The following is a 57,671-nucleotide window of genomic DNA, read 5'->3' on the forward strand; positions in this document are numbered from 1 at the left end:
TCGATGCGGAGCACTTCCCTGGTGTGCATCAGGGACAGCTCCAGGTTCCCAGAGTGCTGGAACACCTCGGCAAGCACCTCGTGGGCGGTTCCCTGCTCTTTAACCGATTGAACCTCGGTCGCCAGCTGGAGGCCGGCCTCCAATTCCTGCCGGGCAACAGCGAGGTCGTTCTGCCGCAAATAGAGTTTCCCCAGCTGCAAGCGGGCTTCAAGTTCTGCCTGCTTGCTCCCCGTCTTCAACGCCAGGTTCAGCGCGGCCTGCAGCGCTCCGTGCGCCTGCTCCAATTCGCCAACCTGCAGGTACAGGGTGCCCAGGCCGTCCAGGGCATGCATCTCGATCACCTGATTCACGGACTTCTGGCTGAGCTGCAAGGCCGATTGCAGTGGAGCGCGGGCCTGATCGGGATGGCCCGCTTCCAAGAAGAACATGCCGAGATTCAAGCTGGCCATGGCCTGGAACCGGGCATTTTTAGAGGTCACCGCGGACTGGTAGGCGGTCTGCATCACTTCAATGGCCAGCCGGGGGTCTCCGTTGGCGCTGTGAACGTTCGCCAGGTTATGCAGAATGGGCGTTTCCAACTGCAGGTTCATCGGCTGGGTTTGGTAGAGGGTGTAAGCGGACGTGAGCGTCCGGATGGCCTCACCGTACTGGCCGAACCACATCTGGGTGATTCCGATGTTGGTCAGGCACTGGATCTGACCCGTGACGTCTCCCTCCAACTCGCGCAGGGTGAGGGCTTCATTCAGGAGCCCCAGCGCCGTGGACGTGTGTCCCTGCTGGTGGTTCACGGCGGCCAGGTGGTTCAGGGCCGCAGCCCGAATCCCCGCTGGCCCGCCCGTGTGCTCGGTGAGGACCACCGCGCGCCTCAGTTCCTCTCCAGCTCCGCCGAATTCACCAAGGTCCAGGAGCACTTTGCCCAGGTGCGTCCGCGCCTGCGCTTCCAGGGACGAGTCGCCAAGCTCTTCGGCCTCCCGAGCGACAGCCAGGAGCGTCTCCCGGGCTTCGTCGAGCAGCATGTTGGCCTGCTGCGCCCGTCCGAGCAGAAAGCGGCTGAACAGCGCCTTCCGGCCATGCAGAGGCGGCACTTGCAGCACGCAGGCTTGCGCCTGAGCAAGCGCCGCAGGAGGATCATCGCTCAGGCGCGTGACGATGGTGTTCCACACGGATTCTATCGCATCTGGGTGGGCGGCGGGATCAATCATGGCGTTAGTGCACGGCGCTGCTCAGAAAGGCCTTCAGGTCCAGGCGCCCTTGCTCGCCCAGCTTGCCGGCGTACGCCGCGTTGGCACCATTGCTGTAGACGTTCGCTGCCGTCTGCTTGACGAGGTTGGTCAGGCCGGCAGGGCCCGCACCCGCGCTCAGGGCCAGGGCCAGCGCTCCGCTGGCCATGGGGGCGGCCATCGAGGTGCCGCTCCAGGCCGCCATGCGGCCCTCAGGCGCGGGCGCATACACCTGCTCTCCCGGCGCCACCATCTCCAGATTGGAGGCGTAGTTGGAAAAGCTCGACTTCAGGTCGTTCAGATCCACGCTGCCGACGCTGAGGCTGCTGTTCCCAACTTCTCTGGTTTCCGCCACCGCTGCGGGATAGGTGATCTTGTTGCGGTCCTCGTTTCCAGCGGAGGAAACCACGAGAACACCCTGATCCGAGGCACGCTGCAAGGCCTCCTGCACCACTTTGGAGACTTCCGTACTGCCGAGACTCAGATTGATAATCTGCGCTCCCCGCGCAACAGCCCAGTCGATGGCCTGGGCGATCATCACCACGTCGCCAGAGCCGTCCGGCCCGAGCGCACGCAGCGGCATAATTTTCGCCTGTGGAGCAACCTGCAGCACGATGCCAGCCACATTGGTCCCATGGCCATACGCACCAACGCCGAACGTTCCTTCTTCCTGAGGAACACCGTCGTTGCTGTAAAAGTCGCGCCAGGTTCCAGGGTCGCTGAGCGCTCCTTCAAATGCCGGGTGTGCCAGGTCAATGCCCGAGTCGATCACAGCGACGGTCACGCCCGCACCTAGCCGGGGCGCGAGCAACTGTCCCTGTTCCAGGTTGATTTTCTTCCACAGCGCGGTGTTCTCAGGGAGGGGAGCAAACACACCGCCGGACCACATGGAGATCTTGCCGCCAGACCACATCGAAATTTTTCCACCGGACCACATGGAGATCTTGCCGCCCATGGTCGCCGTCATGGCACCCCCACCCCCGAAGACATCGCGGTTGGGCTCGACGTAGATGTCTCGGCCTTTCAGCGCACCCACGCTTTGCGCCTTCAGGTCATGATTCAACCCGACGAGCGCGGAACAGTGCTCGCCAGCAGCGCAATCGTTCCACTCCAGGACGGTGCCGCCAACGATCTGCGCCAAGTCCTCAGGCGTGTCACTGCTTTGCAATGGAACGATCGCAACATGCCCGAAGCGCTCGGGAGTTCCCTGCGCTTGTGACGCTGGCGGCACATTGGAGCAAGCAGTGGCGAGCGTAAGTGTGAGCAGCATAAGAGGGGAATAAGTACGCTTCATAAGGGCCTCCATCAGGACGCGAGAATCTAGCATGGCATCAACTTATTGTGGGGTTCTCCCCTCACAGGATACTTACACGCAGAACCTGATTGCGCGCCGCTCCGCGCTGGACGGCAACTCAGGCCCCTCGCGTCCTGTATGTCTCCGGTACCCTTTCCACGGTGGATGGGACCAGGCCTCCCCTCTTCCCGTGTGGTCTCTTCGCCGAACAGCTTGACCTGGGGCTGCCACCGCCCGCTGCCCCCCGTCCACGCCCCCGTCTGCCGCCACCCGCACGGTCAACTGGAACTGCCATTCACTCGCGGGCCGCAGGAAACGCCGCCTGCGGGGCCCACCGCCCGCAGAAGCAAAGCCTGGCGCCCGGGTACTCCGCGCAGGCCCCTCCGAAGTATCCAGCCGGTTTTCCATAGCCTCTCCCCCATTTCCCAGTGGTTTGTGAGTGGGGCGCAGCCGTGGGAAGGTGTGCCGGTCACACCCACGCGGGCCACGAGGCGGCTGACGGCGATACCGGGCCCGAACAGCACCGTCTGGACGCCTTGCAAGCGGAGGGAGAAGCGGCGGTACCGCCAGGGGACAGAGCCGGTGACGCTCAGTGCGAAGCGGTGACGGTGCGGCTTCGGGTGCGGTCACAGCGCACCACCCCACGCGCCTGAAGTGGCCAGGACCGGCCCTGCGGCGGCGGGGTCCCCGGCGGGACCTGGACGAGGCAGATGCCGGGATGGCAGGATCAAAGGCTGGCTCCGGCGGGCCCCGGTAAACACGAAACCGTGCTGAAGCAGCCTTTTGCGCCAAATTCTAAGGAGTGCGGTTGATCCGCGGTGCAGTCACTGGTTCACCCGAACCGACGTGCAACGCTGCGCCGCAGAGGGGACGGAACGAATTCCCCGGGAAACCGTATACCGGGCGAGTCACGCGGAACCTTCGGCGCTGGCCGCACGTTCAAGGTGGGCGTTCTCACCCCCGTTTCCAGTATCTGTGTGGGCAACCCTGACCCTGGGCGCGGCTGGCCGCACCTGGCGAGATGCCCGCCGCGACCAGCCGTACCGGGATCACGCAACAGTTACTGGCCCGTCCGGAGGGCACGGTACCGCTCTCTCATACGGTTTTTGGATCATCCGTTCCATCCCCCTCTCCGTCACCGGTTTTCCTGTCCCTTCTGGGGCGCAGCGTTGCACGTCGGTTCGGGTTGGCCCACGGTTTCATCACGCATGAAGCGGAATCCTTGTCAGCGGTTGGCGGCCTTCCAGTCGTTCACGAGCTGTTTCAGGGACGTCGAGGTGTGCTTGAGCAGCCCTGACCTGACCTCGGCCTCCGCCGGGTTGACCTCGCCGTAGTTCACCGCCGACCAGCGGCGTTGACCGCCCAGCCAGGAAGTTGATTCCCAGTCGGCCTCATCCTCCACGTAGGCAGAGACCTGCGTTTCCACAGTGGGGCTGCCCCGAATGGACCTCAGCCTGAGCGACACGTTGAGGTCCGCGTTCGAGCGGCACACCTCTTGTTCCCGGTACTTCACGCCTCCGGCGCGCAGGAGCGTCTTGACCTGGGCGTAGATCTGGGCGTCCAGCCCGGTGAGCTTCACGGCGATGCCAGACTCGGCCGTGACCGATACCGTGAGCATGGGGCTCACGCACAGCGTGGCGCCCCTCAAACCGGGCGGTGGGGCGGCCAGGCTGGTGGGCAGCGTGCACAGTGCCAGGGCGACCGGCAGACGCCAGGGGCCCACTGGGTTCTGCTCGGCGCGGCCCGTTGTCCCCTCGCCCGAATGGATCGACGTCATGGTCATCCTCCCTTCCTCATGAGAACGGCGCGCCTGGTGCGCAGGCGCGCCCAGCAGCTTTTCAAGCCGTGCGTTCACCTCAGCGCTTGTACCGGTTGTAGTGCGCGACGCTGCCGGACTGCCCCTGCATTACCAGGATGTCCCCCCCGTTTGAATCACGCTCGAAGCGGAAGGTCCAGGTCTCTGGATGGATCTCCGAGTTGCTCCAACCGTTCGATGGCCTGCAGGTGTAGCCCTTGTTGACGCCCTCCTGCGGCCGGTAGGTTACCCGGTCGCCCCCGATCTTCACGGTGCCCTTCTCGTAGATCAGGAGTTTGGAGGTGCAGCCGTAGGTCGTCAGCGACAGCAGCCGGGTACGCTCGTAGCGGCCATTGGCCATGAAAGTGACGATCTCGGTCGCGCCGCTGGCGTCCTGCCACCTGTCGGTGGTGGGATCGTAGTAGTCGGTGGAGGACAGGGTGCCGTACACCCAGCTGCCGAGCATGGGCGCCGTCACGGGCGAGCCGCCCTGCGCCGCAGGGGCGGCCGAAGCGAGGGGGAGGGCGGCGAGGGTCAGGGCGGCTCTGGCAGCTTTTTGGAACATAGGAGACCTCTTTTCGGGGGGCAGTCTGAACGCCCCCATTCCTCTCCGGGGGAGGTGAAGGGACCGTAGTTCCTCCCCCCTGATTTCCGCGTGATTGTGTTTCCTCCGCGCCGCCGAGAATGCCCTGCCAGGAGCGCGCAACGGTCCGTCTGCCCTGGGTTCCCGGCCGGACCCTTTCCCTCCTGCGCTGGCCTTCCCGCCCTCCTACGCGCCGTGGACGGGCAGGCGCCCCAGCCCCGCACCGCGCGCCTGTACGCTGGGGAACTCCAGCAGCGTGCCGGGGGTCGCAAAGGAGCGGCGCTGCGTGCCCTGGGGCAGCCGGACCGGGGCGCTCCACCTCCGAGCCGGTTCAGTTCATGCTGATCACAGTTGTCCGAATGACGTCGTGAGCGGAAGGGGCATCCCTCACGGCTCCGTTCTCCCCAGTGTGCATTCAGGCTCGCTCACGCTGCTCGGCCAAAAGAAGGCTTTTTTTGACGCATGTCCTCAACCTCAGGGGCGGTCGGGGAGAAGCGGCGGGAACGGCGTGGGCACCGCTGCGCTGCCGGGCGGCCAGCGGCAGCGCTGTCGCCGGGCCGAGGGCGACCACCGGGCACGGCCACCTTCTGCCCAGAATGGGGCCCGGTAAAGCGCACCGCAGAACGTCCCGTCTGGTCGGCCGGTCATCCGCCGCCTGTGCTCCACGTGCGCCCATCCAAAGCGCTGGGCCGCGGGAGCCGAGCACGCGGGCCGGAGCGCGTCCCGGCGCCCAATCACGCTTGGATCAGACCTCCTCTTTTAGCGTCCCTTCAGGCCGGAAGCGGCGTTCCCCGCTCCGGCCCAGGAGGAACCACCATGACGAAGACCAACGCTGCCCGCCACCTGCTGACCCTCGCCCTGACCGCCGCGCTCACCGCACCTGCCCTCGCCCATGCGGGCCACACCCATGGGCAGGCTCCCGTACAGGTTCAGGCCCAGGACCACAAGTTCGCCACCCCTGCGGGCGTGACGACCGGCTGGACGACCTTCGAGCTGAAGAACACCGGCCAGGAGCCGCACCACATGCAGCTCGTCCGCCTGCCGGGCGGCATGACCCAGGCAGACTTTCTGGCAAAGTTGAGGGAGAACGAGGGCGCGGCCCTCGCCGGCGTCGAAATGGTCGGCGGCGTGGGCATGCTTCTGCCCGGCCAGGCGCAGCGGGTGACGGTCAACCTCGCCGAGCCCGGCACCTATCTGGAGCTGTGCTTCGTCCCAGACGCAAAGGGCGTGCCCCACCTCGCGCTGGGCATGGTGCAGAGCTTCCAGGTGACGACGGGCGCGGCTCAGGCCCAGCCTCCCAAGGCCGACCTCAAGGTCAAGTTGGTGGACTACGGCTTCGAATTACCCAAGGGTGTGGCGATCACCGAGGGTCCGCAGGTCTGGGAGGTGACAAACGCTGGGCCCGAGGGGCACGAAATGCTGGTGTTCAGAATCGCTCCCGGCAAGACGATGGCGGACGTGGCCGCGTACATGCAGAAGCCTGAGGGACCCATGCCGATCATTCCGGCAGGTGGCGCGCAGGCCGTCACGAAGGGCCGCACCTCGTACGCGCACCTGAACCTCGCGCCCGGGGACTACATCCTGCTGTGCGGCGTTCCGAGCCCCAGCCACCAGGGCGCGCCGCACGCCGCCCTCGGCATGATTCGCCCCTTCAAGGTGGTGGCCAAGACTGCCCAGAAGTGACGCCGGAACGGGCTGGAAATGGGCGCAGAGCGGTGGTGGTCCCCGCCGTCAGGCAGGCTGCCCCTGTGTCCGCGCGAGGCGCGTCAGCGCTTCTTGAACTCCGGCCTCCCGCCCACGCTTTTGCCACTCACCGAACAGGTCTGCTCCCAGCAGGGACCGCGCGGAGCGTTCCACCTGCGCGAGCGTTGACCCGGTCCCGCTGTCCCACGTCGTCGGCTGGAGCCCACGCTGACGTTCCAGGACGCCCGAGAGCCACCCCAGCGACGGGCCGTCGCCACGCGCGAGCGCCAACTGCGCCCAGCCCGTCAGCACCGCCAGGCGCCCCATGGCCGAGTCGAGGGCGTCCGCGTACGGCCCGGCCTGGCTCAGGTGCTCCGCCGCCTCTGCGAAGTGCCCTGCGAGCCGCTCACCCTGGGCGAGGTAAACGCGGGACATCAGCAGGATGTAGGTGCTGCTGGTCTGCTGGGCGACTTCGTGCATTCGCCACGCGAGGCGCGTGATTTCCGGGGCGTCCTGCCGAGTCTGCGGCACGACCATCCGGGCGTGCAGGGCCATTGACGTGATGAAGGGGTCGCCATGCCCTTCAGCGAGGGCAATCGATTCCCGCGAGAGGTGCTCGGCCTCTTCCAGAAGTCCGCGGTGCATCACGGCGGAGGTGCGGTAGCCGAGCGTCAGGACCTGCCCGACCACCACGCCCTCGGCCGCGTACCGCCGGGTGCCCTCGGTCATGAAGGTCTCGGTCCCGGCCAGGTCGTGCTGCCAGTAGGCGCGCAGGCCGCGTGCCAGAGCGATTCGCGCCTGGCTCCGGTTCGAGAGGGTGTCCAGCGCCGAATGCTCGACCAGGGGCGTGAGGGCGCGGACGCCCTTAATGAACCAGGGATTCAGGGGAGCCATCAGGCAGATCAGCTCGGCGAGTTCGGCCGCACACACATGAAGTTATTTTAAACGTTGGGTTCAGGCATGCGCCAATCCCCTGTCCCCGAACGAAGGGTGGAGTGCAGCCGTGAGGCGGAGGATGGGCGGCAGGTGGTAAGCGGCTCCGGGCCCTCCGGGCACAGGCCCTGCACCCACCCGCCTTCTCCCACTTCAAAGGGGCTTCGGAAGCGGCGGCCGGGCGTTCGACCGCGCTTTTCCGGGTCGCGTCTGCCTGCTGGCCCTTGCCCCGTTCCATCCTGCCGCTCTCCCAGGGGCGTCATCGGCGTGGAAGCGGGGCAGGGCGGCCCAGCGCAAAGACCGTTCGCCAGAGCTCGGCGGACGGGGTCTTCGCCTTCATCCTGCCGACCAGGCGGTGGCTTTTCTGGCAATCGAGCGCCTTGCGGCCCCCGTATGCTCGGCTGAACAGCGCGTCCATCTCGCGGGCGCTCGGGTGCGGACTGCACGTGCCGCCTGAGCGCCGCGCTCCAGTGGACCACTGTCCGGTGGCCCGGGGTCAACGGGGGCAGGGGGCCACAGGACGGCACGCTGCGGGCGAGGAGCGCCCGCGCCGCCGCGTCACCCGCGTCCCGCGTGTCTACCCGGGACACCAGCGACCAGCGGGAGGGGAAGCGGCCCGCGAGCAACTCTTCCCACCCCACGCGTCTGAATGTCGTTGCCGGGAATTTGGGGTTGTGGTGCGGCAGCCGCAGGCCGAAAAGGGTTCCGCGCCACAAGGCGGGAGAATCGGCTGCTCCCGTCCGCGTGGACGCCGGAGAACACCAGCCGGACCCCCTCACGCCCGCAGGCAGAGACGGAGGTTCTCGGCTGCTCCTCTTTCTGTGCCGTGGGGCGGGCGGAGAAGGCGGCGTGGACACCCTTGTCCGGGCGCCGGTGCCACAGGCTCCAGCGCTCCCCGCGCGAGCAGCGCCAGCACAGCCGGAGGCCCGGTGGAGCCTGTGGCACCGGCGAGGATACGCTGGGCAGGAAGGAATTGAGAAACGGTGTTCTGTACCGGGGGGTTGACGGCGCGGTCCTCGCGTCGGGGAAGGAAGGGCAACAGAGTTGAGATGACCGGGGCGTGCCCCGGGCTCCGCGTGAGGTTTCACTCCAGGTGCGGGGTTGTGGGCGGGATCGAGGCGGAGCGCCGATGGACCTGAACGGTTTGCTGTTCGGACGGTCGTTCGTCGTCCCTGCGCAGCCGTCCTTGTAGGTGTCGGACGTGGTGTCCTGTCCGGTCATCTCGAGCCTTTGGCGAGAAGGCCAGGGTGGAAGGCCCCCGCGACAGCTGAGCCGCGCTTCCACCGTGGCCCTGACTGTCCCCGCCATGGAGGCGTTCTCGTCGTAGACGGGGTGATGGCGCAGGATGGTGGGCGTGGAGGCCTGGCAGGTCTCGAAGGTCGTCTTTTCCATGTGGCCGGGATTCGTGTACTCGCCCGAACTGACCTGCTCCAGCACCAGGGTGGTGTGTAGGCGCCGACTTCCTCGCCGCCGGTGCAGTCGGCCACGCTCAGGTTCATGACCTGCCCGCCCCTGACCTGTCCTCCACCCCGTCCTGGTGGCCCAGGCCCAGCGCCGTGGGGACGGTACCGGCGCGTTCCTTCCCGGTGTGGCTGAAGCCCAGGTGTACGGGCCTGGCGAAGGCCACGCCCTCTGGAGTCTGGCGGTAGGCCTTGCCCACCCGTCCCCTGGTGGTGCCTGGCATTTCCTGAATGCCCGCCGCGTGATAAGGATTGCGGTTGATCTGCGGTGCAGTCACGGGTTCACCCGAGCGGACTTGCGTCGCAGCAGAGCGGACGGAACGGATAATCCGGAAACCGTATGGTTCCCCCCAGGGCTCCAGCAGGAACGCCGCTTCTCACGCTGCCACCGGGCAACTGGAGCCGCCCCCGAATGGCCGATCACGGCCGTGATGGGTAACCCGGTGGCCGTGCCGGTGGGGCAAGGCAGAGTGGAGTGGGCCGGGGGGTGCCGGGAAGCTGGGTGGAGGGCGCCTGGGTACCGGGGGCCGTGGTCCAGCCACCGAGAATGAGGGCCGGGCCGCCGGGCAGGGAGGGTACGCCTGGGGTGGGCAGGCGCGTGAGCACACCCGGTGGGTGGAGGGGAAGCGGCGACGGGGCGGACCGCCAAACCCGCCGGTCTGGAGCTGGAACTAAAGGTTGGGCTGGACGGCGGGCGGGCTAGCCTGGGGCGCCCTGCTGGGCGCCCGGGCGCGCAGGACCCGCAGCACGAAGGTGGGCGCGAACAGCGCCGCCGGTGACCGCACCATCTGCCCCACCTGGAAAAAGGTTCTGGACACCGCGCCGTCGTACACGGCGGCCTGTTGAACGCGGTTCAGATACCTGCCCAGGACGCGGCTCGCGGGCGGCTGGGGCCAGTTGGCTTCCGGGTAGCTGCCGTCGCTGCCGGTGACCACGCTCCACGGCAAGGTGAGTGCACGGTCTGCAAGGCGGAAATACCTGCGCCGCACGGCGTCCAGGTCCCGGGTTCCGCGGAGTGCGGTCCGCAGGGCCAGCGCCTCCAGGGCCGCAACTGTCATACCCTGGGCCGAAGACGGATTGAAGCTGCACAGCGCGTCCCCAATCACGATCAGGCCGCGCGGAAAGCGCCGCAGCTCCTCGTAGTGGTGGCGGACATTCGCCGGGTATCTGTGGACCGCGTAGTCCGACACCGGCTCCAGACTGCTCAGGAAGGCGGCCAGATCCGGATGTTCCAGGCTCCGGGCGAACTCCAGAACGCCCGCGTCGTTGGGAGGAGCGTGTTCGCCGTGCCACCCGGTCAGAAACACGTGCCAGCGGTCCCCTTCCGCCGCAAAACAGCCCATGACCCGCCGGTCTTTCGGCTGGTTGGGAAGGGTCACGAGCATCAGGTCACCGCCGAGGTGCTCCGGGGAGCGGCGGTAGAAGCGCGACGTGTACGTGACGTTGACCGGCAGGCGGGACTCACGCGGACGGGCGAAGCCGAGCTCCTTCAGCCAGGCGGGCGTGCGCGATCCACGCCCTGTGGCGTCCACGACGAGGTCGCCCATCAGGTCTTCTTCCGCACCGTCCGCCGTGCGCACCCGTACCCCACCTACAGCGGCGCGGTCCCCGACAGAGACGAAGCCCTTGACGGAAGTGCCGGCCCTCAGTCGCACGTTCGGCAGCGTGAGGGTACGGGTGCGCACCGCCGCCTCGATCAGAGGCCGCGTGGCGAACAGCAGGGGCAGGCCACTGTGGGACTTGGCGAGGTACGTGTCTCCCGCCACGATGCGCGTTGCGTGCGTCATGTCGCCGCTCAGGGCCCCCTGCGCGTGCAGTTCGGCTTCCAGGCCGGGGTACAGCTCCTCCAGAATCTGTTTTCCCCGCAGCAGCAGCGCGTGGGGCTGCTGCGACTGGGGAACGCCCTTGCGTGCGGTGGCGTGCGCGGAACATTCATCGCGCTCCAGCAGGGTGACTTGGGCGTAGGTTTCGGCGAGAACGCGGGCGGCCAACAGCCCCGCCATGCTCGCGCCCATGACGATGGCGTGCCGACGTTGCGTAACGGTCATACATTTCTCCTCGAATGCGGTGGGAGGGTCAGGGTGCCCCGCGTGTCGTCGCGGGATCACCACGTTCCTCAGGGCCAGTAGCGGGTCAGGGCGAAGTCCTGGTTGGAATCGTTGCGTACGCCCACCGCCACGATGCGGGTAGCGGGAATCCGGTCGTCGGTCTGCAGTGCGAGCGCCCGGACCTCGTCCGGCTTGACGCCGGGAGCCACGGGGGTCACGGTCGTTCCGCCCTGCCCAAAGCCGGTATCAAGCTGCCCACCCGCGTTCAGCCGCGTCACAGCGAAATTGCTCTGCGAGCCCACGCCGTACACCCAGCCCCCCAGCACGACCTTGCCGTCCGCCTGTACGCTGACTCCCTGAGCGGCATCCCAGTTGTCCGGATTGACCGCGATGATCTTCTTGCCGCCATCCCCGAAGGTGGTGTCCAAAGCGCCGTTCTCGCTCAGGCGCACGGCGGCGGTGTCGTTCTGGCTCTGCCCGGCGAGCACCAGTCGGTTTTGCGCGTCCAACGCGATGCCACTGACCGTGGCGACGCTGCCTCCAAAGACGGAACTCACCTTGCCGCCCGTACCGAAAGAGGCGTCCAAGGTTCCCGACGCCGTGTACCGCGCGGCCTTGAAGTCGCCTTCGCCGCCCGCCGCGATGATCTTGCCGCCCTGAAGCGCGAGGGCGTGGACGGCGTCCGCCGCACCTCCCGGGGTCATGGCGGTGATGACCTGGCCGCCGTTGCCGAACGAGGCGTCCAGAACCCCCACAGCGGTGTACCGCGCGAGGGCGAAATCCATCCCCGAGGCGCTGCTGGAGAGGCTTGCGTGCCCTCCCACGACAATGCTGCCGTCCGGTTGCACGAGGACCGCCGAGGCCCGGTCCGCACCGCTGCCCGCAAAAGCGGTCACGACCTTGCCGCCCTGTCCGAAACTGCTGTCAAGGGTGCCGTTCGCGTTCAGCCGGGCCACACCGAAGCGCTCCTCGTTTCCAGCATTCGTCACTCCGCCCACGACCACGATCTTGCCGTCACTCTGGTGGGCGACCGCGCGGGCGATGTCCGCTTTCCCCGCGAAGTCGATGCTGACCTTGCCGCCACTCCCAAAGGTCGCGTCGAGCGCGCCGTCGCGGGTGTAGCGCACCACGGTAAAGTCGTCGGAGACGTTGCTCGCGCTGCTGCCCACCACGGTCAACCCGCCGTCGGGCTGCGCGGCCACCGCGTAGGGAACGTCCTCACCCGCGCCGACCGGCGTGACGGCGATACCGCCCGCGCCGAAGGTGGTGTCCAGACTGCCTGCCGGGCCGCGCACCGTGACGGTCAGGGCCTTCATGACGGTGGCTGCGCCCGTCGCCGCTGCGCTCAGGGTGACGGCGGTGGGCTGCGAATGCGGGGCGTTGGCCGCTGCGCCCACCGTGACTGTGGCGCTCGCCTGGTCTGGCGCCAGGGTAATGGGGGCGGCGCTCGCCCCGTCGGGCAGGCCGCCCAGGCTCAGCGTCACGGCCCCGGTAAAGCCGTTCTTGCGCGTGACGTTCACGGTGAGGCTGGCGGCCGTTCCCGTGACGATGGGCAGCTTGTCCCCGGACAGGTTCAGGTCGAAGTTGCCGTTGGGCTGGGGCTGCGTTCCGGTGACGGTCACGTTCGCCGCTGGACCCGTCACGCCATCTGCGCTGGCGGTAATGCCCGCCATTCCGGCACTCAGGCCGGTCACGACGCCTCCCGCCACCTTTGCCACGGTCTCGCTGCTCGACTTCCAGAGAAAGGCGACGTTGGGGACGACCTTGCCCTGTCCGTCCCTTGCGGTGGCGCTGAGGGTCACCGTTCCCCCGACCCCCACGCTGGCGCTCGCCGGGGTGAGTTCGATGCTTTTGATGCTGGGCGGCCCGCCGGTGCCGCCCGTGGTGCAGGCCGAGAGCAGGGCGGTGAGAAGCAGTGTGCTGAAGGTCAGTCGTCTGGTCATGGGGGTCTCCTTGCCGTTGGGCAAGGACACCGTGCTCCACACGGCCTGATTGGGCCGTGATTTGGAAAGGGAAGGTGGCTTGCCCTCCCGTTCTTTCAGAAGCCGGGTTGGTGTGCGGGAAACGCGCGCCGATCCGACTCGCACAGGAGCAGGCCCCGGGACCCAGGGTGAGGGGATTTTACGGAACTGCTCGGCTGCCGGACGCCCCCGGGACACCCCAGCGGGAGCACCCATCCATTCTCCTCCCGCATCCATGCCGGGGGGCGCTTTGCAGCCTCAATCCGGGCGGCCCCGCCCATGCGGACGCTGTTCCTGACGACCTGCGGCCGCACCACCACACCCCCCGTCTGTGAGCAGGGCACGTGCAGATGGAGGGCAGCAAGGTTACCGATCGGCCGCCCGAGGGTGTGAGCGAGGGCGCCGCCCGCAAGCCCCTTCCCCGCCGGGCCAGGAGGCCAATCACGGGCGAATCACCCGCTTCCACCCCGGGTGGCGGCAAACGGAGCCTGGCACTCCTCCTGGACTTGCGGCCACAGCACGCCCGCCTGGCACCCCCGGAGGGTGAGCGCCGACCGCCGGCGCGCATCCTCCTCTTCCGCCCTCCGTCTGCAAGGAAAAACCTGCGCACCTTCCTGTCTTCCCGCCCACCCTTTCGGCAGCCCTGGACGGTGGCGTCAGCCTGAGCGGTGAGGTGTGGGCGAGCACCACGGGCCGGACGAACTTCACGCTGTTCCAGTACCCCTTCCCCGCCGCCGGCGTCGGCGGCGACCTGAGCGGCACCGCGGATTCCGTCAACGTCCGGGGGCAAGGACGTCAGGACCGTCAGCCGCGACGTCGCCGTCAGCGCGGTGTTCACAGACGAGAACACCCTGGACTTCATCGGGAAAGGTGACCTGACCCACAAGAAGTCCGGCGTGGGGTCAAGGTGGGCTTTGGCCGTGAAAACGGCACCGGCTACGGCTTCCTGTGGGCGAGCCACCGGACCTCACCGTCAATCCTCGCCGACGAACCCACTGCATCGTCCCACCTGTCCGCGGCACCACCTGGGCTTCAAGCGGCGATGACGGACCCAGACATTCCTCGCCTTGTCTGCCCGAATCTCCACGCTTCACACACCCGGACCACCGTGCCTGCCCCTCTCCGACACCGTTACCTGCGCAGCGCCCTTCATGGCTGACGTGCGGTGCAGCAGGTGTCCTGGCCCTCAACTCCAGGCCACTTGCCCGTGGGTGCCAGCCCCTCATTGGTGAGGTTACCGAAACCGCGGACCGTGGCCTTCAGGCCGTGCCCCTGCAGCAGGACCCGCGTGCGGTGCATATCACCGGGTATGTGTGTAATCCGCGCCGAGGGAATCAAGGCGGCCCCCGGGCCGCCTTCTTTGGGGTCCTGCTCGGCTTGGTAGGCCCTCTGCCCTGTCTTCTCCCGGCGCGTGCGGCGCTCTTCTCTCTTGCGCGCCATCATTGCCGTGCGCCGGGGCGCGGCGGATGTGCCAGGACTGCTGGGGACTGGGGAAAAAGGCACAGCGGTGAACGCGGCCCAATGACGCGGCCGGGCGCGCAGGCCCCCCGAGGACCCCACAGGGCGATGGAGAGCGGCGGGAGAAGGTGCTCGGGCCCACCACAGCACCGTGGTCCGCATCACACCGCAGTGTTACAGCGGTCGCCTGCTCTACACTCCCCAAGCCGTGCCCTTCCTTCCCGAGTTCTGCTCCCCAGTTCAGGTTCTTCGCCGATGACCCACCCTCAGCACGTCCTCGTTCCGGCGGCGTTGGCTTCCGTGCTGGACACCATCGACGATCCTTTCTTCACGCTTGACCTGGACGGGCAGTTTACGTACGCCAACGCCGCCGCTGCGCGCATGGTGCGCCTGACACCACCTGAACTGATCGGCCGGTCTCTGGAAAGGGACTTCGCGCACGCCTTCAGTGCCAAATGGCTTGAGGAGAGCCGCCGCGCGCGCGAGGAGAACCGCCCCATCCGCTACGACGCTTTCAATCCTTCCTACGGCGGCTGGGTCCAGGTCCAGGTGGTCCCGAACGCCTCGGGTATCGGCGTTTACCTGCAGAACATCACGCAGCAGCACCATACGGCAGCCTTACAGCGGTTCACCGTGGCGCTTTCCCAGATCGTCCGGTCCGAAGACGTCGTGAAACTCCTGATCCGCGAAGCGGTCACCGCCGCCGGCGCGTATATGGGCGCCCTCGTCGCACCCTCGCAAGATGGGCAACATCTCCACCTCCTCGACGAGGTGGGCTACACGCCGGAACTCCGCGCCCGGTTCGAGCGCTTCCCGCTGTCTCTTGGGATTCCTCCGTGTGACGCCGCCATACGGCGAACCCCTGTGTTCGTGAGCGGGAGCACGTTCGATGAGGTCTATCCCGGTTCTGTGGGCGTACGCGCCGAGGCCACGCGAAGTCTCGCCGCCCTTCCCCTCATGCTGGAGGACGAACTGTGGGGCGTGTTGTGCCTGAGTTTTCAGGAAGTCCGCCAGTTCGGTGAAGCTGAACGCCAGTTTCTGGACACGCTCGTCGAGCAGGCCACGCAGGCACTGACGCGCGTCCGGCTCTCCGCCCACCTGCAGGAGCAGGCAGAGCTGTTGAGCACGCTCAACCGGGTCAACCAACTCGTGTCGGCCGAACTTCGCCTCGACCGGTTGGTCCAGGCCGTTACCGACGCGGGCGTCGAACTCACCGGAGCGCAGTTCGGAGCGTTTTTCTACAACGTCGTGAACGAACGCCAGGAGAGCTATACCCTCTACACCCTCTCCGGCGTTCCGCGCGAAGCGTTCGCCCGTTTTCCCATGCCGCGCAACACCCAGGTCTTCGGTCCCACATTCGCCGGGGAAGGCGTGGTGCGCGTCGCCGACATTACCCAGGATCCCCGCTACGGGAAAAACGCTCCCTATCACGGGATGCCGCAGGGGCATCTGCCCGTCCGCAGTTACCTGGCGGTCCCCGTCACCTCGCGTTCTGGAGAGGTACTGGGCGGGCTCTTTTTCGGCCATCCTGAGCCGGAGGTGTTCACCGAGCGTGCCGAGCACCTCGTCGTTGGCCTCGCGGCGCAAACTGCGGTCGCGGTCGACAATGCGCGGCTCTATCAGCAGCTGCACGACAGTCACAACCTGCTGGAGCGCCGGGTGGAGGAGCGCACCAGAGAACTGCAGGAGCGCACGCAGGAACTTGAGCGTAGCAATGCTGAACTCGAGAAGTTCGCGTATGTGGCGTCGCACGACTTGCAGGAACCGCTGCGGACCATCACGAGCTTCTCCGAGCTGATCGACCGCAGGTACAGTGAAGTGCTGGACGACCGGGGCCGGCAGTATCTGCGCCTGGTCAGCGGCGGCGCACAGCGGATGAAGGTTCTGATCGACGACCTGCTGGTGTTCTCGCGCCTCAACGCCGTGCGCGAACCTCACGCTGCCGTCGCGCTTGACGGGCCGCTGAATGAGGCCCTCCAGCGCCTTCACGCCGCTCTGGAACAGGGCCGTGCCACCGTCACGCACGGTCTCCTGCCCACAATCGTCGGGAATCCATCCGAGCTCACGCAGCTCTTTCAGAACTTGATCGGCAACGCGGTCAAATTCCGCCGTGAGGGGGTGGCGCCTGAGATTCACGTCAGCGCCGTGAATGAGGGTAAGGTGTGGCACATCACGGTGCAGGACAACGGCATCGGATTTGAGCCTGAGTACGCTGAGCGCGTCTTCCAGATTTTTCAGCGTCTCCACGTACGGGATGAGTATGAAGGCAACGGAATGGGGTTGGCCATCGTGAAGAAAATCGTCGAGCACCACAGGGGCCGCATCTGGGTGGAATCCACCCCAGGCAGCGGAAGCACCTTTCACCTCATGTTCCCCTCAGCGGAGACGGCGTGACGGCACCCGTGGACGTCTTGTTGATGGAGGACAGCGAAGGGGATGTGCTGCTGGTGGAGGAAGCCGTAGCCGACTTCTCGCCCCCGGTGCGCCTGAGGGTGGTGGATGACGGCGAGCAAGCGCTGCGCCTCCTGGACGATCCAACGTATGGTCCCCCCCGGTTGATCCTGATGGACGTGAATACACCCCGGAAGGGCGCTTTGGAGGTCCTGGCGGAGTTACGGCAACGGCCGGAGTGGTTGGCCGTGCCCGTCGTGGTCTACAGCAGTTCGTCCCATCCGCGCGACGCCCTACGGGCCTACGAGGCAGGAGCAAACGCGTATCTCGCCAAGCCCATGATGCTGACCGCCTTCTGCGAGCTGGTGCAAAGCACGCTTCAGTTCTGGCTTTCCACGGTGCCTGTGACCGAGCGCTCCGTCCGGGAAGCGGCGCCAGACTGAGCAGGAGCGCGCGGGGTACAGGGTGCGGGGAAACAGGTCCCCAGCTATTTTAGATTGGGTTTCACCGGGCTGGGGTCAAGTCCTGCGGTGATGTGGGGCCAGCACCGCCGTGGGGACGAAGAAACGCGTCATCGTATGGCTTCCCGGACCGTACGACCGCCAATTCGGTACAGAGCCGTTTGCGCACCAAGGCGATCAAGGCCACTTTGGCTGGCTTCCCCGTTTCCCTCAAACTGCGGTCGTACGTCCGTAAGCGGCTGTGTGATTTTGACGCCCCCAGCGCGGAGAGATACGCCATCCGCCGCAGTCTGGCATTCCCTGTTTTGAAGATCCTCCCTCGACCTTGACAGGCTCCCGATTGTTGCGGCGCTGGAACCATTCCCACCGCCGCTGAAATTTCCTTCCCGGTCGTCAATTGGGCAAAGCCCTCGGTTTCCGCGATGGCCGTGATTGCCAAGATCAACGCGAATCCAGGGACACTGAGCAGCAACTTCAGTTGCTGCGCCAGATGGGCGTCCTGCTGGACAAGCACGTTCAGCGCTGCTTCAATTTCATCGACCTGGCGCTGGAGCAGTTCCAAACGCCCCTGAGGCAGAGAAAGTGCCAGCAAAGAGGCGTGCTCCATATCTTTCAACGCGATCAGGTGGTTGTTCTCCTGAGTACGTCGGGCCAGCACGGTCTCCCGTTCTCGCGTCAATTGCTTGAGCTCAGTCCTCACCTGAGCCAGAGGTGTCCATACTGCTGACTGCATGACGAGGCCGTACCACGCGATGATTTCAGCGTCCATGGCAGCCGTCTTTCCACGTCGCAAGACCAACAGGGCAAAACATTTGATTTGAGCTGGGGTGACGACGCTCACCTGGAAACTAACACGGCGAAAATGAAAATGGTGCGCAGGACGCTCCCAGTACACATTGGTCGCCCCCATGACCATGTGGACTGTGTCTCCTTTGGCTTGCTTCTCCACCCACGTCGTCAGCTGCGCCCATCCGCCAGCTGTATTGGCGACTGGGCCTCGACGACCGAGGATGGCGGGTGATGACGTGGATCCCTGTTGCAGACAGGCATAGAGTTCACGTTTTCCAACATCCATTCCGAGAACCAGCATGACGTACCTCCTGGGCCGTATCGTCAGGCGCGGGGTTCTCAGCACTTTTCTTGTGGTCCAGGCCTGGTGCCCCGGATAGGGTTCAGTGTCAAGAGAAAGGCCCCAGGTCGGCCAGGTCTAAAATTCGGTCTTGGGTGGACCTGAAAAAGTCACTCGCTTGGCGACCTGGGTTGGACCTGACGCTCCGTATAGGGCCGGAGCTGGCCCAATACACAAAAAAGCCTGTGCAGCGGGTTGGAGGCCATGAACGCCGCGCCTGACGAGTAAAACCCCGATGGCCCGGGACTTTCGCGTTCTCACAGCAGGTGCCGCACCGGAGCACACCCGCCCTCGTCCCTCCCCGTCGACAAGACGGTTGTGGCACATGCCGCCTGCGCCGCGGGGCGACGGGTGGATCCTCACAGTCTGCTCCACGCGTATGGTTACCGCCGGTTGCGCGGAGGGGCGGTCCCGCGCAACCGGCGCTGCGTCCTGCCGGTCACCGGTACCGACGGGGAGATGAGGAGAACGTCTCCCCCCTTCCGCCCAAGGAGGGGCGCGAAGCTCAAAGGCAACTGTTCAGCGCCGGTGAAGCCTTTGCGCCGAACGGTAACGTCGGATAGACCTCTTGCCCCAAGAAAGCCGCCACTGGTCCAGTGGGGTAATCTGGCAGCCGCTGTCCGGTCAGATCACGGCGGCGCCCAGGCAGGGGCGTCGTTGCAGAAGGTGAAGCGCGTCGCCAGGCTGCACCACCGGCCGGAATCATTCCAGACCCTCGGTTCCCAGATCTGCCCAGATCTGCATTGCACGGCCATCTTGCACGTGCCCCTGCCCCGCCCGCATCTGGTCTTACCGGTAAGACTGCCTTAGAAACAGGTTATGGTGCGGTCCGTGAATACCGCGACTGTGTTCAACCACGCGGGCGGGGCGGGCAAGACCAGCCTCACCCGCGACGTCGGCTACGAACTGGCCCGTGCGGGCAACCGCGTCCTGCTCATCGACCTCGATCCACAGGCCAACCTCACCACCTGGATGGGCGTCACGGACGTGCTGCTCGAAGAGACAGTCCAGCCCATCGCCACCGAGGGCAGGCCCCTCCCCGCACCGCGCGCCGTTCACGGCCTGCACCTCATCCCCTCCCGCGTGGACCTCGCCCTCGCCGAGGCGATGATGCCCGGACGGATCGGGGCGGTCATGGCGCTGCGCAAGGCCCTCCGGGCGGTCGAGGACCAGTACGACGTGGTGCTGATCGACAGCCCGCCCAGCGTGGGCCAGCTGGCCGCCCTTGGCGCCCTCGCCGCCGATCAGCTCATCGTCCCCATCCCCACCCGGCACAAGGGCCTGGACGCCCTGCCTGGGCTCCAGGCGGTCCTGCGCCTGTACCACGACCTGCGGCCCGACCTGCACGTTGGCCTGTACGTCCCTACCATGCACGACGCCCGCCGGAGCCACGACCGCGAGGTGCTCGAGCAGCTGCGCGCCTACCTCTCCCCCCTCGCTGACCCCGTGCCCCAGCGGGAGGCCGTGTGGATGGACTCGTCGGCTGCCGGACAGCCGGTGGTCCTCTATGCCCCCACCAGCCCAGTTGCTCAGGATGTGCGGCGCCTCTCCGCCAGCGTTGCGCAGGTTCTGGGCGTGCCCTACGAGGTCCGGGCGTGAGCCGCAAGCGCCCACCCCTGAAGGCGGACCTCGGCGCGCTGCTTGGGGAGACGGCGGCGCTCGGGAAGGCGGCCCTGCCGACCGGCACGCTCCCGATTGGCGCCCTGCGGCCAGGCGCGTCCCAGCCCCGCCGGGCGTTCAGCGAGGCGGGGCTCGCCGAGCTCGCGGCCAGCATGCGGGAGCGCGGCGTCCTCCAGCCGCTGCTGGTGCGCCCGGTGGAGGACGGGCACGAGATCGTCGCCGGGGAGCGGCGGTGGCGCGCCGCCCAGCTGGCGGGGCTGACGGAAGTGCCCGTGGTCATTCGGACGTTCACGGACCAGGAGGCGAGGGCTGCGGCCCTCGTCGAGAACCTTCAGCGCGAGGACCTGAATATCATTGACGAGGTGGACGGGAAGCTCGACCTCGTGGCGGTGGCCCTGGGCCTGCCGCGCGAGGAGGCCCGCTCCCGCCTCATCCGGCTGACCAAGGAGGAGCCGGGCGAGGAGGCCGAGGTCCTCACCGCCCTGTTTGCGCCCCTGCGCGAGACGTGGACGGCCTTCGCCAAGAACAAGCTGCGGGTGCTGAACTGGCCCCCCACGTTGCTCGGGGCCCTGCGCGGCGGTCTCCCCTACACCCTTGCGGGCGTGATCGCCGCTGCGCCCGAGGAGCACCACGCGGCCCTCATCGCGCTGGCGCAGAACGGCGCCAGCCGTTCGAACCTGCGCGCGGAGGCCGATCGGCTGGGCAAGCCGGTGCCCGTGGAGGAGACCTCGCGGGCGACCCGGGTGGCCCAGAAACTCGGGAGTCGCCGCTTCCTCGCAGGCCTCGACCCCCAGGCCAAGAAAGCCATCGACCGCTGGCTCGACAGGATGCCAGAGCCCCTGCGTCAGGCTCTGGAGGCCGTGGACTGACGCCTGGTCTTACCGGTAAGACCGCCCCAGCTCAGGAACAGTTCTCGCCGTCTCTGACGCACAACTTGTACAGAAACGCCACGCCGCCCAGGCGGCAAGCAGAGCGCCCATACCGCTCAGCTCGAAACCGCCCGTATCCCTGACCTCTTCCCCATTCTCATCACCGACTTCGCCCACGTGGTGCTCCCCGACGACCGGCTGGGCCGCACGGCGGTCTCACCTGCACGCCCTTCAGATCTACCGGGAAAGCCAAGCTGACCAGCTTCGCGCCGCTCCGCCGGGGCGGCTTTCTCCTGCCCTCCGGCGCACATTCTTTGCACGTCTCCGACACACCAGCCGGGCAGGAAACAGAGCAGCGCGGCCCATACAACTTCAGATCGACCGCCACACCGCCGTACGCGCCACCCGTTCCGGCATGACGCAGCTCCAGCCTGCTCGCCTTGCTCCCTCCGGGGCTTCCAAGCGGCACGACCGTGAGATCAGGGCCGCCTACGTTCGCCCGCGTGGCCAGTTGGCCCAGCGCTGCTACCAAACGCACCACACGCCGGAAACGGATCTGCCGTGTGGTCGACAAGCACCGTGCCGCCCAGGCGCTGCTCGCCGAAGCGCGCCTGAACTGGGGTCCTGCCTCCCCTCCGCTCCCTCAAGCCGCAAACGCGTCAAACACACTGGGCGGCCAGCTCTGGCTCCGCCCCAGGCTATTGTGCCTCATGACCGAGCCCCAACATTCGTCCAAAGGGCAGTCGCTCGCAGAGCGTTTGCAAGGGGTGACGGAAGCCCTGGCGGCCGCGACCAACCAGGCCGATGTTTTTCACGTCATCTTGCATCCCGCCCTGCAAGCCCTGAAAGCCAGGGCAGGCGTCGTCCTCCTCGTCCACGAGGGCGGTAACGGCTTACGGGTCGCCGATACACAAGGCTATGCCGAAGGCGAACAGACCCTCTGGCAAGATGGAACCTTCGAGACCTTCTCCCCCACTGAAGACTGCCTCAAGCGGCACGAAGCCCTCTACTTCGAGCACCAGGACGCCTTGCTGGCCGCCTACCCAGAGCTCACCGGTCCTCCCCTCAGCGTGAATGTCGTCGCCACAGCCGTGATCCCCATCTTCCTTCAGGACCGTCCTCTTGGCGTCATCGTCCTGGTGTTTACTCAACCTCACGAGTTCATCCCTCAGGAACGCCAATTCCTCCAAACGCTCGCCGGCCAGTGCGCCCTCTCCCTCGACCGCCTGGCACTCAATACCCAGTTTCATCAACAGGCAGAAGCCCTCACCGCTTTTGTGGCCCTCACCGAAGCGGTGGGCCTCAACACGGACGTCACGACCCTGACCCAGCGTGCCAACGACGTTTTGCGCGCCACCTTCCCAGACCTGTTCATGTCCTACTACGTGTTGGAAGAGGGGGTCTGGGTTCCGGCGCAGCTCGCTGATGTCTCTGAGCCCCTCGAACAGGTCCTGAGGGCCGGATTACCGCAGGACACGCCGGCTTATCAGCGCGCGGTTCAGACCAGAACGCCTATTTTCATCGACCATTGGGACTGTGACGCGCAGCAAATCCCACACACCGAGTCGTTCAAGGCGGGCGTGCTGGCTCCCTACTTTCAGCAGGGACAACCGGTCGGCATGTTGGCAGTAGGACGGCAGGACGAGCCCGTGTGGACCCAGCAACACAGGGCTGTCATCACTGCGCTGTGGCGCAGCCTGGGGGGAGCGCTCGACCGGGCGGAACAGGCCCGGCAACTGGAAGGCCGGGCGGCGTTAAATGCGTTTGTGGCATTGACGGAGGCGGTCGGAACCGAAACAGAACTGCAGGTCCTGGCACGCCGAGCGCAGGAGGTCTTACAGGCCTCGGTTCCCGAAGTGAGCGTGGTGTATTACGAGTTGCAGCAGGGACTCTGGAAAGCCCGGGTGCTCTCCGACAACCTGACGCCGGAGATCGTGACCGCCGCACGCCTGGGATTCGCCCGTGACACACCGAGTTTCGTCACCGCCGTTCAAACTGCTCAGCCGGTATTTGCTGACGGCTGGGATGGCCAGCGGGAGGGCATCTCACCTGCTGATGCGTACGGAGCCGCGGCCTTATACCCGTACTTTAAAGCAGGTCAGCCCTTTGCGATGTTCACAATCGGGACGATGCAACGTCGGAAGTGGACGCAGAGCGACCGCGCCCTGTTCACGGCAGTGGGCCGCAGCCTGGGTCTGGCGCTGGAGCGGGCTGAACGCGTCGCTGAGTTGGACGCCCGTTCGCGAGATCTGGAACGCAGCAACGCCCGGCTTGAAGCCGCCAATGAAGAACTTGAAGCCTTCACGTACAGCGTTTCACACGACTTGCGGACCCCCGTGCGGCACATCAAAGGCTTTAATGACCTGCTCCGAAAAACACTGGCCCTTCCGGCGGAGGCCAAGGCAGCGCGATACCTGGGAATCGTGAACACGGCAGCGGAACAGATGAACACGCTGATTGACGCGATGCTGGACCTGTCGCGCACCTCACGCCAACCTCTTGTGATGGGCCTGGTGGACCTGGAAGTTTTGATCACCGCAGCGCGCTCGGAGTTGGAACCTGAGATTCAGGAACAGCATGTGGTGTGGAGCGTCAAACCCCTGCCGTTGGTGCTTGCCGATCACACGACCTTGCGCCAAGTGCTGATCAACCTCTTGTCCAACGCTCTGAAATACAGCCGAACGCGGCCAGAGGCCCACATCGAGATTTGGGCGGAGGAGCGCACGCAGGAGTGGGCGGTTTTTGTGAGGGACAATGGTGTGGGCTTTGACCCTCGGTATACGGACAAACTCTTCGGTGTGTTTCAACGCCTGCACCGGCATGAAGAGTTCGAGGGGACCGGCGTCGGGCTCGCGAACGTGCGGCGGATCATCGCCCGGCATGGCGGCACCGTCTTCGCGCGTAGCGTGCTCAACGAGGGAGCCACCTTCGGCTTCACGTTGCCAAGGCCCTCCTGAACGCTCCTGGAAGCGTCCCGCAGCGTCCCTACCTGTTCAGTTCTCGGTCATCATGGCTGTGGGCGGAGGCCGTTCCGCTCCACCAGCGCTTCATCCATTTGGCATGGCACGTTCCATTGACTTTGCTGCCCTTGCGGGAGCCGCTTTTCCCGCCTTGGTCACGCATTTCACGCCACATAAGGGCACACGACGGACGCTCCAAACAGAGCAGGCAGCCATGACCGACATCCAAATGGCCGCCCTCACCGCTGCACAAGGGGCCGTGGGCGCCGCCCAGGCGGAGAACTTCGACCTGCTCGTCGGTATGGACGAGCAACCCGGAGACGGCCAGGGAGGCAGCGCTGCCCACGTCGCCCCCCGCAGGGTCACGCCCATGGGAACCGAAGTCCGCGCCCTGCTGCCGCAGCGCCGGAGACGAAGGACGCTGCCGCGGCCGAAGCTGCGCCGGTCGCCGAACCGGCCCTCACCGACGGCCCGGCACCCAGCGGGGCTCCGGCGCAGATGCCCATCCCTGCTCCCCTCCGGCCGCCGATGCCTTCGAGGTCACGCGGCCCACCCTGGACCACGAGGAAGGGCCTTGCGGTCCTGGGAGGCCGGTCACCACGCGGCGCTGGAGAAGGCCCGCAGCGCCCGCCCTGCAGGGGGAGGTGGAGGCCGCCGCCCTGCGCGGTCGGGTGGACGCAGCGAGCAGGGCCTGGGACCACCCGTTCGGCGTCCGCCACCCGGGAAGCAACTCCTGATCCGCCCTGGCACCCCCGGCAAGGGGCAGAACCTGGCTCACAACGCCGCCTGGGTGAACAGCCTAAAGATCAAGGCCTGCGTGCGGGGCAAACAGGCCGCCCGGAGAGGGGAGAAGCCCATCCTGTTCGGCGGTCTTTGGCTGCCAAAGACACGCGCGCTGAACAGGAACGGCGCACCATCTGGGGGCGAGACAGCGCATCCTTGGTGACCACCCGGCGCATTGTCCCGCTGGGTGCCGGGCCGTTCCCAGTAGGCTGTTGAGGAAGGAGCCGCCGATGACAAATCAAAGCCTACTTCCTCAGAATGTCCTGGAAATCGTCCACACGGCCATCGCGGTCAGTGATCTGCAACATCAGATTGACTTCTGGCAGCAGGTCCTCGGGTTTACCTTGGAAGGAAAGGCAGAGATCGGTGGTTCGTTACCCGAAGACGAGACGGGCGTCCCCGGCATCCGCAGCAAGATCGCCATGCTGAGCAAGGGCGGCCAGACCATTGAGCTGTATCAGCCAGTTGCGCCCCAGGGCCGTGAGACGTACCGGCCAAGCCCGGTTGATATCGGTTCGTGGCATCTCGCGCTCAAGGTCACCGATCTGGATGAACTCGTGCAGCTCAGCGCCGCATGGGGCTGGCGGGTACGGGGCAAGGTTGCCGTGGTCGAGGAAGGGCCTGGTCCGGTTGGTGCTCGCCTGGTCTACCTCCACAATACCGACGGCACGATCCTCGAGCTCGTTGAGCTTCCCACAGCCGTTCGCGAGCGGTAGGAGCGGGCCCGCTCTCCGCGCGTCTGCCCGGCAGCGACCACACCTGCAGCTGGACGCGCTCACCGTCCCCGCCGGCTGCTCCCTTCGATGCGGTCCTGACGGCGCAACTCCCCGTCGTTCCGTGGCAAACCGTTACTCAGGCAGAAGGAAAAAAGCGATGTCGGTCTCATACGCCTGAGGATCGGGGGTATCCGGAACACGCTTCACGTAGATCTCAGCCGTGCTCCCCGTGATGTTCAGCCCTCGCCGCAAGGCTTCCTCCACCACAGCGGTGTACGCCTCCCCTGTTTCGTCATACGGTCCCACAACCTGTCCAATAAATGCAGGCCTGCCTTCAAAGGTGCGCACCCCGATTCGTCCCTGAGGTTCAACGGTGCCCGTAACAGGAAGGCACACTTCCACAACGCCCTTCTCGCCCTCAACTTCACTGTGGTGTATGAAAAAGCTGGGGGCGGTGAGTGCGTACCCCCGAACTTTCTTGTAGACCATCCGTTCCTGAAGTGCCTTTGGAATGACCTCATAGTGCGGGGGTTGGAGCACGGTGCGAACGCTGAGTGTCTGAAGGGTTGGCAGGTGTTCGAGGCGGTATTCCATCACGGTCTCCTGAAGCGAAGTGCGGAGGTGAAGCAGGGCGCGCTCGCGAGAAGCGATCTCCTCACGGAAGCGCTGCTCGTGTTCCCTTAACACCTCGTTTGCATGTGCGGGAGACTGAATCATCTGGCGGATGTCCTCCAAGGGCAGGTCCATCGGCCGCCCTGCTGGATACGAACGCCAAGGCCGACCTGAGCAGCGCTGTAATACCGGTACCCGAGGGTCTCGTCCACCAAGCGGGGATGCAGAAGGCCAATCTCGTCGTCGTACCTCAGCGCCTTCGGCGGAAGTCCAGTGAGGAGGGCAAAACGGGAGATGACCAGTCGTCCTTGCATGCCCCTGCACGCTAAACGTTCCGGCCGCCGGAAGGTCAATGGGGGAGCAAGCTGCCGCGGTAGTCCGCCGTTTGCTTCAGTGCCGAGTGGACGCGTCTTTCCTTCTTTCGGGTGCATTCTGCTGTGCAGCATGAAGACGGCAGTGGGACGCGAAACAGACCCACCGTCCGCCCGTGAATGAAGCGAATACCGACTGTCCCACCGGCGACCGGCCTCTCGAAGGCCGGCTGCGGGATGTCCTGCAACAGGCGCTCAAGCGGCGGCCCGGTGCGGCCGTACCGGTGCAGGTGAACCCGGTCGGCTGAAACCGGATGAAGCCCGTGCGCCCGCTCCCCAGCGGCGGACAGACTGACAGCCTGGAACTGGGCAGCTCTGCGGGGGGGGAGGAGAACGTAGCCCCGGGCTTCGGTAGCCCGAAGCCCAGGGTGAGCGGCTGCGGGTGGAGCGTGCCCCCTGGGCCTTCGCCCAACGTGAGGGGAGAGAGACCCACCCAATTTTTTCGCCGATTTTGCCTCGCAACTTGCGGGAGCCTTCCCATCCTGTCCCAGCGCTTTTCTACTGTTCCCTGGAGGTTTTGCCCATCGTGCACACTTTGATCCCCGCGTCCGTCCAGCACCGATTTTGCGTCGCCAGCCCCGGGAGACCATGCGCGGGACCACCGAAACGGTGGAAAACGTGCGCACGACGGTATGGTTGGTGGGTCTTGTTTTGCACTGTGCCGCCGACGTGCCCCTCTCGCGCGGGGCAGTGGCCGCCGCGGTGCGCCGCAGCTTCGAGGCGGCCTTCGCGGGGTGAGCGAAGCGTCGGGACTTCGCGGGTCTGGAGGGCGAATCGGCGCAGCCGCTCGGCGTCGTGCCCGGGCTGGCGGTGGGGAGATGGGCGCACGGGCGGCTGGCGCGGGAGCTGGCCTCGTTGGAGGAGGGAAGAGGTATTCCCCCTCGGGTTGCCACTCCGGCCTGGGCCTCCGGGGGATGGCGGGGGCCATTCAAGCGCAGGCGCCCGCACCCGGTGCCCAGGTGGAAAGGGGCGAGATCATACCAGCACGCCCGGTCATTCCAACAGGACCGGCGTTTTGAGGCAAGGCGCAGGCCATTGCCAATCTTGCGCCACCTGGCTGGTATGCCGTGCGGCCGGAAAGCCCACCGGCGCGCCCAGAAGACCAGCGCTGAAAAGCGGCTCTGGGGTTGTCTACTCGGTGGGTCACCGTAAAGCCCGGCCTGACCCGATGATGCTGTTCAAACGAGGCCCACCCATGACCAGACCACAGCCCACCGAGTACGCTTCCTTTTACGCCCGCTACATCGATCTGGTGCCCGAAGATGATCTGCTCAGCGCCATGCGGCAGCAAGGCGCGGTGACTGCCGAGCAGATCCTGCGTTTTGCTGGCAACCCCGGTGTCCGCTACGCACCAGACAAGTGGAGCGTAAAGCAGGTCATCGGACACATGACCGATACCGAGCGCGTCTTCGGGCAGCGGGCACTGTTTTTTGCTCGCAATGACACCGCCGAGTTGCCACCTTTCGAGCAAGATGACTGGATGGCGGTCAGCGACTTTGATGCCTGCTCGCTCGAAAGCCTACTGGCCGAATTTCAGGCAGTGCGCTGGAGCCACGAACTGTTTTTGCGTCACCTGACGCTGCCAGCCTGGGAGCGCCGGGGAACCGCTGGCGGCAACCCGTTTACGGTACGGGCGCTGGCCTACAGCATGCTCGGCCACGAACGCGCTCACCTTCAGGTCTTGCAGGAGCGCTACCGCTAACCATTTCTATTGATGGTTCTGCCCGGTGATTCGCGTTCTTGTCTGCCAGCACCGCCACCTGGTTGACCACCAACTCGTCGGTGGGAGCGGGACGCTCACCGTCACGCTGGTGCTGAAGGAAAGACGATTTGCGTCGCCCGCACCCGTACAGAGCAGTGAAATACGTCAGCTTGTCCCAAGCTGACCTCCTCATGGACGTTGAGTTCTCTCAACACGCCTGGCATGCAGCCGTTGTTCTCTCCCCCCGTCCATCGGCAGCGGTACCCGGTTGTTGAAGTTGCGCGCACTCCCACCTCGGCGTCATTCCGCAAGAGGCGGCCCAACAGGCCGCTGCGGCCGCCGCCCACCTCGACCTTAACCGAATCACTGCCGGTGAACGCAGAACGGCACATCGACTTATGCCCCTGATCTCCGAACGGGCGCGCGTGGTCGGCGAACCTTGCCGGGGGCTGATTCACTGGGGGCCACCACCCAAAACAGTTCGTCCCCCGTCTCCGAACGGCCCTGCAGCTTCTTGGCACCCACCGCTGAGGCGTCCTGGAGGCGCTCGCCGAGTTGGCTAAAACCACTTCGGAGAACGTGATGGCTGGCCGAACCCATGGCCAGCGGGCGGTCCCCATCACCTCTGGCTTGAAGGTCGCCATCTGGGCCGGAGGCCTGATGCGTCACCTCGTGCGCTTCGACCAACTCCAGCCCAGGCTGCTGACCCCCATGACACTGCCCGCCCGCAATCCCGTGGACCACTTTGCAGAGCTCGTTTGCCTCCTGGGGATGGTGCCTCCACAGCGGCGATGATGGCGGAAGAAGTCGCGCGACGGATGGCTGTGGCGTTTGGCGAAGTGCGTGAAACCCTTGGACGCCATGCTCCAGCCGCAAGAAGTCAGGGGGGCCAGGTCCGCGATGATGGATATTGCGCTGGAGCGGGGACGCAGCCTCACCGACGAAGTTCTCACCCTTCTGAAGGAGGTTATCCGAGGGCTGCAGGTGCCCCCCGAACGAATGACCGAGAACGTCAACCGCTCCGGAGGACCGATCAGTGCCGAGGCCGTGACGCCCAAATTGGGACACAAGATTGGACGGCAGGCGGCACATGGAGTGATTTATCACGCAGCCCAGGAAGCGGGAAGCCGTGGACGCGGGCAGGACCTCCTTGAGGTCCTGTCACGTCATCCTTGAGTCAATACGCGGCTGGGCAGCGTCGAGCTCGCCCGTCTCGCTGACGCTGCATCACATACAGGGCTGAGCGCAAGGATGGCGCAGGAAACGGCCCAAGAAGCACACCGTGTGGTAGAGCAGCAGCGTCGGTGGTTGCGGGAAAAACGTTGAGTACAGGGGAGTTTTTGGGGCGTGGGTGAACTCGCGGTGCCTGACGTCAAAGTGCTCAGGCAACGCTGATGCGCGTCCGGCTGGCGGAGGAGCGGGCCCCAGCGGGTGAGGCGTTCCTCCGAGCGCTGGCGCGGTAGGGGAGGGGAGAGGTCACTTCCCTTTGGGCTGGCGGACGGTCTCCAGGCGGGGCGCTGGCCTCGGAAGTGCTGAAGGCGCTGGGCGCCGAGGTGACCAGCCGGGCTGCCCTGACCGCTGAGGACGCCGCCCTGGTCCGCCACTACGCTTGTGGGCAGTGGGGCCTCGTGGCTGGTTCGGGCGGCGGAGTGCCGGAAGGTGCTGTGGTTGCCTCCGCTCCCCGAGATGGGGGAGTGCAAAACCTGCGGGGGGGAGTGCACCGTGCAGATCGGTCCGGACCGTGATCCTTCCCAGTTCGCCGGCATGGACACTTGCCCCGACTGCCACGGGGAAGGGGAGGCGGAGGCGTGACGGCCTCTCTGGTAGCCTCCCTGCAGGCCCTACCTCCGGCGGGGCATTCCCTCGGGGCGTGCGACCCGCTGCGCAGCTTCACCCGGACGGCGGAAGGGCGTCGAATCGTCGTCCATGTGCCAAACCGTTCAGGAACATCTCGCCATGGAGCACCCGTTCGTAGAACCCACACGGTGCTGCTGACGATCGGTCGATGCTCAAGATACGCGCGTCTCAGGCCGAGGAAGGGTGGCAGCAGGGGTTGCAAACGTTTCCACTGCGCATCCGAGATTTCTTCGCGCCGCAGCACGAAAGGATACTCGCCTCCCCAATGGGTGCAACCCTTGGCCTGCGCGCCGTAAGAGCGAGGACGCGGGCAGCTCAGGCGTCTGCGCTTCAGGATGGAGTAGATGACGGTCTCCCCACGCGCCCGCAAGCGCACTGCAGCGCTGCCAACCGAAAAAACATCTGCCACTGCGGAGACGCTCGGCGCACTGGCGGAAGACGACGGAAAGGAGGGACTGGCCGCCGAGCCTGAAGGGAGAGGCGGCGCGATGCCCGAACGGACAGACGTTCCGCTTGAGGCCGGCACAGACCCTGTTCGGCAGTACCTGCAAGAAATTGGCCGTGTTCCCCTCCTCACCCACAGGGAGGAGACCGAACTCTCCCGGCAGATGGGGAAGTGGGCGAGGAGGCCCGGCGCCTGGAGGCGGAGGCCAACTTGAATGACCGGGAGCGCCGGACCCTCATCTGCGTCCCTGGGACGGGCCAACTGGGAAACAGCACTTGATCGAGACCAAGCTCCACCTGGAGGTGAGCGTGACGAAGAAGGACAACAACCGGGGAATGCGCTTCCTCGACCTGATCCAGGAGGGGAGCATGGGGCCTGTTCCCGGGGCAGAATGGTCCGAATACTGCAAGGGATTCACGTTCTCCGCGTCCACCAGGTGGTGGACGTGGCAGGTCATGACGCGCGGTTGTGGCGGATCAGGCGTCGCAGGGCGCAGTGCGCCAGTGGAGGCGGCTTGACCGCCCCACGACGTCGCGCGCCGCTTTCAGAGTCCCCGGGATGCCCAGCTGCACACGCGGGTCATGCAAGGGAACAAAAGGAAGTTGCGCTGCGAAACTTTCAAAGCTGCCCAGCGTCAGCTTCTGGATTCGACCGCGAGCAATTCGAAGAAGTCCTGCACGATCCGCGGATCAAAGTGGGTGCCCGACCCACTCTGAATATGCGCCAGGGCCCGCTCTCTGGTCCACGCGGCGCGGTAGGGGCGGTCGCTGGTCAGCGCGTCATAGACGTCCACCGCTGCAAACGCCCGGGCCGTCAGCGGGATGGCCTCACCGCGTAAGCCAAATGGGTAACCGCTCCCGTCCCACTTCTCGTGGTGGTACTGCGGAATGTCCAGAACCGGGCGCAGGAACTTGATGGGTGAAAGCAACTCCACCGCGTAGCCCGGGTGCTTTTTCATCTCCACCCATTCCTCGTCCGTGAGCTTCCCAGGCTTGAGGAGAATTGCATCTGGGATCGCCATCTTCCCGATGTCGTGCAGGAGCGCGCCCCGACGCACATCCACCAGCTGGTCGGAGGAAAGTCCCAGCTGGCGGCACAACTCGACCGTCATCTCCGTCACCCGTCTGGAATGGCCCTCTGTCTCTTTGTCGCGCAGGTCCAGCGCCCGTGCCCAACCCTCAATGGTCTCGTCGTAGGCCAGGCGCAACTCCAGGTTCTTGCGGTCCAGCTCCGTAAAGAGCCGGTCGTTGTCCACAGCGATGGCTGCCTGGGCCGTGAGCATTTCGAAGGTCGCCAACCAGCTCGCAGACGGCTCGAACGGTTGCCGGTGCAACACCTCCATCACGCCCAGCACCTTCCCTTTGGCCAGCAGCGGCGCGCCGTAATAGTTCATCAGCTGCTCTCTCAACAGAACGCCGCGCCATGCTGGTGAGATTGGAGCCGTTTGAAGGTCGGGCACGCTCAGGGCCTTGCGGCTCAACGCCACTTCACCCGCCAGACCAGTACCGACGCGCACGGTTGAGCCCTGCAGCGGCGTCGTGAACCCCCGGGTGCTGGCGTACTCCAGGTTCAGGGTATAAGGGTCGAGCAGCAGCAGGGTCACCGCGTCCACACCCAGTTCCTGCGCGATGTTGTCCAGTATCATGCCCAGGGTGACGGAGAGTTCCTGGGTCGAGGCGATGGCCTGATCGATCTCGCGCAGGCCTGTGACGTGACGCAACTGCTGCTGGAGGTACTCGTTGAGGCGCTGAATCTCGGCTCTTGCCATGTGGCGTTCGGTGATGTCCTGCGCGATCTTCGACACGCCAATGACCTCACCCACGGCGTCGCGGATCGGCGAAACCGTCACGAACACCGGGATCTGGCGGCCATCCTTTGCCACGCGCACAGCCTCAAAGGGACCGGGTGACTCCCCTCGCCCGGCCCGCCTCAGCATCTCCACTTCCTCACCGCGACGTTCCGGCGGGACGATCAATGTCACCGGCTGACCCACCGCTTCTGCCATCGGGTAACCGTAGAGCTGCTCAGCCCCAGCGTTCCATGACCGGATGGTGCCGTCCAGCGACACCCCGAGAATAGCGTCCTGGCTGGCCTGCACGATGGCCGCCAGATACGCCTGGTCCTCTTCGGCCGCCCGGCGCGCAGTGATGTCGCGAGCGACGCAGTACATCACCGGGTCCCCAGGCAGGACGACCGCCACCCACTCGATCCACACCACCGCGCCGCTCCGGTGGAGATAGCGGTTCTGAAAGGCGAGTGTGGCCGTTCCTGCCGTAATGCTGGCGTCCTCCCGAGCTGCCATGGACCGGTCATCCGGGTGGACGAAGTCGAGATAGGGCCGGCCGAGGAGCTCTTCCGGGGTGTAGCCGAGAATCTGCTGGCAGGCCGCACTAACCGTCACGAAGCGACCTTCGGCGTCGAAAGACGTGATCATGTCCAGCGACAGGTCCAGCGTCCGCTGCAATTGAGCCGCAATCCGGCGGTAGCGCTGCTCGCTTTCGACCAGGACCCGCTGCGCCGCCCTCTCAAGAGTGACGTCGCGGGCAAGGCTCACGACGCAAGTTCCGCCGTCCAGTTCTACCCTCACCATTGAGATGACCAGGTGGAGTGCCTTGCCAGACCTGGTGCGCAGGTGCACCTCAAGGCTGCGTACCGAATCCACTTCGTGCAAGGCGCTGGAGAGCCTGTCGTGGTCAGGGTTGTCATCCCATATTCCGGACTCTCTAAAGGTTCGACCAACGATTTCTTCGCGCTGGCAGCCAACCTGAAGCAGGAACGCCTCGTTGACATCAATCAACCGCTGATCACTCCAGTGAGTAATGACGATAGGCATGGGGCTGGCCTGAAAGACTTTCGAGAAGCGCTCCTCACTGACACGGAGCTCTTTTTGCAGCTGATGCTGCTGCGTGACATTCCGGGTAAAGACAGCAATGCCGTCCTCGGCCGGGTAGACGGTCACGTCAATCGTGCCGTACGGCTCCATATGGCTCACGGCGTTTTGAACGGCCCCCGTCTTGGCGGCCCGCGTTATGGCCCGAAACACGTCCGTGTCTGCGAGTTCCGGGAACGTCGTCAGCAGGTCGTGACCCGTGAGGTCTTCTGGGCGCTTTCCAGAGATGCTGGCAGCCGCAGCATTGAGGTAGATGAGGTTCAGATTCCGGTCCAGTGAGACGAAGCCGTCGGTCATCCGTCCAAGGGTAGAGGTCAGCTGCAGAAGAAGCTGGGCCTCGTGGAGCCTCGCCTCCTCGCGCGCCGTCACGTCGTTCTGGAAACCCACGAAGTGCGTGACCGTTCCAGCCGGGTCACGAACTGGGCTGAGCGTCAACTCGTTGTAGAACAGCGTGCCGTCCCGGCGGTAATTGCGTAGGGTGACTGTCACGCTCTGCTGCTGCCCGATCGCCTGGCGGAGCTCACCCACACCGGCTTGATCGTGGTCGTGTCCCTGCAGGAGGCGGCAGTTCCGACCGAGAAGCTCGGCGGCTGAGTAACCGCTCAGACGCTCGAAGGCTGGGTTGACAAACACGATCGGTTGGTCATCTTGGAGAGCGTCAGTGACCACAGTCCCGACAGTCGAGGATTCAATGATCTGGCGTAAGAGCCGAAGGTCGGACAAAAGGACAGGCAGCTCTGACATCAGGGATCCCTCTGGATTGGATTGGTGTGCTTCTCAACGCGAATGCGGAGAAAGAAGAGCAGACCCTCTGAACGGTAGAGTGTCACAGGTGACCCACGGTAAATGTCACAACGCACGTTCCAGTTGGTTGTATGGCCCCGCCCCTGACACAAGGAGACGGAGCGGGAGACCCACTTGCAGGAGGTCGTGAACGGCCAGACCCACAGACTGGACGCCGCTCTGGCCCAAACCGGCTTATGCCGAGAAACAGGTCTTCCGGGAATTTGCGTTGCGATGGTGTCCGCCCACGAGCCCACCGCGGAAAGGATGGTACATGACTCAGGACAACCGAAAGGGCCTTTGGAGTACGGCCGATGCGTATGAGCAATACATGGGTCGTTGGAGCCGTGACGTCGCACCGCTGTTCCTGAAGTGGCTCACCCCTGAAATGGGCCGGGACTGGGTAGACCTCGGGTGCGGCACCGGAGCTCTCACTTCAGGGGTGACACAACTGTGCCAGCCTGAACGCGTGGTGGGTGTCGACACCTCCGAAGCATTTATTCAGCGGGCCAGGTCCCTCGTCTCAAAAGCCACGTTCGAGGTAGGGGACGCGACGGACAGCAGGCTTCCTGCAGCTTCCTTTGACTATGCCGTCAGCGGGCTGGTGCTCAACTTTACTCGGGACCCTTCGCTGATGCTGCGTGAGATGACCCGGCTCGTACGTCCGGGCGGACAGGTGGCCCTGTATGTGTGGGACTACGCCGGCCATATGCAGATCATGCGGCACTTCTTCGAGGCCGCCCGCACCGTTGACCCTCATGCCGCAACGTACGACGATGGTATAAACGCTCCCATCTGTCGTCCAGAGGCGTTGCGAAGTGCGCTTCAGGAAGTAGGGCTGAGCTCTGTGAATGTCACGTCCCTGGACGTTCCAGCGGCATTTGAGAACTTTGAAGCGTATTGGACACCGTTCTTGGGTGGTGCGGGCTCTGCTCCACGTTACGTAGCGACGCTGGATGCGGAGACCCGTGACCGCATCCGTGAGGCCATTCGTGACCGGCTCCCCACAGGACCTGACGGTGAGATCTTGATGGCTTTACGTGCCTGGGGTGTGCGAGGGACGGTCACTTAGAGCATTGATCTGAATGACGCCGTGCGTGGAAGGGCGTCCCTCACGGCTTCCATTCTCCTCCATGCGCCTTCAGGTTCGCTTGCCAAACCCGGTCAAAAAGAAGTCCGCACATTGACACATGCCCTAGAAGTGTGGGGCGAGAGAGCACCCCCAGCCCTGACATGGCCAGAAGCAGGTGCAGCCCAGCTCAAATACGGGCACTGTCGCGCGCTCCAGCCGAACAGAGAGCGGGCGTCACCCGCCAACCGAGTTGCTGTAAGCAGAACGGTGGAGGCGAAAAAAGACGCTCACCCCCGTGCCCAGCTGGGCGCCCGATGCCGGAGCGTCCGCCACTGCTCGCGCAGCGTTAGGGCCTGCTTCAGGTGGGGCACGGGTCGCCGAAGCCGCCCCGTCCGTCTGTCTCCCCATCCTCCAAAGGACCGTAACGCCGGCGGCCGGAAGATGCTTGACGAACGGGCCCCGGTGACGGCTCTGGACCAGCACCGCTGCTGCCCCCTCCCCCCCTCCCGCGGGAGGTGCCGTGCGGCAACGCAAACCCCTGGCAATACGGCAGCCGGTCAAACGTGCTGTCCGAGGTGAACTCCCGCCGGTCGGTTCTGGCGAAATGTTCCCGCTGAAATGCACTCTGAAAGCCAGGCGGGCTCAACCCGTCCACCCTGACCCAGCGGACGAGAGCCGCCCTTCAGCGGGCGGACGAGAGGGCCACCCGGGGCGCCGACATATTCCCCCCGTTCCTTCCGCTCACCACTTCCCGTCCAGCGCCCTGATTCTGCGGGTTGTGCGCGCAGTACTCCGGCTGACCGCTTGAACCAGGAGGAAGGCGGGAATTGGCGAACCATGGTGAGGCAAAGAAGCGCGCCAAGTTGGAACAACCCGGCGGTTTTGCGCAGGCCCTCACAAGCGCTGGCCTTCTTTTCCCTAGCGTGTTTTGAATTCCACCGGCCCCTTATTCATCTCGAGGCGTCCGCTCGGGTGAAGCAGGGGACTGCGTTCCGTGCCGAAGCTGGAGTAGCGCTCCACATGGCTGATGCGCGCTTTCTCGCCGGTCAGGTCGATGGCGGACAGGGCGACCCAGAACGAGAAGTGGTTACGCCCGCGCACGGGCGTGCTGACTTCCTGCCCGAGGTCATCAGTGAAGGTGGTGATCGGCTGGTAACTGGCAAACGATCCTATGCCGTTCTCGACCGCGCTATATGCGGCAAATACCACGTGTGCCAGCCGGTCCGGCTGGTGGATCGTGGCCGTCTCCTTGCCAGCTTTGCGGCTGTCGCCCGAAAGCGTGATATACGGCGCGGTGTGGGCGCTGCCTTTGTCGCGGTAGTACACCTTACCTACAGTCCCGTCTTTAAGGACATACAAGGCGTACAGGTCCAGGTCGCCCTGCCCGGTCCAACTGAGCGTGATGGTAATTTGCGCGGCTTTGCGGATGTCCACGGACGCGTTTTTCTTCAGGACGACCTTGCGCTGCGCGGAGGGTGCAGGTGGAGCAGGCTGGCGCGCCGCGGCGGGCAGAGTCTGCCACTTCTTCCACCACTCGGCGAACTCCGACAGCAACTGGTTGTAGAGTTGCTCATCGGGAACGCTGTCGATGTTGTCCACCGTGAAGAAGCCGGAGTTGTCAATCACGCGGCCCTGAAGGGTATCGAGGTGCGCGAGAATACCGTAGTTGGACTTGCCCAGGCCCAGAAACTGCCAGAACAGCGCTTCGTGCGCGCTTTCCTTGATAATCTTCTCGATTTTCTTGCTGGCCGAACCGATGCCGCCGTCGGTGATGAACAGCACCAGCGTGGGCATAACCGCCTCGCCCGCCTGCTGGTCTTCCCGACTCGCGGCGCGGTGCACGCGGAGTACGTCGTGCATGACGGGCGGTTCGTTATTGCCGCCGCCAATATTCCGTACGGCGGGCGTCACACCGCGCTTTTGCGGCATTTCGTTGCCTACGACGCCATGAACGCTGTCCTCATCGAGGTCTCCGACCTGGGCAAAGCTGTCGGCGTAGAACCAGAATTCCATGCTGTTGTTGTCATCGAGCCGCAAAGCCACGGGGATCAGGCGCTCCAGCGTGTCTTGCACACTCCCCCGCGCGTACAGCGGACGCATGCTGCCCGACGCGTCCATGACGACCATAACGCGCGCTTTGACATGCTCGATTCCAGCATTTTTCAGGACAGTGGCCACCTGCTGTTTGCGCAGGTCAATCTTGCTTGCCGAAGGCGCGGCGGGGGCTGGACTGGGTACTGGAGCCGCCGCGCCTGGGGACGCGTCACCGGCCACTTCTCCGCCGAAGTACTGCACGAGGGCCGCCATTCCGCCGTTGAAGCCCTGCTCCACAGCCGCGACGCGCCACGCGCCCTGGTGGCGGTAGATCTCGGTGAGCATCAGGGCGAGTTCCTGCCCGCCGGGCGTCAGGGACTGGGTAAACTCGCCCTGACCTGGAACGCTGAGGTGCACGTCACCCCGCGTCATGCGCCCGATGGGCTGTGAGTCGCTGGTGGCGCTGAGGACCAGGCGCGCAATCCAGTCGGGCAGGCGGTCGAGGTCCACCTGGAAGGTGACGCTCCCGCCCTCCTGGGTCATGCGGATTTCGTTGCCAGGCGATAGAGGCTGGTTGAAAAACGTGAGGTACGCGTCGTCTTTCATCTTGCGGTCTGCGTCCAGCGCGAACAGGCTGATGTCAACGTCCGCATGGTCGACGTGCGCGGTGAGGGTAAGGACCGTCCCCTGGTTTTGCTGGCACAGCGGCAGACGCTGCCCGGTGGTGATGGACGTCATGAAATCTCCTGCGGGGATAAGGGGTGGCTGAAGCGAGCGTGTTGACCGGCAGCCGGCCACCCCAACCTGGATTAGCGTTTCGAATGGGCGCAAGGACGCGAAAGGTTTTGCGCTCTGCCCGTGCGGCTCAGTTTACGGCCCAGCCGCACGCTTTGCAGCCCAATCCCGCCAACACCGTTTAGGGCGTACCAAGGTTGTGAGCAAGGACAGCCAGAACAACGCGGAGCCGCAAACCAGGGGGATCTTCCCCTCAACGGAGCGAACCGGCAGTGGCAAGTTGGGGGCAGAAAACGCCGTGTTGCGCGCTACCTGGGGCGCACAGGAACGGCCCAGGAGGGCTTATGGCAGCCAGAGATGACGCCTGAGCCACCCGAGCACCGAGGGCCGTTCTCACCCGTGAAACAAAAGACAGCTAAGCAACTTCCAAAAGTTCGTTCAACTCCCAAAAGGAACAGTTCCACGCCCCTCTACCTTGTGGAACATGGTTTTTCAGATCATCTGCCGCAAGACCTTGATGGCGACCTCGGCCATCCACACCGTGTCCTGCCTTCAGGTGAAGGCGACCAATCTCTCTGCGCACCCAGTATGGATTGTGGACATGGGCGTGCTGATGGGGGAGCAGCCCGCATCCCTGATTGATCCGTCCTTGCCCTGGGTCCAGTTCGTGCAACGTGACCACGTGTTGCCGGGAGAGATCGGGCCGCACGCGACGTTGACCTTACAGGTTTCGTTCGAGACGCTAACTCGGTTGCGCGACGTGAAAGGGACGCCCAGGCCTCAGCCGTTGCAGGGGTTCATCCGGGAGCAATCCGGCCAGCTGCACCTCAGCGAGCCGTACGTAGAGCAGTAGGGATACACGCAGTGGCAGAGTAAAGGGAGAGCAGCAGCAAGGTCGCCCGCTCTTCTTTGAGGCTTTTGTGTGTACGGTCCGGTGCGGCTTGTTCACAGGCTCGGTTCACAAAAATGCTCCGCTGCCAACAAGAACAAAAACCTTATACGGACTCCGATCAATTCCTGGGCAGAGGCCACCAGTGAAAGAGGGTATGCTGTGTGAGAAGACCGGGTTGCGTCGCTAAGCAAGCCCACTGCTGGGTGAGGGTCTGTGTGAAGTCTTGGAGGGTGTCAAAGCAGCGATTGATCACGGTGTGATCGGTCAAGGCCCGGAGACGTTCGGCGGGTTGCAGCTCTGGGGCATACGGCGGCAAGGTCAGGGTTTGCACGCCTTTTGGATGTCCCTGCCGTGCAGGGAAATGAAATCTCCCGCTGTCCTGAACGACGAGGACATGATGGTCTGAAATTGCAACACCTTGGCGGAGGGTCAGTTTGGGATGGGGATGTGCTCCTCGAAAGCGACCGGGGAGCGGTACCCGAGTGATGAGTGACGGCGCAGCCGGTTGTAGAACACCTCAATCCATTCAAAGACCTCTGTCCTCGTTGAGGCGCGAGGAACTCGCGCCTTGCTCAGTGCCAGTTCAGTCTTGAGAGTGGCGAAGGAGCTTTCCTGGACGCTGTTATCCCAACAATTTCCTTTCCTGCTCATGCGCTGCAACGCCTGACGGTAGGTGGCACTGGCATATTGACTTCCACGATCCGAGTGATGGAGTAGACCAGCGCTTGGTTGTCGGCGACTCAGCGCCATCTGCAACGCTTCCGTGACCAACACGGTCTCCAAACGGTCGTGCATCGCCCAGCCGACGATCTTCCGCGAGTACAGATCCATGACGGTGGCCAGATACAGCCAGCCATCGGTACAGGGTAAATACGTGATGTCAGTCGTCCACTTCTGGTTCGGCCCAGACGCAGAAAAGTCACGGTTCAAGATGTTCTCGGCCACCGGCTGTTCATGCTTGGATTGCGTCGCCGTGCGGAACTTTCGCTTGCAACGAACCTTGAGATTCGCTGTATTCATCAGCCGGCCAATTCGGCGCCGGCTGACCTGAAGCCCGTCTTCCTCGGCCAGGTCCACTTTCAGGCGGGGCGTGCCATAGGTATCCCGACTTCGCTCGAAGTAGAACTTGATTTTCCCTTGCAGCACACCATCCTCCCGGGTATGTTCACTTCCTGGTCTTCCTCGCCACGCGTAATATCCACTCCGGCTGACATCCAACACCTGACACATCCGGTCCACTGGAAACTCATGTCGGTACGTGTCGATGAACTGGAATATCAGGGCTGTTTGGCGAAGAAGCCCAGCGCCTTTTTTAGGATGTCCCGCTCTTGGCGCGTGATTTCCAGTTCTCGCTCGAGCGCTTTCAGGCGGGCTTCCTGAGCACTGAGCGCGGCAACGCCGCGCCCAGGGAACGCGGGACGGCCGGCCTGGTCCTGCTTCTCTTGAAGTTGCCGCCAGCGAACGACGTCGTGAGGCGGAAGACCCAGGTCACGGGCAACCTCAGCACAACTTTTTCCAGTGGTTTTGACGAGCCTGACAGCTTCCTGCTTGAATTCGGTGGAATAGATTTCTCGGGCCTTGGGCATGATGACCTCCAGTGTCGGTCATCCCTAACTCACCCTCCACTCAACCGGAGCAACTTCAGTCCTCACCCGCTCCCACACTGTTGGCAAGGGTGGACATCACGGCTTGGTACGCTTCTTTGTGGAGGACCAGCACCAGCCAGAACCGGCTTTCCCCGCTCTGCGGGTTGGCGAACGCGTAGGTATAGAGCCATTCGTAGCGCGGGTGGACGGGACAGACCAGCGGCTTTCCTGTTGGTCCCCACACCGTACGGAGAATGGGTTGCAAGCCCAGACGATGTTCGTCCATCGCCCACAGGGGGACACGGGAGAGGAGAAGCTCCACGATGCGGAGCTTCTCCTCTCCGACTCTGAAGGCCTCCTTGGCTTCCTCGTCCCCCTTGACGTGTCGGGGGCGTGGTTTTTGCGGCGAGAACCAAGCGGCGTGCCTGAACTCTTAGGTCCGTCCCAGCTAAACGTCCTTGCCGAATTCCTGCTTGATCCAGGCTTGCAGCTGCTTTCCTTCACCATGCCTTGCAGGAAATCCTCGTGCAGAAGGGAAGAAGTGGCTGCCCTTCGATCTGCCGGAGGAATGGGGTCACGGCGCCAATCGTGAAACCCAGATCCGGGGGTTTAACACAGCACCATTTGCTCCTGAGATCTCAGGCCGACAAGGCCAGGTCACGTCTCGGACAGCTTGTGGGTGGCCTGTGAATATTCCCCGAAGTACAGTTCGCGCAGGTGTCCAGGTGCGGACTTCTTCTTGACCAAGACCGGCGAGCAAACTGGAAGGCGCATGGGGGAGAACGGCGCCGTGAGGGCTGCCCCTCCACGGGCAGCGGAATTCGGACGACTGTTCTAAATGTGCATATGTAACACTTGCGAGCTAGGATAATGGTGTGAAGAAACTGCTTATTCTCGGTGCCCTGCTTACTTCCACTGCCGGAGCGAACAGCCTCAGCGCCAACCTGCCCGCCGGTGCGGTCGCCACCCTCGAAACCCAGGGCTTCGGTACCACCGCCACCCGCGTTCTGAACGTCCTCGAAGACACCCTCGACGCACTGCCCGCGCCCCTGAACAAGCTCACCAACACGGCGCAGAACTTGCTTCCCTACCTCAACGGTTCCCTGTTCAACGAAGCCACGTTGGGGCTGTTCACGGTCGGAAGCGGCAAGGGCCCTTACGCCCTGGACTACCTGGTGGTCATGCGCGTGGACAGCGGCATCAACGAGGACTTCCAGGACCTCGCGTCCATCCCTGAGCCCACTGCCCGCGTCGGCCGGTACGGCTTTGCGCGTGACGGTGGCGATTTCGTCGGGCAGACCGGCGACCTGGTGTATATCAGCGGCGACAAGAACCTGCTGATGAACTACCTCGGCAAGCTCAGCGGCAAGGCCGGACCCCGCCTCGGCGAGAGCGCCGCGTACAGCGCCCCCGCCCAGCAGGCTGGAAAGGCCGAACTCAGCGCGTACCTGAACTTCTCCGCGGGCGCGAAGCTCATCCGCCAGACGCTCGCCCAGGAAATTGGCCTCCCGCGCCTGTTTTCACCCATCGTTGACGCGGTGGATACCCTGGGGCAGTGGCGCGGCGGCCTGAGCAGCACTGAAGCGGGCTTCCAGGCCAGCAGCGTCCTCGCCGTCAATCCCGCAGGGAAAGACGCGGCTTTGCGAGCGCTGCTCACCCACACCCGCCCGGAATTTGAGATCACCCGCGTCCTCCCCGCAGACGCCACCAGCGTGAGCGTTAATGCCTGTGATTCCGGCACCGGCGCGTACCTCGGACGCTGGCTCACCCGCATCGATCTCATCGACCCGACAGGCTTTCTCAGCGACACCCAGCTCGCCTCCGAACTCGAAGCGCAGAGCCGCTACCTCGGCGACGAATGCGCCCAAATCACCGTCGCAGACGCGCTGCCGGGCGGGCAGGCCCGCACCGGCGTCCTCGCCGGCCTCTCCTCCATCGTCACCTTCCAGAACGTCACCGACGAGGAGGCGGCCCGCGCCCACGCGGAACGCCTGACCCAGAGCGTCAACGCCGCCCTACGCAGCAGCTTCACCGAACTGCACGCCCTGACCAGCCAGATGGGCGAAAAGAAGGAAGACGCCGCCCTCGCGCCCCTGCTTGCCCTGCTCGATCCCAAGCAGCTCGACGACGTGTCCCTGCACACCGCTTTCAAGGACGGTTACCTCATCACGGCCTTCAGCCAGGCCGCCCTGGACAAAGCCCTGAACGCAGAAGAGACGCTTGCGGACAACGAGGAATTTACCGGCAGCAACCTCACGTCCGGCAACGCCGCCTTCTCCTGGTCCCCCGCACCCAGTGAGGAATTCACCGGAGAGGGGCTGCTCGAAAAACTCCAAGGTCAGCTGCGCGGTAACCCAGCTGAAACGGTCCTCGAAGACCCCGAAATGCAGGAGATGGCTGCGCCGGTGCTGGACGCCTTTGCCAGCGTTCTCAACCGCTACGGCGGCGCGTCCAGCACCACCACCGTCACCGGAACTTCACGCGTGACCCAGGGGCAGCTCAACTTCGACTGGGAGTAACGCAGAGGCGAGGGCGGCATTCCCGCGTGGAATGCCCTCCACCAACGCAAGGCCGCGCCCGTGACAAGGCGCAGCTTTGCGCTGCCCCACCGAAAAAACGTCCAAGCACGTGCCGAGAGCCCTGCACCAACGCGCCTGGAACGGCCAACACCCCCCTTCTCGAAGGGGGGTTGTCCTTGCCCTCAGAAGTTCAGCGCCTGACAAGGCGCGCGGCCACGACGATAAATGTCTCCCCTGCCAACAGCAGCAACCCGAGCATCACCGGCTGCATCTCCACCGTGTACCAGTACTCCGCGTCCACGGGCTGCCGACAGATCCAAGGAAAGGCCCGCGCGCAACTCAGGGACGCAGCGTCGCTGAATTCCGGCCACGCTTCAGGGCCCTCATGTTCAGGAAGACCGTGACGGACGGCCCGTACCCATCGGCGTGCACGGTTACCAGACCCCGCATGAGCGGGTTCGCGCCTCAGCTGCGGCCGCACATGGCTTCGGCGGGACCGAGGTACCACCCGCGTCACCCTCATGGTCTCCAGCCACCGTCTGCCCTGCCGGAAGGTGCCTTGCATTCTTAAAGGAACGTGGAGGCCAGCGCAGCCACAACGGACGCGCCAGACAACAGTTGCATGTTGAGCAGAGGGCTTCTCATAACTCCATTGTCCTACTCGCCCCAGAGAAAAAGACGCTCCCCACGGCGGGAAGGCGGGCGCTCCTTCCCTTCACCCACTGGGCGTGGGTGCCGAAATGGACATGATTCCCACCACCCCGATTGCCGGTCTGGGCGACCACGAAGCCGCGGAGCGCGAGTTCGGGCGGCCCCTGCGCGGCACCCGGCACAACGCTGGATATGAACTGGTCGACCGGCTGCGCCAGCCGTTCGGCTTGACGTGGACGCAACAACCCGGCCACCTCGAAGCGGTCCTCGACCGCGGACGCCTGCCCACAGAAGACCCCGAAGAATGCGGCCTGTTCGGGCTGACACACACCAGCCATCACCATGCCCTGCCCGCCTGAAGGAGCCACGGTGAACCTCAGACCGAGATCCCCCCACGCTTCAAGGCTTGGGTTTTCGTCTGCCCATCTGCCCTCTCCCACAATGTGGGCCTTGGTCGACGGGCGGAGCGTTGAGCCCTCCAGGTTGAGCGAGCCGCCCTGATCCCGTGAGGGGTGGGAGGACCGTGGTCTTCCACGCGCAGCTTGTAGAGCACCGAGGTGCTGGTGGGCCGATCCCAGGCACACTTCCGCCCCCTCGGAGGATGCTTGGACATCCCTCCAACCCACGGTGTCGCTCTCCGTATGTCTTGCCAGGTACGCCGAGCGCAGGTCCCTCTGAAGCCCATCCACCCCGCAAGTACAGGTGTGGACCCGTTGAGAGCGAGGCTTCTTCCTGGCCCCGCAGATGCAGTGCCGGGAGAGTGCCGTCCCCCAGGAACCGGTCCACTGCACCTGGCCGCCGGCTCTCTCCGCCTTGCGTTGAAGCAGCATGGAGAACATCACAGGGGCGTTCCTGCCGGCAGAACGCCCGAAGACCTTCTGCCAGGCTTTCGTGCTCAGCTTCTCGGTTCGGAAGACCCTGCCAAGCTCCAGGAGGTCGTTGGTGGGTTTGCCGTGCAAGGTCTTGCGGTGTTCGGCCAGACGGCGCTGCATCTCCAAGAGCTTGAACCGAGTTCGCCCATAGTCTCGTGAGGAGCGCCAGCTCAGCTTGATGCCGCGCTTGACCTGTCCATCGCTCGTGAAGTTGCCCAAGATGTTCGCCCAGTGTTGACGATCGAGTTTGCGGAACAGTCGCCGGATCTCCCGGTCGTCCTTCTTCAAGGGTCCGCAGAAGCTGGTCAGGAGCGCAGCGTCATCTCCCACGATCGCCAGGCTGGAAGGGCCGATATCCAACCCGACGACGCAACCGTTGGCCACCTTGCCAGGACGCTTCTGGAAGGCAGAGCCTTCCAGCACCAGTTGAGCGAAGTACCGCACCTTGCCCTTGATGACCTTGCGGAGCAACCTCACGTACTTGCAGCGGCTCTGGAAGGCGTGGACATGGTAGGCGTCCGACCCGTCGTACAACAGGCCGAGCTTGAGGCCGCTCCACCGCAACGTCGCCTCCGCAGACTGAAACATCAGGTCCGCCGAACTCGCCTTCCACCGAGCCGAGGGGCGGGGAGAAGGCCTTGAAGCGGGACAAGCCCCGCTTGAGCGTCAACGTGGCCTCACGCGAGGCGAGCTTCTGGACCACATGGGTGTTGAGGAGGTCCGAGAAGCGTCCGTGATGGTTGCAGGTCGCACTGGGAGAAGGAGCAAGACTGCCTGGCCTCGTTGAACTGCCCAGAGATCCCCTTCAGTTCCCGGAGTCTCTGGGCTTTCAGCTTGCTCGGCCAGGTGTCCTCGGGACCCGGTTCCCGGATCATCCGGCTGCCCTCTGCATGCCAGGCACGTTTGGCCTCCATGGCGCAGAGGTAGAGCGCATGAGCCTTCAAATGCGGCTCTCCTGGAGGAGGGCGTTGTACAGCAGTCTGGCCTGCTCGAAGCGCCTGGCCAACCTGGCTATGTCCCCCGGGCCTGAACTGCACCTTCCCAGTGCAGTTCAGGCCCGGGGTCTTCTCGCGCGGCATGGGATCAGGATATTGCCAGGGGGACATCTGGAACGGAGACGCTTGCGTTGTGCGCACACCACCGCCCCATCATTCCTTCATGGCGGGTGAAGTGTTCTGAAGGCTCACCCCTACCAGGGGGCTTCCTGCTTGTCTTTTTAGAAAGTACGTTGAGCTATGTCTGAGCCCTCACCACCCCAGAGAACAGGCTGCCTCACCCTGGGGTTGAAGGCAGGTGGGATCGCCCTCCTGCTGTTCTCGGTCAATGTCGTCTTTTACATCACCGTGTGGGGCCTGGCAGGCTCCGAGAACGACCAACAAGTTCGTACGGTGGCCCTGATTGGCCTCTTCACCGCTGGACTGCTCATTTGGGGAATGTTCCGGTTGGGGCGTTTGGGAAGACCGGCGCGAGTTCCCCCATCGTCGGGTCCACCCTCACCCCTCGAACGCCAGAAGGCCCGGCAGAGCGTCTACCTTCGGTTCTTGCTGCTGCTGCTTGTCGGTGGAGGGTGGTACGCCTATACGTCCTGGGGCCCAAACATTTTTTGAGTCGAAGTCCAAATCAATAGCGGGTCCCCAGAAGCGTGGGGGGGGTGCCGTTGGGGAGCAATCACCGCCCGCAAAAGTTCCCCACCCATAAGGCGGAGGTGAAGTTTCTGGGGGAGAGAGAAACGGCGCGCCAATCACCTCCAGCACCTCCGCCGGCTCCACGTGCTGGCCAGTTGGCTGCGCGAAGGACCTCCGAGAGACTGTGCAGTCAGAAAGCGCTGTCCTGCTGAAGGCTATACGCTCCCCACCAGTTGCCTCCGGGAGGTGGTTACAGTGCAGCGTGACCTCTCCCTCTCCGTCATTGTCAAGTAGCCTCGCAACGCAGGAACAGCACCTCGTCTTCGACCGCTTCGACGCCGATACCGCCTGGCAGATTGGCACCCGTCTGGTGGAACTGGCACGAACGAAAGACAAGCCAGTTGTGATTGACATCCGCCTGTTCTCGCACCCCCTGTTCTACGCGGCTTTACCCAACTCAACGCCCGACCACGCCGAGTGGATTCGTCGCAAACGCAACACGGTGGCGCGCTTCCACACCAGTTCGTATGGCGTAGGCGTAGGTCTGCGGCGGCGTGGCACCACGCTAGAACAGGAGTTCGGCTTGTCCAAGAAGGACTACATTGAAAATGGCGGTTCTTTTCCCATCCGGTTACGGGACTCTGGCGTCATCGGCAGTATTACGGTTTCGGGGTTGCCTGAGGAAGAAGACCACTTGATGGTGGTGCAAGTCCTGTGTGAGACACTGGGAATGGATCTCGCGGCACTCACACGGGGATTTGGTGCTCAGGAAGAGTAATGCCGTACCGATTGCATCACGGCGGTAACCCCCGCCCAAAAATCGGGGGTTACCGCTGTACATGTGTCTTACTTCTTTGCAGCGCGCTTGTCCTTGGGCTTCGCTGCCGCAGTCTTGCGCGAGTTACCGAAGTTCTGGCTCTTCTCGTAACTGCTCCGCAACTTCCGGCGCGCCTCTTCGGCCAGGGCCTTGAAGTCAATCACGCCCTCTTCGAGGTTCTCCAACGTCAGCTTGGGCTTCCCAGAGCCACGAGTGGGGGTAGCGGCCAATTCCTTATTCACACCCACGAACCACTTGCCAAACTTGGAGGACGTCTCAAACATCATGTCCTTCTCGTACGTCTCATCACTGCCGCGCCGCTTGAGTTTCTTGGAAAGCGTGAACCGCTCGGGAAGATCAATGGCGTCGAACCCGCCCTCACGCACAGCATCCCGGAACCGCTTGACAAAGGTACCGCTCTGCCGAGGGGTAGAAAGCTTCTGAATCTACCCGCTTAACTTGGAATAAGGCACAGAGAAAGACATAGAGGATGATTAGTCAAGAAGGCAAGATGTTCAATCTTTTATCCCTTTCACAAGGAACGTCCTTAATCTCCACCAACGCTAGAACTGGATCAAGCGCAGGATGACGTAGACCTCGTTGTTCTCCATCTTCCGGACAGATATATCGAGCATTCTTCCAGCTTTGTTTTTTAGCCGTCGCCCCTGCGTCTCACCGTAGTCCAACTTCATCACGAACGTGTAGCCGTGCTGGGTAAGCTGCTGTACCAGTCGGTCGAGATTAACGGCCCTGGGCTTGACCGTGTACATCTCATACCAGCCCATCTCCTGCCCTGTGCCGAGTGATGATGTCAGGCCCTTCTTAGACATGGTGTACCAGTCGCCGCACTTGGGCGTGTAGCCATTCGGTAACGGCAGCGCACCGCCCGCCATAGAACCTGGCTTCCAGGGGCAGGCCAGAAGAGGAGGGCGGCGGCCACCACAGCGGTTCGTTTCATGGCTTCAAGCTACCTGGGGACGTCAAAACGACGTAAAAACCCTTGTGTGTTCCGGGACAAAGGATGTAGGAACAGATCCAGTCCCAGCGCCCGTGCGGGCTTTACCGTGGAGTGGGGCACCTCTGCCAGGACCACCGCGGGCAAAAGAAAGGCTCCCGCCGAGAAGCGTGGGCCCGTCGTTAAGATCGTGTCATACGGAATAATAATGATTCTCACTCATACGGTTATGAGAGTCATATCCATTTAAGTCCCACCAGACATGATCTAAATCCTCATCATAGATCTAGCAACATATAGGAATCACTTTGGTTCCGTATCTGATGCGTTCTCTCTGGAGCCGCCCACCAGACTGTTGAATGCGGTAGGTGGAGCCATTCTCGAACTGCATGTACCACTTTCCCTCTTCGAGGAAGCGGAGGTTCACCGGTAGGCTCTTTTCCTCTTGGACCGCTCCACGCACCAGGCTGTAAAACCACATCCGTTCCTCAGGCAAGACGAGGGCTGCCGTTCCTTCTCCCTGTGCCTTTGCCGGGGGAGAAGAGGCATCCCCTGCATTTCCCGGAGTTGGTCCAGCACCTCGTCGGCATGGACGTTCGGGACTACTCCTTCCCAGCGGTACGCGATATGGCCTTCCGGCGAAATGAGGAACGTCTCTCTGCGCGTCACGGGAAGGTCTTCTTCGGGCATGGGTTCGCCGAGAACGCCATAGGCGCTGCTCACCGCCTGGTCCGCGTCAGCAACGAGAGGAAAGCTGAGTTGACAGGCGCTCCGAAAACGCTCCTGACTGTGGCGTGGATCGACGCTGACGCCAGCAATCGCAGCGTGAGCCAGGTGAAACTCCGGGTACAAAGCCTGAAAACGCCTGGCCTGCATTTGACAGTGACTGGTCGACGCACGGGGAAAGAAGAAGAGAACCACCCAGCGTCCCCGGTAACTTGACAGGGTCACTGGGCGGCCGTTTTCGTCAAGAGCTGTGAAGTCTGGTGCAGGTTCACCTGTCTGGAGCGCTGGAGTTGCGTTGGGGGCCATGCTGGGCCTCCTCATGCATTCTGCCCCTTGGAATTTGAGGGGATGCAAACAGCATATTCACGGGCAGTGCATGTTTTGGTTGTCGGCGAACTGAAGGTGCAGGTCCCATTTACTGCTGGGGAGGTCGAAAAGTCCCAGCGCAGTGCCCCGTCTGTGCCACGGCGGCCACCCCCCGGAAGGCGGGGGTGAAGTTTCAGGGCGAGGGATGAGGTATTGGACATGGGTATCAGAAGGGCGTCATCTGGGCCAACCATGCTGGGGCATGCGTTCCTTCTTTCTGGCCCTGCCCCTCCTAGCGGCGCTTTCCACCGCCCAGGCAACTGTGCCGGCCCCTTTGAACGGCATCTGGGAGCTGACCCACTTCGCGCCAGCCTCCCGGGCCACTTCGCCTTTTTTAGGCGCGACGATGGTGATTGTGGGAGACCGCATCGGTGGAAAAGTGGGTTGCGGGTCCTACGAGGGCCGCATCACCGCAGATCTTGCCCGAGCCACCGTCCGCGTTGCGCCTGTCCCTCCCGCTCCAACTGTGCGCTGTCTCTACGCGGCCCCTGGTCCCCTGCATGAGGGGCTCAACGCAACGGGCCGGTACATCATCAGTGGAGACACCAGGCTCCTGGTACTGTTCTCAAAGACGGGATGGTTGACCTTCAAGCGCATAGGGTACGTTACGCCAGCCAAGAAGCAGTGACTCGGGCAGCGGCCCAGCGTGGCAACGGGAAAACACTTTCGGCAACGGTTCTCTTGCTGGCTTCTCGGCATATCTTTTGGGCTGAGCGAGAAGGTGAGCGGGATCAACCCCGCGGGGGGCGCCTCACCGGAGGGGTTGACCGCCCTTGTAGAAGGCGCGTTTCCCCTCCGGCCGGAGCCTCCGCTCGTCCTGCGCTTGGCTGGCCTTGGTCTGGAGAACCTTCCTCAGGTTCTCACGCAGTGCGTTTTGCCCACCGGCCGCCGTGGCCGCGAACGGCTGAAGGTTAATGTTCACGTTTCCCCGGTCGTGCCCCCGCAGGTCAACCAGGTCCCGGTAGGCCCCCACCGGCTCGCTGTCGTCGATTTCCAGATCGCCGTCGAGGTCCTGCCACGCCACCGCCTCATACAGACCCGGCGTGAGGCTGCTGTCGAACTTGTAGACGCTCCGCAGCGTGTCGCCACCGATTTCCTCGTACAGGCTGAGGTCCTCGTCCACATCGTTTTCGTTGCCTTCCCGCAGGTGGAGGGCGAACACGAGCGTTTTCAGCGGTGCGGCGGGCGGCTGGGGAAGGGGTTGCGGCGCAGGGGTAGGCTGGGGACCAGGCTGGGCCGTGCCCAGGGCCGCCGCCGCGTCCACCACTCCGGCACCGCAGCCGTTTTGCACACCGCAGTCTGCGGCACTCAGCCCTTGTGCCGTTCCCCGCAGGCGGGCGAGCACCTGCGCAGGCGTGATGCCCGGCTGCGCGCTTAACAGCAGCGCCGCCAGGCCAGCCACCTGCGGAGCCGCCATGCTCGTGCCGTTGTAGGGCGCATAGACGTAGTTCCCGTCCTCATCCTTAACCGTGGAATAGACGCCCCCAGGGTAGTCCTTTCCGCCCACCCTGATCTTGAGCTTCGTGTTGCCGCCCGGAGCCATCACGTCGACCCGCGCACCATAGTTCGAGTACGGCGCGCGTTTGCCGTCGGGCCCAACTGCGCCCACGGTAATCACATGGTTGCAGTTGGCAGGCCAGGCGCCGCCTGCGTCCTCGTCCGAGTTGCCCGCCGCAGCTACCACCGTCACGCCCGCCTGCGCAAGCTCGCTGAACACCTGCTGCGAGAGATCGTCGCAGGGCTTGTCCCCGCCCAGGCTGAGGTTGATCACCGGGGCGGGATGGGCGTTGGTGGGGACGCCCTCCACCTCTCCGCCCGCCGCCCACCACACACCCTCCAGAATGTCGGTCAGGTTCCCGCCTCCCGAGACGCCGAGCACGCGTACCGGCACGATCTTCGCGCCCCAGCTCGCGCCCGTGATGCCTTCCGCGTTGTTGGCGGTGGCCGCGATGATGCCCGCCACGTGCGAGCCGTGGTAGCCCGAGTCGCCGCCCTCATCGTTGGCGTTGGCGTCGCGCCCGTCACCGTCGCCCCCGTTGGCGGCGTCGGAGATGAAGTCGTAGCCTGGCAGCAATTTGCCCACCAGGTCCGGGTGCTGCACCACGCCCGTGTCCACCACCGCCACCGTCACGTCCTGCCCGGTGGTCACGTCCCAGGCCCGCTCCATGTTCATCATCGACTGGTCCCACTGCAGCGCATGCAGGCGGTCATTGGGGGTGGCGAAGGCCCGCAGGGTGGTGTTGGGAATGACGCTCACCACGTCGGTGCGGGCCCCCAGGGCGGTGAGAACGCTTTGGACGGCGGGCGTGGCCTGGCCCTGAAGCGAACCACGAACGGCGCGGTAGAGGTGGTAGCCGAAAAACGTTCCTTGGTCCTGACGCTGCAAGGTGAGGGAGCCCACGCGCAACTCTGCGGCCTGGGCGGCGAGCGAGCCCGGCCTGAACTTGATGAGAAACCCGCCCCCGTCTGCTGTGGGGGCGGCCTGCCCGTAGCGCTCCATCCAGATCTGACGCCCCACGGTGCGCTGAAGGGAGGTCTGGCCTGAGGGGAGAGCCTGGGCCGAGCCGGTTTCCCCACCGGGGAGGCTTACGACGCCCCACATGGTCTGTTTGGCGGGGGTGGGCACAGGAGTAGAACCACCTCCGCAAGCGGTGAGCAGGCTGAGACCCAGGGCCAAGGACGCGCCCAAAACGTTTTTTCTCATAGTGACCTCCCGGAAGTGGAGCTGCCCCTGCGGGCCCTGCACTTCACATGGGGTTAAGGTAGGGACGGGAGAATGGTGAACGGATGACGCGGGAGCTGCGGGGGAGGAGCACCTTCCTGGCCTGATGCTCTGGGTAAAGGTCGGCGCCGGCCCTGGGTGGGGGATCAGAACGTTGGCCCGGCGCGGTCCAGTGACCCTGCTGTACGACGCGCCCTGCGCGAGACGGACGACGCGGGCCTTGCCGCCGCTTCCCCGCTCGCCCACTTTCCGCCGGATACCGAGCATTTGCGGCGTGGTGGGCTTTTGGTGGCAGGAATTGTCCCGCGCGGCGGCCCAGGGTCCCAAACCGCTCCGGGCCCGAGTTTGCGCCACTGTCGGAAGCGCAGGTGGGAAAATGCCCGGAGGGCCAGGACGTTCCCGGGGGCCGCCGCATAGGGTAGGCGACGTTCACAACCTGACCGGGGAACAGCCCCAGCAGGCGCTTGTTCGAGTTCGACGTGGAGGGCGCGTCGAAAGACCAGCCCAGTCACCCTCTGGCCTCCACCTGGCCGGGCAGCCCGGCGGCCTTTCAGGCGCTGCGCTGCCGCCTGGCGGATGGGTGGATGCCCGCGATCAACTGGAGGGCGCGCAGACCGTTCGTGGAGAAGGCCCCGCCCACGAGCGGACCGGGTGGACTCTCCTGGACCAGACGCCTGAAGCCGTCCACCCGCTTCAGCGCTCTGCTGACCACCTGAGGAACGCTCCCCGACCGGCAGAGCGCAAAAGGTGGATGCAGGAGGGTTTTCCTCCAAACCGGGAAAGCCGCCTACCGGCGCACGAACTCGCCGTACAGGTGATCGATGCACTCATCAATGCTGGCGAAGTAGCGGCGCGGGCCGCCCGCGCCTTCCCGCACCGAGGCCCGCCATACCGGGGGATAGCTGGGGCTGGGGCTGAGCACCTCGTTCGCGCCTTCGTGCCAGATGCGCAGGACATACACCCGTCCCTCCTGAGACAGACTGGATTCTTGTGGGTCTTGCCGTTCCATAGGGACCTCCCGGAGGGGCGCCAAACCTCTGCACTTCCCCTCGACGGGCCCACGTTATGGGGAAGACGATGATGCGCGCATGACGCCGCGGCCGCCGTGTCATTCCCACATCATCCGGGGCCCTTTACGGTGCCGGACATGAGCCTCCTCAGGCCCACCCTGCTGCCCGGACTCCACGCGCTCACTGGTCCTCGGCGCGCAGGCGGCCTGGGCTGCACCCCCTTTTCTCCACCTTGGGCAAAGGGAGCCGACTGAACTTCACCCTGCTGAAGGCCAAGTACAGCGGGAGCTGGCCTTCCGCACGCCGCAACGAGGCCCGTTCCCGCGCGTTTCAGACCGGCCTGTGCGGCTAACGCGCCGTGGGCTTCCAGTAGGGGGCCTTTCTGGAGGGCCGCCCCGCGGCCGGTCTCGGCGTCTTTTCCGACGGAGCCGGGCTGCTGCAGTCCCAGCGCGTCGTCACCCACCCGGACTGCCGGCGGAAGGGCCTGTGCGGCGCGCCGCCCTTCCTCGCGGAGCGGAGTGAACTTGCGAAGCTGCGCAGCAGGGGGGACGGAACGGATGATCCGCAAACTGTATGAGAGGCTGCGCTCCGCGTTGGGAGTGCACGTTCCAGCCAACGCCCAACTGTAGTTGTGTCTTTGAACGGCATCAAGAACACCGGGGCGTGTTCTCGGCCTGAAGGGTACGGGGACGGCTGGATTGGGAGACGCTCCCTCCGGGCATGTCTGCTGGCCAAGTGGATGCCTCCAGCGCACAGCGGTACCCATGAGGGTAACGGTCAGTCCAGCGGGCCTAGACCCCCCAGCATCGCCAGGACCAGGTCTTTTTTTCTGCCCATCAGGGCACTGCTCAGGGCCGTCATGCCTTCTTCGGAAAGCGCGCTCAACCCCTCACGTTCGTCTGCCGTCAGATCCCGCCGGAACAGCATCTTGAAGGCGCTGATCAGCGCCTCGCGGCGATCTGCAGGTTGTTCCGGGACGGTCAGCAGGGGAAGCTGCTGGCCCAGCACGGCCGCCTTGCGGCGTGGAGCGGACCCCGCTCTGGTGCCGGCGGCCGTGCTGACAAGCACTGGCTTTTTTTCTTCGATATAGCGGTCCGGGCGCCGAACTGCATCGACCATCACAGCGGCCCGGCTCCGTGGAACGTAACCGTTGCTCATCCGCGCTTTGACGGCTTCAACGGCAGGCCGGATACGGTCAGGATGATCGGTCACAAGCGCTTCAGCGACGGGGCGGGTCACCCCCTGTTCCAGAAGGAGCGCCACCAGTTCGGGATCAGCGTGGGTCCTGTGGAAGTAGTACGTCAGGCGCGTCTTCATGCCGCGTCCGGCCCACGCCACGTCACGCAGGTAGCCGTTCTGGATCATGCGCTCATGGGCCCGGTGCAGGGTGTCTTTGGCACTGTCGATGCGCCCGGTGATGCCGCATGCGGAGAGCCAGTCGCTGAGGGTGACGCTCAGCTCTCCGGCCAGAGAGCCGTCCAGTTGTACGCGGTGGGCCTGTAAGACGCGGTAGAGGCTGCGCGCTCCAGGTTGACCCAGGCGTTCGAGCATCTCCGCGTCCAGCAACTGATAAGCGCCTGCTCGGATACTGGAGGCGAAGGCGGGCGTCAGGTAGATGCGCAGCGTGGCCTCAGGGTCAAGTTCTTGCGTTCCCACGGACGTTCGGAGCGCTTCGCGCATGTCGACCTGTGAGAACAGACCGGTGATGCTTGTCTCGATTTTGGCCTGTGAGCGCGCGGTATTCCACTCGTAGCGGCTGTGGGTCCAGCGCACACCCTCGGTACGCAGCAGGCTCTCTTTAAGACGCGCGTACATTTCCCCGTTGGTTCCGTGTCCACTTAGCTTCAGCAGGCCGTAGGGCGTGGTCTCCACCAGACCGTTGTCAGGACACCCTGCCCAGAAAAAGAGCGTCTGAACGGCCAGCAGGACGTCGGCATCGATGCCGTGCGGACGTCCAAGCGCTGCACGGCCTTTGACCCGGTATTCGATGGATCCGATCTGGAATTCCTCTTCCCATTCCGTTGCAGTTATTGGAAGGTTGCGCAGGACGCTGATGACGCCGATGCGGCTCAGATCCAGTTCACTGATACGTTCGGGAGGCTCATTCCCCATGATTGATTATATCTTCAAAGAAAAAGAAATAAAGATTGAATGATCATCATCAAGGAAACAGTCTCGGTGCCTGAGCGGCGGCTTTTCTCGTCTTTTCTCCAGACTCCTGCCGATACTTCTGGGGCTCAATTCCAGACTCCTGCCGACAGTTGGATTCCCAAATTCCAGACTCCTGCCGACAGTTGGATTCCCAAATTCCAGACTCCTGCCGATAGCTTTTCCAGACTCCTGCCGGTACTTTGACTGGTCCTGCAGCCAATCTGAGGGGAGCTGAGAAGCCGAATTCCAGACTCCTGCCGACAGTTGGACTCCCGAATTCCAGACTCCTGCCGATAGCTGGATTCCCAAATTCCAGACTCCTGCCGATGGTGGGCGGTGCGCCCCTGAAGAGTGGTGTACACGGAAGTTTCAGCGCCTTTTCCAGACTCCTGCCGAGAGAAGGGACGGAGCAATTCCAGACTCCTGGCGATACCCACCAAGCGCCTGAATTCCAGACTCCTGCCGACAGATGTGAGGTTCCCACCGGAAATTCCCGTTCTGGACTTACCTCTGGTGGGTCAATGGGACGCTGTTCATCCCGCACAGCCCACTTCTTCCAGACTCCTGGCGATACCCCGCGCAGGTAGGCGGCGCGGGCCTTTCAGGCACTCCTGGGCCGTCTCGGCGGCGAGACGGCCCAGCCCAGCAGAAGGTGGGCCTCGCCGAGAAGGCGCAAAGACCAGGGGCCCCGCATAATGCCTCGCAGGAACGGTAATATGTTCCCCTATCTCCTGGGGAAGGAGTTCCAGAAGTAAACGCCTTCCCCCTGAGGGAAACACCACGAGCGAACAGCGAACGAAAGAAACTGCCTCGGAAAAATGCCCCACGTACGAACGCCCCACCCTCATGCCAATGGGAACATGGATCGCCCTGTCCCTGCCGGGAGGTGCCCGCTTCCCGGGTATGCCGCAGGATTTGCGGGAGTCTCACTGAGATTTCCAGGGCCAGCAGCATGAACGGCAGCGCCCAGAATCCCTGGGCGCGCCGGTTGAGCCTGAGCGTCTGGGTACTCCGCTTGCTGCGCGACGCATTCGCAACTTCCCGCGCGCTTCGTGTGGGAGACGACCCCCGGGCGCATCTGCAGCGCTGGCCGGCAAAGGCACGGTAGAGCGCGGACCTGAGCCCGGAAGCCCTGAGTGGCCTGCTGGACGCGGCTGCGTAGCTAACAGCACGGCTGTACCCGGGGTTGCGTAAGCGCGGCGCGGGGAAGACACGCGCGTACCTCAGTTACCGTGCGTTGCAGCGGAGGGGCTTTCCGGCAGCCTTCATCAGCGGCCTGGCGCGCACCCCGCAGGGGTGCAGGGGCACACCTGGGCGGAGAATACGGTGGGCCTGATCCCTGAATACCGGGAACCGTTCAACCGGGAGCGGTTTGCTGTACAGATCGCGTATCCCCCGGCTGCCCTCCTGAAAGTTTGAGGGACCTTTGGGAAATTCAGGGAAGAAATGAAAAAGCCCCTCGCGACGAGCTCAAGCTGGAGCAGGGGACCTTCTTTGATGGCGTTACGGGCTGATAGGTGGAACTCACAGAGAAAGGGTATGGGCCCTGCATTCGCCCCTGGCTTTCTATGGCCCGCCGTTCTTTCCTTCTTTATCGCCCAGTAGGTCGCGCCCGCGCAGGCAGGTCATGCAAGCTGTTCGGGCCATACTTCTGCAGTCGGGGTTTGACCCCGCCCGTGGAGGCCACCAGATCACGTGCCAGGATGCGCAGGGCCTGCGCCGGGAGATAGAGCGGCACAGGCTGATGGACCGACGCAGCAGCACGGCTGGCACCAGGATCACCAGCTCGCGGGCCGAGGTGCGTTTGATCTGAGGCAGCCTTTCGGACCAGGTCGTTGATGCGGGGCACCACTCCGTCCAGCAGGGCGGTCAGCTCGCCGCCGTCCACCGCGTCTCAACGGGCAGCGGCTGCCGGGACCCCTCGGGGCCGTGCTGCCAGACCTGCACCGCACCTTCACCGTGCCACTTTGAGGGTGGCTGCCCTCCCCCGTACCGCACGGGCGGGAGGGCACTCCTGTGGCTCAGCCCTGTGGCGGGGGAGGGGCATAGACGAGCTCAAACCGCTCGCAGAACACGAGGCTTTCGCCGTTGAATTCAATGCCCAGCCGCTGGGCTTCCCGACCAAAGTAGCGTCTATGCCCTTCTTGCCAGACTTCCAGCGAACGGTCCCCTTCTGCTTCGTCCCATGCAAACGCTGCGTCAACAGCGGCGAAGGGGACGCGCCTCACCTCTACCGTTCGAATGATGGCCCTGGGCGTTCCCCGTCCGTCCAGGACAACTGAGACGTCTCCCGGCTGCGGTTCTGCCTCTCCGTCCAAGGCAAAACCCTCGACGAGTGTGGCCGTTGCCCGCTTTTCGCCGTAGAGAACAAGGGCAAGCAACTCGTCTTTCAAAGCGGGACTGTCCCCGAATGCAAAGACGTACTGTGGCTGGAACTGCTCTCCAGTCTGCTCTTCAGCTTGACGGACGAAGGCATGCACATGCGGGCTCAACTTCATGGGGAGGAATGTAGTGCACATCCTTTGGGTGCAGCAATCCGTGCTTTGCGTAACCCTCAACAGCTCAGCAACTTCGTGTTGGAGGTACGCAGATGACCCCTCCCGTCAGTTCCGACCTCGTGAAGGCCGCCCTTAAGAGCCTTTCCGGAAGATGTTTTCAGTGGTGCAACGGGGCCGGGTCTGCGTCAGCTGATGAGGCAAGCGCAAAGCCCGGATACAGGTTTTGACGCTTCTCCCAGCGCGTATGGATACGGCGGAAACGGTTGAACCAACGGTGGCTCACCTCGACCTTCCTGTGCAGAACGGACGCGCCTGACAGGACTCTGTCAGAGTTCAAGGCCGTGTAGGCGCAGGTTGCCGCGTCAGCGATGCTTTTGGCATGACAATTCCTCGAAGCTGGCAACGGGCGTTTGGCG

48 protein-coding genes and 2 pseudogenes (1 of these 50 cut by a window edge) are annotated in these 57,671 nt (G+C 64.4%); 24 read left to right on the top strand and 26 right to left on the bottom strand.

Features of this window, described 5'->3' with window-relative positions:
• From B9A95_RS07520 to B9A95_RS07535, 4 genes are all read right to left on the bottom strand, one after another.
• Window positions 1-1,202, bottom strand: partial view of an HD domain-containing phosphohydrolase gene (locus B9A95_RS07520; RefSeq protein WP_084046312.1) — the start only. 1,378 nt of this gene lie to the left of the window's left edge; 1,202 of the gene's 2,580 nt are visible here — the first part of the coding sequence; the start codon lies at window positions 1,200-1,202; its stop codon lies off the left edge, out of view.
• Between the two features lie 4 nt (window positions 1,203-1,206).
• On the bottom strand, window positions 1,207-2,490 hold the full coding sequence (locus tag B9A95_RS07525) for a S8 family serine peptidase (protein ID WP_245808177.1): 1,284 nt from the start codon (window positions 2,488-2,490) through the stop codon (window positions 1,207-1,209).
• Between the two features lie 1,249 nt (window positions 2,491-3,739).
• Window positions 3,740-4,291 carry a hypothetical protein gene (locus B9A95_RS07530; protein WP_139806570.1) on the bottom strand — a complete coding sequence of 184 codons (552 nt, stop codon included), beginning with the start codon at window positions 4,289-4,291 and terminating at the stop codon, window positions 3,740-3,742.
• A 79-nt stretch (window positions 4,292-4,370) separates the two neighbouring features.
• Window positions 4,371-4,874: a hypothetical protein gene (locus B9A95_RS07535; protein ID WP_084046315.1), complete on the bottom strand. Its 504-nt coding sequence runs from the start codon at window positions 4,872-4,874 to the stop codon at window positions 4,371-4,373.
• Between the two features lie 834 nt (window positions 4,875-5,708).
• Here B9A95_RS07535 and B9A95_RS07540 point away from each other — a divergent pair.
• A complete protein-coding gene (locus B9A95_RS07540) occupies window positions 5,709-6,575 on the top strand; it encodes a cupredoxin domain-containing protein (RefSeq protein ID WP_084046316.1) in 867 nt (288 codons plus the stop codon).
• Window positions 6,576-6,623: 48 nt separating this feature from the next.
• Here the strand turns inward: B9A95_RS07540 and B9A95_RS07545 are convergent, their stop codons facing one another.
• The 5 genes from B9A95_RS07545 to B9A95_RS34505 form a co-directional block, all read right to left on the bottom strand.
• Window positions 6,624-7,505 carry a hypothetical protein gene (locus tag B9A95_RS07545; RefSeq protein WP_084046317.1) on the bottom strand — a complete coding sequence of 294 codons (882 nt, stop codon included), beginning with the start codon at window positions 7,503-7,505 and terminating at the stop codon, window positions 6,624-6,626.
• Window positions 7,506-9,003: 1,498 nt separating this feature from the next.
• Window positions 9,004-9,246: a hypothetical protein gene (locus B9A95_RS07550; RefSeq protein WP_084046318.1), complete on the bottom strand. Its 243-nt coding sequence runs from the start codon at window positions 9,244-9,246 to the stop codon at window positions 9,004-9,006.
• 393 nt (window positions 9,247-9,639) lie between these two features.
• On the bottom strand, window positions 9,640-11,016 hold the full coding sequence (locus B9A95_RS07555) for an FAD-dependent oxidoreductase (protein ID WP_084046319.1): 1,377 nt from the start codon (window positions 11,014-11,016) through the stop codon (window positions 9,640-9,642).
• Between the two features lie 68 nt (window positions 11,017-11,084).
• Window positions 11,085-12,959 (bottom strand): Ig-like domain-containing protein, encoded by a 1,875-nt coding sequence (locus tag B9A95_RS07560; RefSeq protein WP_084046320.1) that lies wholly within the window; start codon window positions 12,957-12,959, stop codon window positions 11,085-11,087.
• 1,167 nt (window positions 12,960-14,126) lie between these two features.
• Window positions 14,127-14,600 (bottom strand): hypothetical protein, encoded by a 474-nt coding sequence (locus B9A95_RS34505; protein ID WP_139806572.1) that lies wholly within the window; start codon window positions 14,598-14,600, stop codon window positions 14,127-14,129.
• 90 nt (window positions 14,601-14,690) lie between these two features.
• Here B9A95_RS34505 and B9A95_RS07570 point away from each other — a divergent pair, with 90 nt between their 5' ends.
• Together B9A95_RS07570 and B9A95_RS07575 are read left to right on the top strand one after the other, a co-directional pair.
• Window positions 14,691-16,829 carry a GAF domain-containing protein gene (locus B9A95_RS07570; RefSeq protein WP_084046322.1) on the top strand — a complete coding sequence of 713 codons (2,139 nt, stop codon included), beginning with the start codon at window positions 14,691-14,693 and terminating at the stop codon, window positions 16,827-16,829.
• Window positions 16,826-17,269 carry a response regulator gene (locus B9A95_RS07575; protein ID WP_245808178.1) on the top strand — a complete coding sequence of 148 codons (444 nt, stop codon included), beginning with the start codon at window positions 16,826-16,828 and terminating at the stop codon, window positions 17,267-17,269. Before B9A95_RS07570 ends, B9A95_RS07575 begins: the two co-directional genes overlap by 4 nt.
• Window positions 17,270-17,330: 61 nt before the next feature.
• On the opposite strand, the gene B9A95_RS07580 is transcribed toward B9A95_RS07575, so the two are convergent.
• Window positions 17,331-18,377: an IS110 family RNA-guided transposase gene (locus B9A95_RS07580; protein ID WP_084046323.1), complete on the bottom strand. Its 1,047-nt coding sequence runs from the start codon at window positions 18,375-18,377 to the stop codon at window positions 17,331-17,333.
• Window positions 18,378-19,247: 870 nt separating this feature from the next.
• Here B9A95_RS07580 and B9A95_RS07585 point away from each other — a divergent pair.
• The 5 genes from B9A95_RS07585 to B9A95_RS07605 all read left to right on the top strand — a co-directional run bounded on the left by B9A95_RS07585 (window position 19,248) and on the right by B9A95_RS07605 (window position 25,364).
• Complete coding sequence (locus B9A95_RS07585; protein WP_245808179.1) at window positions 19,248-20,015, top strand: ParA family protein; 768 nt, start codon at window positions 19,248-19,250, stop codon at window positions 20,013-20,015.
• A complete protein-coding gene (locus tag B9A95_RS07590; protein WP_084046325.1) occupies window positions 20,012-20,905 on the top strand; it encodes a ParB/RepB/Spo0J family partition protein in 894 nt (297 codons plus the stop codon). The genes B9A95_RS07585 and B9A95_RS07590 overlap by 4 nt, the downstream gene beginning before the upstream one ends.
• A 710-nt stretch (window positions 20,906-21,615) precedes the next feature.
• Window positions 21,616-23,862 carry a GAF domain-containing protein gene (locus B9A95_RS07595; protein WP_139806573.1) on the top strand — a complete coding sequence of 749 codons (2,247 nt, stop codon included), beginning with the start codon at window positions 21,616-21,618 and terminating at the stop codon, window positions 23,860-23,862.
• 217 nt (window positions 23,863-24,079) lie between these two features.
• A complete protein-coding gene (locus B9A95_RS31790; RefSeq protein ID WP_139806574.1) occupies window positions 24,080-24,811 on the top strand; it encodes a hypothetical protein in 732 nt (243 codons plus the stop codon).
• Window positions 24,812-24,878: 67 nt separating this feature from the next.
• Window positions 24,879-25,364, top strand: a complete 486-nt coding sequence (locus tag B9A95_RS07605) for a VOC family protein (RefSeq protein ID WP_084046328.1) — start codon at window positions 24,879-24,881, stop codon at window positions 25,362-25,364.
• A gap of 132 nt (window positions 25,365-25,496) precedes the next feature.
• Here B9A95_RS07605 and B9A95_RS07610 read toward each other — a convergent pair whose 3' ends face one another.
• Both B9A95_RS07610 and B9A95_RS36555 read right to left on the bottom strand, forming a co-directional pair.
• Window positions 25,497-26,111 carry a MerR family transcriptional regulator gene (locus B9A95_RS07610; RefSeq protein WP_245808180.1) on the bottom strand — a complete coding sequence of 205 codons (615 nt, stop codon included), beginning with the start codon at window positions 26,109-26,111 and terminating at the stop codon, window positions 25,497-25,499.
• Window positions 26,078-26,422 (bottom strand): MerR family transcriptional regulator, encoded by a 345-nt coding sequence (locus B9A95_RS36555; RefSeq protein ID WP_342744570.1) that lies wholly within the window; start codon window positions 26,420-26,422, stop codon window positions 26,078-26,080. The genes B9A95_RS07610 and B9A95_RS36555 overlap by 34 nt, the downstream gene beginning before the upstream one ends.
• Window positions 26,423-26,463: 41 nt before the next feature.
• On the opposite strand from B9A95_RS36555, the gene B9A95_RS36135 reads away from it, so the two are divergent.
• The 6 genes from B9A95_RS36135 to B9A95_RS35145 all read left to right on the top strand — a co-directional run bounded on the left by B9A95_RS36135 (window position 26,464) and on the right by B9A95_RS35145 (window position 29,794).
• Complete coding sequence (locus B9A95_RS36135) at window positions 26,464-26,595, top strand: hypothetical protein (protein ID WP_281255828.1); 132 nt, start codon at window positions 26,464-26,466, stop codon at window positions 26,593-26,595.
• 340 nt (window positions 26,596-26,935) lie between these two features.
• Window positions 26,936-27,085, top strand: coding sequence for a hypothetical protein (locus tag B9A95_RS33405; protein ID WP_170928503.1), 150 nt, complete (start codon window positions 26,936-26,938; stop codon window positions 27,083-27,085).
• A 457-nt stretch (window positions 27,086-27,542) separates the two neighbouring features.
• Window positions 27,543-28,049, top strand: coding sequence for a DinB family protein (locus B9A95_RS07615; RefSeq protein WP_170928504.1), 507 nt, complete (start codon window positions 27,543-27,545; stop codon window positions 28,047-28,049).
• Between the two features lie 537 nt (window positions 28,050-28,586).
• Complete coding sequence (locus B9A95_RS07620) at window positions 28,587-28,844, top strand: lyase family protein (RefSeq protein ID WP_281255830.1); 258 nt, start codon at window positions 28,587-28,589, stop codon at window positions 28,842-28,844.
• Between the two features lie 66 nt (window positions 28,845-28,910).
• Entirely contained in the window at window positions 28,911-29,225 is a 315-nt protein-coding gene (locus B9A95_RS07625; protein WP_139806575.1) for a lyase family protein, read from the top strand.
• Between the two features lie 353 nt (window positions 29,226-29,578).
• On the top strand, window positions 29,579-29,794 hold the full coding sequence (locus tag B9A95_RS35145; protein ID WP_245808209.1) for a hypothetical protein: 216 nt from the start codon (window positions 29,579-29,581) through the stop codon (window positions 29,792-29,794).
• A 176-nt stretch (window positions 29,795-29,970) separates the two neighbouring features.
• Here B9A95_RS35145 and B9A95_RS36560 read toward each other — a convergent pair.
• Window positions 29,971-30,315: pseudogene (locus B9A95_RS36560) on the bottom strand (transposase); the annotation flags it as partial.
• On the opposite strand from B9A95_RS36560, the gene B9A95_RS07635 reads away from it, so the two are divergent.
• Both B9A95_RS07635 and B9A95_RS07640 read left to right on the top strand, forming a co-directional pair.
• Complete coding sequence (locus B9A95_RS07635; RefSeq protein WP_084046333.1) at window positions 30,251-30,565, top strand: sigma-70 factor domain-containing protein; 315 nt, start codon at window positions 30,251-30,253, stop codon at window positions 30,563-30,565. The pseudogene B9A95_RS36560 and the gene B9A95_RS07635 overlap by 65 nt on opposite strands.
• 94 nt (window positions 30,566-30,659) lie before the next feature.
• Entirely contained in the window at window positions 30,660-30,869 is a 210-nt protein-coding gene (locus B9A95_RS07640; RefSeq protein ID WP_139806576.1) for a hypothetical protein, read from the top strand.
• 116 nt (window positions 30,870-30,985) lie between these two features.
• Here the strand turns inward: B9A95_RS07640 and B9A95_RS07645 are convergent, their stop codons facing one another.
• Window positions 30,986-33,985 (bottom strand): PAS domain S-box protein, encoded by a 3,000-nt coding sequence (locus B9A95_RS07645; protein ID WP_084046335.1) that lies wholly within the window; start codon window positions 33,983-33,985, stop codon window positions 30,986-30,988.
• Window positions 33,986-34,298: 313 nt separating this feature from the next.
• Here B9A95_RS07645 and B9A95_RS07650 point away from each other — a divergent pair, with 313 nt between their 5' ends.
• Entirely contained in the window at window positions 34,299-35,096 is a 798-nt protein-coding gene (locus B9A95_RS07650; protein ID WP_084046336.1) for a class I SAM-dependent methyltransferase, read from the top strand.
• Between the two features lie 918 nt (window positions 35,097-36,014).
• Here the strand turns inward: B9A95_RS07650 and B9A95_RS07655 are convergent.
• Window positions 36,015-37,868 (bottom strand): VWA domain-containing protein, encoded by a 1,854-nt coding sequence (locus B9A95_RS07655; protein WP_084046337.1) that lies wholly within the window; start codon window positions 37,866-37,868, stop codon window positions 36,015-36,017.
• Window positions 37,869-38,349: 481 nt separating this feature from the next.
• Between B9A95_RS07655 and B9A95_RS07660 the strand changes: the two genes are divergently transcribed.
• Window positions 38,350-38,718, top strand: a complete 369-nt coding sequence (locus tag B9A95_RS07660) for a hypothetical protein (protein WP_084046338.1) — start codon at window positions 38,350-38,352, stop codon at window positions 38,716-38,718.
• 468 nt (window positions 38,719-39,186) lie between these two features.
• Here B9A95_RS07660 and B9A95_RS07665 read toward each other — a convergent pair.
• Both B9A95_RS07665 and B9A95_RS07675 read right to left on the bottom strand, forming a co-directional pair.
• A pseudogene (locus B9A95_RS07665) lies at window positions 39,187-40,343 on the bottom strand (IS3 family transposase).
• 55 nt (window positions 40,344-40,398) lie between these two features.
• On the bottom strand, window positions 40,399-40,665 hold the full coding sequence (locus tag B9A95_RS07675) for a hypothetical protein (protein WP_084046341.1): 267 nt from the start codon (window positions 40,663-40,665) through the stop codon (window positions 40,399-40,401).
• Window positions 40,666-41,218: 553 nt separating this feature from the next.
• On the opposite strand from B9A95_RS07675, the gene B9A95_RS07680 reads away from it, so the two are divergent.
• Window positions 41,219-42,862 (top strand): hypothetical protein, encoded by a 1,644-nt coding sequence (locus B9A95_RS07680; RefSeq protein ID WP_084046342.1) that lies wholly within the window; start codon window positions 41,219-41,221, stop codon window positions 42,860-42,862.
• 641 nt (window positions 42,863-43,503) lie between these two features.
• Here the strand turns inward: B9A95_RS07680 and B9A95_RS07685 are convergent.
• Window positions 43,504-44,973 (bottom strand): hypothetical protein, encoded by a 1,470-nt coding sequence (locus B9A95_RS07685; RefSeq protein ID WP_084046343.1) that lies wholly within the window; start codon window positions 44,971-44,973, stop codon window positions 43,504-43,506.
• 647 nt (window positions 44,974-45,620) lie between these two features.
• On the opposite strand from B9A95_RS07685, the gene B9A95_RS07690 reads away from it, so the two are divergent.
• Together B9A95_RS07690 and B9A95_RS07695 are read left to right on the top strand one after the other, a co-directional pair.
• Window positions 45,621-45,992, top strand: a complete 372-nt coding sequence (locus B9A95_RS07690) for a hypothetical protein (protein ID WP_084046344.1) — start codon at window positions 45,621-45,623, stop codon at window positions 45,990-45,992.
• Between the two features lie 280 nt (window positions 45,993-46,272).
• A complete protein-coding gene (locus B9A95_RS07695; protein ID WP_212648271.1) occupies window positions 46,273-46,788 on the top strand; it encodes a heme-degrading domain-containing protein in 516 nt (171 codons plus the stop codon).
• A gap of 68 nt (window positions 46,789-46,856) precedes the next feature.
• Here the strand turns inward: B9A95_RS07695 and B9A95_RS07700 are convergent, their stop codons facing one another.
• The 3 genes from B9A95_RS07700 to B9A95_RS07710 all read right to left on the bottom strand — a co-directional run bounded on the left by B9A95_RS07700 (window position 46,857) and on the right by B9A95_RS07710 (window position 48,829).
• Window positions 46,857-47,213, bottom strand: coding sequence for a hypothetical protein (locus B9A95_RS07700; protein ID WP_342744571.1), 357 nt, complete (start codon window positions 47,211-47,213; stop codon window positions 46,857-46,859).
• A gap of 177 nt (window positions 47,214-47,390) precedes the next feature.
• On the bottom strand, window positions 47,391-47,657 hold the full coding sequence (locus B9A95_RS07705; protein ID WP_139806578.1) for a hypothetical protein: 267 nt from the start codon (window positions 47,655-47,657) through the stop codon (window positions 47,391-47,393).
• Window positions 47,658-48,205: 548 nt separating this feature from the next.
• Window positions 48,206-48,829 (bottom strand): peroxiredoxin, encoded by a 624-nt coding sequence (locus B9A95_RS07710; RefSeq protein WP_342744572.1) that lies wholly within the window; start codon window positions 48,827-48,829, stop codon window positions 48,206-48,208.
• Window positions 48,830-49,076: 247 nt separating this feature from the next.
• Between B9A95_RS07710 and B9A95_RS07715 the strand changes: the two genes are divergently transcribed.
• Window positions 49,077-49,502, top strand: a complete 426-nt coding sequence (locus tag B9A95_RS07715; RefSeq protein ID WP_084046348.1) for a hypothetical protein — start codon at window positions 49,077-49,079, stop codon at window positions 49,500-49,502.
• A gap of 123 nt (window positions 49,503-49,625) precedes the next feature.
• On the opposite strand, the gene B9A95_RS07720 is transcribed toward B9A95_RS07715, so the two are convergent.
• The gene (locus tag B9A95_RS07720) at window positions 49,626-51,500 is read right to left on the bottom strand and encodes a S8 family peptidase (RefSeq protein WP_170928507.1); all 1,875 of its coding nucleotides are present in this window, start codon (window positions 51,498-51,500) and stop codon (window positions 49,626-49,628) included.
• Between the two features lie 560 nt (window positions 51,501-52,060).
• Between B9A95_RS07720 and B9A95_RS07725 the strand changes: the two genes are divergently transcribed.
• Window positions 52,061-52,312 (top strand): hypothetical protein, encoded by a 252-nt coding sequence (locus B9A95_RS07725; RefSeq protein WP_084046350.1) that lies wholly within the window; start codon window positions 52,061-52,063, stop codon window positions 52,310-52,312.
• A gap of 71 nt (window positions 52,313-52,383) precedes the next feature.
• On the opposite strand, the gene B9A95_RS07730 is transcribed toward B9A95_RS07725, so the two are convergent.
• Both B9A95_RS07730 and B9A95_RS07735 read right to left on the bottom strand, forming a co-directional pair.
• Window positions 52,384-52,605, bottom strand: coding sequence for a hypothetical protein (locus tag B9A95_RS07730; protein ID WP_084046351.1), 222 nt, complete (start codon window positions 52,603-52,605; stop codon window positions 52,384-52,386).
• Window positions 52,606-53,383: 778 nt separating this feature from the next.
• The gene (locus tag B9A95_RS07735) at window positions 53,384-54,718 is read right to left on the bottom strand and encodes a replication initiator protein A (protein ID WP_084046352.1); all 1,335 of its coding nucleotides are present in this window, start codon (window positions 54,716-54,718) and stop codon (window positions 53,384-53,386) included.
• Window positions 54,719-54,757: 39 nt separating this feature from the next.
• On the opposite strand from B9A95_RS07735, the gene B9A95_RS31800 reads away from it, so the two are divergent.
• Window positions 54,758-54,961 (top strand): hypothetical protein, encoded by a 204-nt coding sequence (locus B9A95_RS31800; protein WP_139806580.1) that lies wholly within the window; start codon window positions 54,758-54,760, stop codon window positions 54,959-54,961.
• A 1,387-nt stretch (window positions 54,962-56,348) separates the two neighbouring features.
• On the opposite strand, the gene B9A95_RS07740 is transcribed toward B9A95_RS31800, so the two are convergent.
• Window positions 56,349-56,645, bottom strand: coding sequence for a hypothetical protein (locus B9A95_RS07740; RefSeq protein WP_084046353.1), 297 nt, complete (start codon window positions 56,643-56,645; stop codon window positions 56,349-56,351).
• Between the two features lie 133 nt (window positions 56,646-56,778).
• Window positions 56,779-57,255: an ASCH domain-containing protein gene (locus B9A95_RS07745; RefSeq protein ID WP_084046549.1), complete on the bottom strand. Its 477-nt coding sequence runs from the start codon at window positions 57,253-57,255 to the stop codon at window positions 56,779-56,781.
• Between the last annotated feature and the right edge of the window lie 416 nt (window positions 57,256-57,671).

Origin of the sequence: Deinococcus hopiensis KR-140, from assembly GCF_900176165.1 — a bacterium.
Classification (GTDB): domain Bacteria; phylum Deinococcota; class Deinococci; order Deinococcales; family Deinococcaceae; genus Deinococcus; species Deinococcus hopiensis.

Bases quoted from the DNA above. Each gene is read 5' to 3' on its own strand.
- B9A95_RS07525 (WP_245808177.1), bottom strand. From the start codon at position 2,490: ATGCTGCTCACACTTACGCTCGCCACTGCTTGCTCCAATGTGCCGCCA.
- B9A95_RS07530 (WP_139806570.1), bottom strand. From the start codon at position 4,291: ATGACGTCGATCCATTCGGGCGAGGGGACAACGGGCCGCGCCGAGCAG.
- B9A95_RS07535 (WP_084046315.1), bottom strand. From the start codon at position 4,874: ATGTTCCAAAAAGCTGCCAGAGCCGCCCTGACCCTCGCCGCCCTCCCC.
- B9A95_RS07540 (WP_084046316.1), top strand. From the start codon at position 5,709: ATGACGAAGACCAACGCTGCCCGCCACCTGCTGACCCTCGCCCTGACC.
- B9A95_RS07555 (WP_084046319.1), bottom strand. From the start codon at position 11,016: ATGACCGTTACGCAACGTCGGCACGCCATCGTCATGGGCGCGAGCATG.
- B9A95_RS07560 (WP_084046320.1), bottom strand. From the start codon at position 12,959: ATGACCAGACGACTGACCTTCAGCACACTGCTTCTCACCGCCCTGCTC.
- B9A95_RS07570 (WP_084046322.1), top strand. From the start codon at position 14,691: ATGACCCACCCTCAGCACGTCCTCGTTCCGGCGGCGTTGGCTTCCGTG.
- B9A95_RS07580 (WP_084046323.1), bottom strand. From the start codon at position 18,377: ATGCTGGTTCTCGGAATGGATGTTGGAAAACGTGAACTCTATGCCTGT.
- B9A95_RS07595 (WP_139806573.1), top strand. From the start codon at position 21,616: ATGACCGAGCCCCAACATTCGTCCAAAGGGCAGTCGCTCGCAGAGCGT.
- B9A95_RS31790 (WP_139806574.1), top strand. From the start codon at position 24,080: ATGACCGACATCCAAATGGCCGCCCTCACCGCTGCACAAGGGGCCGTG.
- B9A95_RS07605 (WP_084046328.1), top strand. From the start codon at position 24,879: ATGACAAATCAAAGCCTACTTCCTCAGAATGTCCTGGAAATCGTCCAC.
- B9A95_RS07610 (WP_245808180.1), bottom strand. From the start codon at position 26,111: ATGGACCTGCCCTTGGAGGACATCCGCCAGATGATTCAGTCTCCCGCA.
- B9A95_RS36555 (WP_342744570.1), bottom strand. From the start codon at position 26,422: ATGCTGCACAGCAGAATGCACCCGAAAGAAGGAAAGACGCGTCCACTC.
- B9A95_RS33405 (WP_170928503.1), top strand. From the start codon at position 26,936: ATGCGCGGGACCACCGAAACGGTGGAAAACGTGCGCACGACGGTATGG.
- B9A95_RS07615 (WP_170928504.1), top strand. From the start codon at position 27,543: ATGACCAGACCACAGCCCACCGAGTACGCTTCCTTTTACGCCCGCTAC.
- B9A95_RS07625 (WP_139806575.1), top strand. From the start codon at position 28,911: ATGCTCCAGCCGCAAGAAGTCAGGGGGGCCAGGTCCGCGATGATGGAT.
- B9A95_RS07635 (WP_084046333.1), top strand. From the start codon at position 30,251: ATGACGGTCTCCCCACGCGCCCGCAAGCGCACTGCAGCGCTGCCAACC.
- B9A95_RS07645 (WP_084046335.1), bottom strand. From the start codon at position 33,985: ATGTCAGAGCTGCCTGTCCTTTTGTCCGACCTTCGGCTCTTACGCCAG.
- B9A95_RS07650 (WP_084046336.1), top strand. From the start codon at position 34,299: ATGACTCAGGACAACCGAAAGGGCCTTTGGAGTACGGCCGATGCGTAT.
- B9A95_RS07655 (WP_084046337.1), bottom strand. From the start codon at position 37,868: ATGACGTCCATCACCACCGGGCAGCGTCTGCCGCTGTGCCAGCAAAAC.
- B9A95_RS07660 (WP_084046338.1), top strand. From the start codon at position 38,350: ATGGTTTTTCAGATCATCTGCCGCAAGACCTTGATGGCGACCTCGGCC.
- B9A95_RS07685 (WP_084046343.1), bottom strand. From the start codon at position 44,973: ATGTTTCAGTCTGCGGAGGCGACGTTGCGGTGGAGCGGCCTCAAGCTC.
- B9A95_RS07690 (WP_084046344.1), top strand. From the start codon at position 45,621: ATGTCTGAGCCCTCACCACCCCAGAGAACAGGCTGCCTCACCCTGGGG.
- B9A95_RS07705 (WP_139806578.1), bottom strand. From the start codon at position 47,657: ATGTCTAAGAAGGGCCTGACATCATCACTCGGCACAGGGCAGGAGATG.
- B9A95_RS07710 (WP_342744572.1), bottom strand. From the start codon at position 48,829: ATGAGGAGGCCCAGCATGGCCCCCAACGCAACTCCAGCGCTCCAGACA.
- B9A95_RS07715 (WP_084046348.1), top strand. From the start codon at position 49,077: ATGCGTTCCTTCTTTCTGGCCCTGCCCCTCCTAGCGGCGCTTTCCACC.
- B9A95_RS07730 (WP_084046351.1), bottom strand. From the start codon at position 52,605: ATGGAACGGCAAGACCCACAAGAATCCAGTCTGTCTCAGGAGGGACGG.
- B9A95_RS07735 (WP_084046352.1), bottom strand. From the start codon at position 54,718: ATGGGGAATGAGCCTCCCGAACGTATCAGTGAACTGGATCTGAGCCGC.
- B9A95_RS31800 (WP_139806580.1), top strand. From the start codon at position 54,758: ATGATCATCATCAAGGAAACAGTCTCGGTGCCTGAGCGGCGGCTTTTC.
- B9A95_RS07745 (WP_084046549.1), bottom strand. From the start codon at position 57,255: ATGAAGTTGAGCCCGCATGTGCATGCCTTCGTCCGTCAAGCTGAAGAG.